The organism is Bacillus sp. 179-C3.3 HS, from assembly GCF_047229225.1.
Taxonomy (GTDB): Bacteria; Bacillota; Bacilli; order Bacillales; family Bacillaceae; genus Bacillus.
Window position 1 is genome coordinate 57,672 of the sequence record NZ_JBFEFT010000004.1, and the last position, 57,671, is coordinate 115,342.

The 57,671-nt window shown below is 41.6% G+C and carries 64 protein-coding genes, 1 other RNA gene and 3 other annotated features (2 of these 68 cut by a window edge); of the genes, 53 read left to right on the plus strand and 12 right to left on the minus strand.

Annotated elements, in window-relative coordinates; genetic code table 11:
* The 13 genes from mreC to pheA form a co-directional block, all read left to right on the plus strand.
* On the plus strand, positions 1 to 40 hold the final stretch of the coding sequence (gene mreC, locus AB1K80_RS04280; RefSeq protein ID WP_412855385.1) for a rod shape-determining protein MreC. It extends 860 nt beyond the left edge of the window; only the last 40 of its 900 coding nucleotides appear in the window; the start codon falls outside the window, past its left edge; it ends in the stop codon at positions 38 to 40.
* Positions 37 to 555 carry a rod shape-determining protein MreD gene (mreD, locus tag AB1K80_RS04285; RefSeq protein WP_412855386.1) on the plus strand — a complete coding sequence of 173 codons (519 nt, stop codon included), beginning with the start codon at positions 37 to 39 and terminating at the stop codon, positions 553 to 555. Before mreC ends, mreD begins: the two co-directional genes overlap by 4 nt.
* A 54-nt stretch (positions 556 to 609) precedes the next feature.
* On the plus strand, positions 610 to 1,293 hold the full coding sequence (gene minC / locus AB1K80_RS04290) for a septum site-determining protein MinC (protein WP_412855387.1): 684 nt from the start codon (positions 610 to 612) through the stop codon (positions 1,291 to 1,293).
* 2 nt (positions 1,294 to 1,295) lie between these two features.
* Positions 1,296 to 2,099 (plus strand): septum site-determining protein MinD, encoded by an 804-nt coding sequence (gene minD / locus AB1K80_RS04295; RefSeq protein WP_412855388.1) that lies wholly within the window; start codon positions 1,296 to 1,298, stop codon positions 2,097 to 2,099.
* A gap of 111 nt (positions 2,100 to 2,210) precedes the next feature.
* Positions 2,211 to 2,996: a peptidoglycan DD-metalloendopeptidase family protein gene (locus AB1K80_RS04300; RefSeq protein WP_412855389.1), complete on the plus strand. Its 786-nt coding sequence runs from the start codon at positions 2,211 to 2,213 to the stop codon at positions 2,994 to 2,996.
* Entirely contained in the window at positions 2,989 to 3,858 is an 870-nt protein-coding gene (locus tag AB1K80_RS04305; protein ID WP_412855390.1) for a M50 family metallopeptidase, read from the plus strand. Before AB1K80_RS04300 ends, AB1K80_RS04305 begins: the two co-directional genes overlap by 8 nt.
* 66 nt (positions 3,859 to 3,924) lie before the next feature.
* Positions 3,925 to 3,997 (plus strand) — a sequence feature (ribosomal protein L21 leader region).
* A gap of 12 nt (positions 3,998 to 4,009) precedes the next feature.
* The gene (rplU, locus tag AB1K80_RS04310; RefSeq protein WP_412855391.1) at positions 4,010 to 4,318 is read left to right on the plus strand and encodes a 50S ribosomal protein L21; all 309 of its coding nucleotides are present in this window, start codon (positions 4,010 to 4,012) and stop codon (positions 4,316 to 4,318) included.
* Between the two features lie 14 nt (positions 4,319 to 4,332).
* Positions 4,333 to 4,671, plus strand: coding sequence for a ribosomal-processing cysteine protease Prp (locus AB1K80_RS04315; protein WP_412855392.1), 339 nt, complete (start codon positions 4,333 to 4,335; stop codon positions 4,669 to 4,671).
* A 12-nt stretch (positions 4,672 to 4,683) separates the two neighbouring features.
* Positions 4,684 to 4,968 carry a 50S ribosomal protein L27 gene (gene rpmA / locus AB1K80_RS04320; protein WP_003216586.1) on the plus strand — a complete coding sequence of 95 codons (285 nt, stop codon included), beginning with the start codon at positions 4,684 to 4,686 and terminating at the stop codon, positions 4,966 to 4,968.
* Positions 4,969 to 5,224: 256 nt separating this feature from the next.
* The gene (locus tag AB1K80_RS04325) at positions 5,225 to 5,809 is read left to right on the plus strand and encodes a Spo0B C-terminal domain-containing protein (RefSeq protein ID WP_412855393.1); all 585 of its coding nucleotides are present in this window, start codon (positions 5,225 to 5,227) and stop codon (positions 5,807 to 5,809) included.
* A 29-nt stretch (positions 5,810 to 5,838) separates the two neighbouring features.
* Complete coding sequence (gene obgE / locus AB1K80_RS04330) at positions 5,839 to 7,125, plus strand: GTPase ObgE (RefSeq protein WP_412855394.1); 1,287 nt, start codon at positions 5,839 to 5,841, stop codon at positions 7,123 to 7,125.
* A 55-nt stretch (positions 7,126 to 7,180) separates the two neighbouring features.
* Entirely contained in the window at positions 7,181 to 7,624 is a 444-nt protein-coding gene (locus AB1K80_RS04335; protein ID WP_412855395.1) for an ACT domain-containing protein, read from the plus strand.
* An 18-nt stretch (positions 7,625 to 7,642) separates the two neighbouring features.
* The gene (gene pheA / locus AB1K80_RS04340) at positions 7,643 to 8,515 is read left to right on the plus strand and encodes a prephenate dehydratase (RefSeq protein WP_412855396.1); all 873 of its coding nucleotides are present in this window, start codon (positions 7,643 to 7,645) and stop codon (positions 8,513 to 8,515) included.
* A gap of 28 nt (positions 8,516 to 8,543) precedes the next feature.
* Here pheA and AB1K80_RS04345 read toward each other — a convergent pair whose 3' ends face one another.
* A complete protein-coding gene (locus tag AB1K80_RS04345; protein WP_412855397.1) occupies positions 8,544 to 9,086 on the minus strand; it encodes a transcription repressor NadR in 543 nt (180 codons plus the stop codon).
* A 3-nt stretch (positions 9,087 to 9,089) separates the two neighbouring features.
* Complete coding sequence (locus AB1K80_RS04350; protein ID WP_412855398.1) at positions 9,090 to 10,235, minus strand: IscS subfamily cysteine desulfurase; 1,146 nt, start codon at positions 10,233 to 10,235, stop codon at positions 9,090 to 9,092.
* A 79-nt stretch (positions 10,236 to 10,314) separates the two neighbouring features.
* Between AB1K80_RS04350 and nadB the strand changes: the two genes are divergently transcribed.
* The 5 genes from nadB (at position 10,315) to AB1K80_RS04375 (ending at position 15,971) form a co-directional block, all read left to right on the plus strand.
* A complete protein-coding gene (gene nadB / locus AB1K80_RS04355; RefSeq protein ID WP_412855399.1) occupies positions 10,315 to 11,904 on the plus strand; it encodes an L-aspartate oxidase in 1,590 nt (529 codons plus the stop codon).
* The gene (gene nadC / locus AB1K80_RS04360; protein WP_412855400.1) at positions 11,886 to 12,749 is read left to right on the plus strand and encodes a carboxylating nicotinate-nucleotide diphosphorylase; all 864 of its coding nucleotides are present in this window, start codon (positions 11,886 to 11,888) and stop codon (positions 12,747 to 12,749) included. The genes nadB and nadC overlap by 19 nt, the downstream gene beginning before the upstream one ends.
* Positions 12,736 to 13,845, plus strand: a complete 1,110-nt coding sequence (nadA, locus tag AB1K80_RS04365) for a quinolinate synthase NadA (protein ID WP_412855401.1) — start codon at positions 12,736 to 12,738, stop codon at positions 13,843 to 13,845. Before nadC ends, nadA begins: the two co-directional genes overlap by 14 nt.
* 131 nt (positions 13,846 to 13,976) lie before the next feature.
* Positions 13,977 to 15,176, plus strand: a complete 1,200-nt coding sequence (gene safA / locus AB1K80_RS04370; RefSeq protein WP_412855402.1) for a SafA/ExsA family spore coat assembly protein — start codon at positions 13,977 to 13,979, stop codon at positions 15,174 to 15,176.
* A gap of 132 nt (positions 15,177 to 15,308) precedes the next feature.
* A complete protein-coding gene (locus AB1K80_RS04375) occupies positions 15,309 to 15,971 on the plus strand; it encodes a YhcN/YlaJ family sporulation lipoprotein (protein WP_412855403.1) in 663 nt (220 codons plus the stop codon).
* Positions 15,972 to 16,122: 151 nt separating this feature from the next.
* Here the strand turns inward: AB1K80_RS04375 and AB1K80_RS04380 are convergent, their stop codons facing one another.
* Positions 16,123 to 16,275, minus strand: a complete 153-nt coding sequence (locus AB1K80_RS04380; protein WP_412855404.1) for a hypothetical protein — start codon at positions 16,273 to 16,275, stop codon at positions 16,123 to 16,125.
* A 188-nt stretch (positions 16,276 to 16,463) separates the two neighbouring features.
* Here AB1K80_RS04380 and AB1K80_RS04385 point away from each other — a divergent pair, with 188 nt between their 5' ends.
* Positions 16,464 to 16,649, plus strand: a complete 186-nt coding sequence (locus tag AB1K80_RS04385) for a hypothetical protein (protein ID WP_412855405.1) — start codon at positions 16,464 to 16,466, stop codon at positions 16,647 to 16,649.
* 36 nt (positions 16,650 to 16,685) lie between these two features.
* Here AB1K80_RS04385 and AB1K80_RS04390 read toward each other — a convergent pair whose 3' ends face one another.
* Positions 16,686 to 17,330, minus strand: a complete 645-nt coding sequence (locus tag AB1K80_RS04390) for a protein kinase family protein (RefSeq protein WP_412855406.1) — start codon at positions 17,328 to 17,330, stop codon at positions 16,686 to 16,688.
* Positions 17,331 to 17,590: 260 nt separating this feature from the next.
* Here AB1K80_RS04390 and AB1K80_RS04395 point away from each other — a divergent pair, with 260 nt between their 5' ends.
* From AB1K80_RS04395 to yajC, 7 genes are all read left to right on the plus strand, one after another.
* Entirely contained in the window at positions 17,591 to 18,064 is a 474-nt protein-coding gene (locus AB1K80_RS04395; RefSeq protein WP_412855501.1) for a BofC C-terminal domain-containing protein, read from the plus strand.
* Positions 18,065 to 18,213: 149 nt separating this feature from the next.
* Complete coding sequence (gene ruvA, locus AB1K80_RS04400) at positions 18,214 to 18,819, plus strand: Holliday junction branch migration protein RuvA (protein WP_412855407.1); 606 nt, start codon at positions 18,214 to 18,216, stop codon at positions 18,817 to 18,819.
* Positions 18,820 to 18,830: 11 nt separating this feature from the next.
* A complete protein-coding gene (gene ruvB / locus AB1K80_RS04405; RefSeq protein ID WP_412855408.1) occupies positions 18,831 to 19,835 on the plus strand; it encodes a Holliday junction branch migration DNA helicase RuvB in 1,005 nt (334 codons plus the stop codon).
* Complete coding sequence (locus tag AB1K80_RS04410; RefSeq protein WP_412855409.1) at positions 19,828 to 20,028, plus strand: DUF2905 domain-containing protein; 201 nt, start codon at positions 19,828 to 19,830, stop codon at positions 20,026 to 20,028. Before ruvB ends, AB1K80_RS04410 begins: the two co-directional genes overlap by 8 nt.
* 34 nt (positions 20,029 to 20,062) lie before the next feature.
* Entirely contained in the window at positions 20,063 to 21,091 is a 1,029-nt protein-coding gene (queA, locus tag AB1K80_RS04415; RefSeq protein WP_412855410.1) for a tRNA preQ1(34) S-adenosylmethionine ribosyltransferase-isomerase QueA, read from the plus strand.
* Positions 21,092 to 21,122: 31 nt separating this feature from the next.
* Positions 21,123 to 22,268, plus strand: a complete 1,146-nt coding sequence (tgt, locus tag AB1K80_RS04420; RefSeq protein ID WP_412855411.1) for a tRNA guanosine(34) transglycosylase Tgt — start codon at positions 21,123 to 21,125, stop codon at positions 22,266 to 22,268.
* Positions 22,269 to 22,315: 47 nt separating this feature from the next.
* Positions 22,316 to 22,582 carry a preprotein translocase subunit YajC gene (gene yajC, locus AB1K80_RS04425; protein WP_412855412.1) on the plus strand — a complete coding sequence of 89 codons (267 nt, stop codon included), beginning with the start codon at positions 22,316 to 22,318 and terminating at the stop codon, positions 22,580 to 22,582.
* Positions 22,583 to 22,631: 49 nt separating this feature from the next.
* On the opposite strand, the gene AB1K80_RS04430 is transcribed toward yajC, so the two are convergent.
* A complete protein-coding gene (locus AB1K80_RS04430) occupies positions 22,632 to 23,009 on the minus strand; it encodes a TIGR04086 family membrane protein (protein ID WP_412855413.1) in 378 nt (125 codons plus the stop codon).
* A gap of 167 nt (positions 23,010 to 23,176) precedes the next feature.
* Here AB1K80_RS04430 and AB1K80_RS04435 point away from each other — a divergent pair, with 167 nt between their 5' ends.
* Positions 23,177 to 23,839, plus strand: coding sequence for a DUF421 domain-containing protein (locus AB1K80_RS04435; protein WP_412855414.1), 663 nt, complete (start codon positions 23,177 to 23,179; stop codon positions 23,837 to 23,839).
* Position 23,840: 1 nt separating this feature from the next.
* Here the strand turns inward: AB1K80_RS04435 and spoVB are convergent, their stop codons facing one another.
* On the minus strand, positions 23,841 to 25,391 hold the full coding sequence (gene spoVB / locus AB1K80_RS04440; protein WP_412855415.1) for a stage V sporulation protein B: 1,551 nt from the start codon (positions 25,389 to 25,391) through the stop codon (positions 23,841 to 23,843).
* A gap of 116 nt (positions 25,392 to 25,507) precedes the next feature.
* Between spoVB and AB1K80_RS04445 the strand changes: the two genes are divergently transcribed.
* The 7 genes from AB1K80_RS04445 to dtd all read left to right on the plus strand — a co-directional run bounded on the left by AB1K80_RS04445 (position 25,508) and on the right by dtd (position 34,314).
* Positions 25,508 to 25,804, plus strand: coding sequence for a post-transcriptional regulator (locus AB1K80_RS04445; RefSeq protein ID WP_412855416.1), 297 nt, complete (start codon positions 25,508 to 25,510; stop codon positions 25,802 to 25,804).
* Between the two features lie 41 nt (positions 25,805 to 25,845).
* Positions 25,846 to 28,074, plus strand: a complete 2,229-nt coding sequence (gene secDF / locus AB1K80_RS04450; RefSeq protein ID WP_412855417.1) for a protein translocase subunit SecDF — start codon at positions 25,846 to 25,848, stop codon at positions 28,072 to 28,074.
* Positions 28,075 to 28,193: 119 nt separating this feature from the next.
* Positions 28,194 to 28,571 carry a LapA family protein gene (locus AB1K80_RS04455; RefSeq protein ID WP_412855418.1) on the plus strand — a complete coding sequence of 126 codons (378 nt, stop codon included), beginning with the start codon at positions 28,194 to 28,196 and terminating at the stop codon, positions 28,569 to 28,571.
* A 60-nt stretch (positions 28,572 to 28,631) separates the two neighbouring features.
* On the plus strand, positions 28,632 to 30,965 hold the full coding sequence (gene recJ / locus AB1K80_RS04460; protein ID WP_412855419.1) for a single-stranded-DNA-specific exonuclease RecJ: 2,334 nt from the start codon (positions 28,632 to 28,634) through the stop codon (positions 30,963 to 30,965).
* A gap of 23 nt (positions 30,966 to 30,988) precedes the next feature.
* Entirely contained in the window at positions 30,989 to 31,501 is a 513-nt protein-coding gene (locus AB1K80_RS04465; RefSeq protein ID WP_412855420.1) for an adenine phosphoribosyltransferase, read from the plus strand.
* 140 nt (positions 31,502 to 31,641) lie between these two features.
* Positions 31,642 to 33,852: a RelA/SpoT family protein gene (locus AB1K80_RS04470; RefSeq protein WP_412855421.1), complete on the plus strand. Its 2,211-nt coding sequence runs from the start codon at positions 31,642 to 31,644 to the stop codon at positions 33,850 to 33,852.
* A gap of 18 nt (positions 33,853 to 33,870) precedes the next feature.
* On the plus strand, positions 33,871 to 34,314 hold the full coding sequence (dtd, locus tag AB1K80_RS04475; protein ID WP_412855422.1) for a D-aminoacyl-tRNA deacylase: 444 nt from the start codon (positions 33,871 to 33,873) through the stop codon (positions 34,312 to 34,314).
* 93 nt (positions 34,315 to 34,407) lie between these two features.
* Here dtd and AB1K80_RS04480 read toward each other — a convergent pair whose 3' ends face one another.
* Positions 34,408 to 35,982 carry an SH3 domain-containing protein gene (locus tag AB1K80_RS04480; protein ID WP_412855423.1) on the minus strand — a complete coding sequence of 525 codons (1,575 nt, stop codon included), beginning with the start codon at positions 35,980 to 35,982 and terminating at the stop codon, positions 34,408 to 34,410.
* 136 nt (positions 35,983 to 36,118) lie between these two features.
* On the opposite strand from AB1K80_RS04480, the gene AB1K80_RS04485 reads away from it, so the two are divergent.
* The 9 genes from AB1K80_RS04485 to AB1K80_RS04525 all read left to right on the plus strand — a co-directional run bounded on the left by AB1K80_RS04485 (position 36,119) and on the right by AB1K80_RS04525 (position 44,103).
* On the plus strand, positions 36,119 to 36,289 hold the full coding sequence (locus tag AB1K80_RS04485; protein ID WP_412855424.1) for a YrzK family protein: 171 nt from the start codon (positions 36,119 to 36,121) through the stop codon (positions 36,287 to 36,289).
* 57 nt (positions 36,290 to 36,346) lie between these two features.
* Positions 36,347 to 36,584 (plus strand) — a binding site (T-box leader).
* A gap of 70 nt (positions 36,585 to 36,654) precedes the next feature.
* Positions 36,655 to 37,929, plus strand: a complete 1,275-nt coding sequence (gene hisS / locus AB1K80_RS04490; protein ID WP_412855425.1) for a histidine--tRNA ligase — start codon at positions 36,655 to 36,657, stop codon at positions 37,927 to 37,929.
* Between the two features lie 18 nt (positions 37,930 to 37,947).
* Positions 37,948 to 39,720 carry an aspartate--tRNA ligase gene (gene aspS / locus AB1K80_RS04495; RefSeq protein ID WP_412855426.1) on the plus strand — a complete coding sequence of 591 codons (1,773 nt, stop codon included), beginning with the start codon at positions 37,948 to 37,950 and terminating at the stop codon, positions 39,718 to 39,720.
* Positions 39,721 to 39,798: 78 nt separating this feature from the next.
* Positions 39,799 to 39,980: non-coding RNA, 6S RNA (gene ssrS / locus AB1K80_RS04500), on the plus strand.
* 92 nt (positions 39,981 to 40,072) lie between these two features.
* A complete protein-coding gene (locus AB1K80_RS04505) occupies positions 40,073 to 40,837 on the plus strand; it encodes a ThiF family adenylyltransferase (RefSeq protein ID WP_412855427.1) in 765 nt (254 codons plus the stop codon).
* Positions 40,838 to 41,234: 397 nt separating this feature from the next.
* Positions 41,235 to 42,881 (plus strand): T7SS effector LXG polymorphic toxin, encoded by a 1,647-nt coding sequence (locus tag AB1K80_RS04510; protein ID WP_412855428.1) that lies wholly within the window; start codon positions 41,235 to 41,237, stop codon positions 42,879 to 42,881.
* Between the two features lie 16 nt (positions 42,882 to 42,897).
* The gene (locus AB1K80_RS04515; RefSeq protein WP_412855429.1) at positions 42,898 to 43,206 is read left to right on the plus strand and encodes a hypothetical protein; all 309 of its coding nucleotides are present in this window, start codon (positions 42,898 to 42,900) and stop codon (positions 43,204 to 43,206) included.
* A 96-nt stretch (positions 43,207 to 43,302) separates the two neighbouring features.
* Entirely contained in the window at positions 43,303 to 43,641 is a 339-nt protein-coding gene (locus AB1K80_RS04520) for a hypothetical protein (RefSeq protein ID WP_412855430.1), read from the plus strand.
* Between the two features lie 123 nt (positions 43,642 to 43,764).
* A complete protein-coding gene (locus AB1K80_RS04525; RefSeq protein ID WP_412855431.1) occupies positions 43,765 to 44,103 on the plus strand; it encodes a hypothetical protein in 339 nt (112 codons plus the stop codon).
* A gap of 92 nt (positions 44,104 to 44,195) precedes the next feature.
* Here AB1K80_RS04525 and AB1K80_RS04530 read toward each other — a convergent pair whose 3' ends face one another.
* Positions 44,196 to 45,461: a replication-associated recombination protein A gene (locus AB1K80_RS04530; protein WP_412855432.1), complete on the minus strand. Its 1,266-nt coding sequence runs from the start codon at positions 45,459 to 45,461 to the stop codon at positions 44,196 to 44,198.
* A 208-nt stretch (positions 45,462 to 45,669) separates the two neighbouring features.
* Between AB1K80_RS04530 and cymR the strand changes: the two genes are divergently transcribed.
* The 8 genes from cymR to AB1K80_RS04570 all read left to right on the plus strand — a co-directional run bounded on the left by cymR (position 45,670) and on the right by AB1K80_RS04570 (position 52,661).
* Positions 45,670 to 46,089, plus strand: a complete 420-nt coding sequence (gene cymR, locus AB1K80_RS04535) for a cysteine metabolism transcriptional regulator CymR (protein WP_412855433.1) — start codon at positions 45,670 to 45,672, stop codon at positions 46,087 to 46,089.
* Positions 46,090 to 46,107: 18 nt separating this feature from the next.
* Positions 46,108 to 47,250, plus strand: coding sequence for a cysteine desulfurase family protein (locus AB1K80_RS04540; RefSeq protein ID WP_412855434.1), 1,143 nt, complete (start codon positions 46,108 to 46,110; stop codon positions 47,248 to 47,250).
* A 94-nt stretch (positions 47,251 to 47,344) separates the two neighbouring features.
* Positions 47,345 to 48,463 carry a tRNA 2-thiouridine(34) synthase MnmA gene (gene mnmA / locus AB1K80_RS04545; RefSeq protein WP_412855435.1) on the plus strand — a complete coding sequence of 373 codons (1,119 nt, stop codon included), beginning with the start codon at positions 47,345 to 47,347 and terminating at the stop codon, positions 48,461 to 48,463.
* Between the two features lie 60 nt (positions 48,464 to 48,523).
* Positions 48,524 to 49,177: a tetratricopeptide repeat protein gene (locus tag AB1K80_RS04550; protein WP_412855436.1), complete on the plus strand. Its 654-nt coding sequence runs from the start codon at positions 48,524 to 48,526 to the stop codon at positions 49,175 to 49,177.
* Positions 49,178 to 49,196: 19 nt separating this feature from the next.
* Positions 49,197 to 51,581, plus strand: a complete 2,385-nt coding sequence (locus tag AB1K80_RS04555) for an ATP-dependent RecD-like DNA helicase (protein ID WP_412855437.1) — start codon at positions 49,197 to 49,199, stop codon at positions 51,579 to 51,581.
* Positions 51,582 to 51,845: 264 nt separating this feature from the next.
* Positions 51,846 to 52,304 (plus strand): prc-barrel domain-containing protein, encoded by a 459-nt coding sequence (locus tag AB1K80_RS04560; protein ID WP_412855438.1) that lies wholly within the window; start codon positions 51,846 to 51,848, stop codon positions 52,302 to 52,304.
* Positions 52,305 to 52,317: 13 nt separating this feature from the next.
* Positions 52,318 to 52,509, plus strand: coding sequence for a hypothetical protein (locus tag AB1K80_RS04565; RefSeq protein ID WP_003216308.1), 192 nt, complete (start codon positions 52,318 to 52,320; stop codon positions 52,507 to 52,509).
* 20 nt (positions 52,510 to 52,529) lie between these two features.
* Positions 52,530 to 52,661 carry a YrzQ family protein gene (locus AB1K80_RS04570; RefSeq protein ID WP_003216198.1) on the plus strand — a complete coding sequence of 44 codons (132 nt, stop codon included), beginning with the start codon at positions 52,530 to 52,532 and terminating at the stop codon, positions 52,659 to 52,661.
* Between the two features lie 36 nt (positions 52,662 to 52,697).
* Here the strand turns inward: AB1K80_RS04570 and AB1K80_RS04575 are convergent, their stop codons facing one another.
* The 4 genes from AB1K80_RS04575 to AB1K80_RS04590 form a co-directional block, all read right to left on the minus strand.
* Complete coding sequence (locus AB1K80_RS04575; RefSeq protein ID WP_412855439.1) at positions 52,698 to 53,348, minus strand: amino acid ABC transporter permease; 651 nt, start codon at positions 53,346 to 53,348, stop codon at positions 52,698 to 52,700.
* Between the two features lie 15 nt (positions 53,349 to 53,363).
* Positions 53,364 to 54,017: an amino acid ABC transporter permease gene (locus tag AB1K80_RS04580; RefSeq protein WP_412855440.1), complete on the minus strand. Its 654-nt coding sequence runs from the start codon at positions 54,015 to 54,017 to the stop codon at positions 53,364 to 53,366.
* Positions 54,018 to 54,080: 63 nt separating this feature from the next.
* Positions 54,081 to 54,890: a transporter substrate-binding domain-containing protein gene (locus AB1K80_RS04585; protein ID WP_412855441.1), complete on the minus strand. Its 810-nt coding sequence runs from the start codon at positions 54,888 to 54,890 to the stop codon at positions 54,081 to 54,083.
* 13 nt (positions 54,891 to 54,903) lie between these two features.
* Positions 54,904 to 55,632: an amino acid ABC transporter ATP-binding protein gene (locus tag AB1K80_RS04590; RefSeq protein WP_412855442.1), complete on the minus strand. Its 729-nt coding sequence runs from the start codon at positions 55,630 to 55,632 to the stop codon at positions 54,904 to 54,906.
* A 169-nt stretch (positions 55,633 to 55,801) separates the two neighbouring features.
* Here AB1K80_RS04590 and AB1K80_RS04595 point away from each other — a divergent pair, with 169 nt between their 5' ends.
* Together AB1K80_RS04595 and alaS are read left to right on the plus strand one after the other, a co-directional pair.
* Positions 55,802 to 56,866, plus strand: coding sequence for an AI-2E family transporter (locus tag AB1K80_RS04595; protein WP_412855443.1), 1,065 nt, complete (start codon positions 55,802 to 55,804; stop codon positions 56,864 to 56,866).
* Between the two features lie 43 nt (positions 56,867 to 56,909).
* Positions 56,910 to 57,119, plus strand: a binding site (T-box leader).
* Between the two features lie 83 nt (positions 57,120 to 57,202).
* Positions 57,203 to 57,671: the start of an alanine--tRNA ligase gene (alaS, locus tag AB1K80_RS04600; RefSeq protein WP_412855444.1), read on the plus strand. Its footprint extends 2,168 nt past the window's final position; 469 of the gene's 2,637 nt are visible here — the first part of the coding sequence; its start codon is at positions 57,203 to 57,205; its stop codon lies beyond the right edge, outside the window.

A 57,671-nucleotide genomic window follows, 5' to 3' on the forward strand; every position in this document is an offset into this window, starting at 1 on the left:
TGCAGATGCGTCTGAATTGATAAAGGAGGAAGGCTCGTGAAACGTGTCCTTCTTGCTTTTGTCATGTTATTTATCTTCGTATTTGACAGTATTTTTGTCGATTTAATTCACCTACCATTTGTTTCAGAGGATCAAATTTTAGCACCACATTTCATTTTGCTCGCACTCGTATTTATGACGGCTTTTATGAATCAACAATATGGTGTGATTTTCGGGTTTGTCTTTGGACTTTTATATGATATTTCGTATACAGGTATACTAGGTGTCCATATGTTTGGATTCGGTACGCTCTGTTATTTGTTAGCGAAAGCTTTTAAAGTCCTTCAGGCGAATGTGTTAGTTGTTGTCTTTCTGTCTATCATTGCTGTTTCAGTTATGGAGTTTTATGTGTACGGCGTTCAAGCGACGATTCAACCAGCCATTATGCCTTTTAATGCCTATGTGATTGAACGCTTTATTCCAACGATTCTTCTAAATACTGCGGCGTCTCTCATTCTTGTTGTGCCAATGAGGCTGTTTTTCATCCAGATGAAACAAGGACTGATCGACGAATAAAAGCAGGAATTTTCCCAATGAAGGCGAAATGAGTATGTTGTTGAGGTGAGCATCTTGAAAACTCAAAAACAGCAATACGTGACAATAAAAGGAACAAAAAACGGATTGACACTACAGTTGAATGACAACTGTTCGTTTGAAGACCTTCTTTCTGGATTGCGTGAGGTCCTATTACTCGGGCAATATACAGATGGCAGAGAAGGTCAAAAGGTCAATGTGCATATTAAACTTGGTTTTCGTTATTTGACAGAAGAACAAGAATCACGCCTGACTGAAGTGGTATCTGAAAATGAACAACTTGTGATTCATTCAATTGTCAGTGAAGTCATGTCTACTGAAGAGGCAATGCGCTTAAAGGCAGAGGCTGAAATTACCTCTGTCGCGAAAATTGTCCGATCTGGGCAGGTGCTGGATGTTGAAGGGGATCTGCTTTTAATCGGGGACGTGAATCCTGGAGGCACCATCCGTGCAGGAGGAAATATTTTTGTGCTTGGCGCTTTGAAAGGTGTGGCGCATGCAGGTTGTCATGGCAACAAACAGGCCGTCATTGCCGCATCGCATATGATTCCGACACAGCTTCGCATTGCAAAAGTATTTAATCGTGCACCAGATCAAAAAGAAGATGGAAATGACATGGAATGTGCTTATTTAGATATAGATGGCAATATGATCATTGAACGCCTGCAGCAATTGGCTCATATAAGACCTAATCTGACAAGGCTTGAGGGAGGAATGTGAAATTGGGCGAGGCTATTGTGATTACCTCAGGAAAAGGCGGCGTTGGCAAAACGACAACTTCTGCAAATTTAGGCACAGCACTAGCAATTCAAGGGAAGAAAGTGTGTCTAGTTGATACCGACATTGGGCTTCGTAATTTGGATGTGGTCATGGGGCTTGAAAACCGCATTATTTATGATCTAGTCGATGTAGTAGAAGGAAGATGTAAAATCCATCAAGCGCTTGTAAAAGATAAACGTTTTGAGGACCTTTTATATCTATTACCGGCTGCACAAACGAGCGATAAAACCGCAGTGGAGCCTGAACAGATCAAAGAGTTGATTGACACCTTGAAACAAGACTTTGATTATATTGTAATTGATTGCCCTGCTGGAATTGAGCAAGGCTTTAAAAATGCTGTATCCGGAGCAGACAAAGCGATTGTCGTCACAACGCCAGAAATTTCAGCTGTTCGGGATGCAGATCGGATCATTGGCTTGCTAGAACAAGAAGACATTGAACCACCTCGATTAATTGTCAATCGCATCCGTACACAAATGGCGAAAAGTGGCGATTCGATGGATGTGGATGAAGTGGTGCATCATTTATCAATTGATCTTCTTGGGATTGTAGCAGATGATGATGATGTCATTAAGGCTTCTAACAACGGAGAGCCGATTGTGATGGATGCGAAGAACAGAGTATCTATCGCTTATCGTAATATCGCACGACGTGTGCTTGGTGAATCTGTTCCACTTCAATCGTTTGAAGAAGAAAACAAAGGCATGTTTGCAAAGCTCAAAGCGTTTTTTGGCGTTAGAGCCTAATAGTAAATCATGAAGACAGACCGATTCTAACAGAGTCGGTCTTTTTTGTGGCATAACCAATGCATCTCCCTCATAAAATGTACAAACTGTTTGTATGTAAAGGGTGATCTCATGAAAAGAGTGGACGAGTATAGAAAACAAATCGCACAACGCCGCAGAACGAGGCAAACTGCTGCGCCCAAACAGACGGCATCACAGAAGAAAGACGATATTCCGCCGTGGGTGAGATTGACAGAGGAAGAAAAGCAATCTGGAGCGTCCTCCTTTGAAACGGCTCCTTCCAAGCAAAAATACCGGCATCCATTGTTTAACCCAAATACGTTTGTATTGAAGTGTTTGCTCTCTGCTTCCCTCGTGTTAATTGCGGCGATTTCATTTAAAGGTCAGGTCGGTCCTTTTCAGCAGCTGAAGCCGATCATCAGTCAAACGTTTGAACAAGACTTCCAATTTGCTGCTGCGAACCGCTGGTTTGAGAAAACAGTCGGAAACCCACTTGCCTTTTTAACGGAGAAAAAAGAAGGCCAAACTGATGTGAAAGCCAATCAGGAATTAGCAGTGCCGGCATCTGGCAAGGTACAGGAGACATTTACACAAAACGGGGCAGGGGTAAAAGTAGAAACATCGGCTGAAGCTATTGATAGTATGAAAGAAGGCTATGTCGTAGAAGTGGAAAAGAAAAGCGATACTGGGCTGACAGTGGTCGTGCAGCATGCTGATAATAGCTACAGTTGGTATGGGCATTTAAAAGTAGCGGATGTGGCATTATATGATTTTGTCGATAAGGGTGAAAAAATTGGACAAATCTCACTTGATGATCAAGGGAAAGGCACCTATTATTTTGCCATTAAACAAAATGAACAGTTTATTGATCCAATTCAGGTGATGACCTTTGAATAAATGGCTGGTCATGCTGACGAAAATTCACATTCACCCCCTACTTTGGATTGTGATGGCGTTTGCCATCCTTTCAGGTCAAATCAAGCCGCTTCTTTGTCTGCTCGTGATCATCAGTGTGCATGAGCTTGGCCATGCAGCAGCGGCTTGTTTTTATCAGTGGCGGATTAAACGGATTTTTTTACTCCCTTTTGGCGGTGCAGTCGAGGTAGAGGAGCATGGGAATCGTCCAATCAAAGAAGAGCTGGCGGTCATTATCTGTGGACCGCTTCAGCACTTACCGCTTCAATTCTTTGCTTGGCTTTTCCTTGAAACTGCCTTGATCTCACCGGATGTTTTTACGATGTTCACTTTTTTTAATATGACCATCTTCTTTGTGAATCTTTTACCTATTTGGCCGCTTGATGGCGGGAAATTATTCTTCTTGCTCTTATCTGCTTTCTATCCTTTTCAACGTGCACATGCCCTTGCGATCAAAGGTTCACTTGTGTTGTTCGTTCTTTTAACGGTCGCCTTACTTCTTTTTGCACCACTTCAATTCAATGGCTGGGTGCTACTGACCTTTTTAGCCTATTCACTTTTGACCGAACATCGGCAGCGGCATTATGTCAGCGTCCGTTTTTTATTAGAACGGTATTATGGTAAAAAGGAGCAAAAGGTAGAGAAACTAGTGCCGCTAAAAGCGAGTGCGGAAGATAAAGTGTATGAAGTGATGGCGCGATTTCAGAGAGGGTGTAAGCATCTCATTATTATCGAAAAAAATGGCGTGAAAATGAGTCAGCTTGATGAAAATGAACTGTTGCATGCTTATTTTTCAGATAGAAGAACGACCTCCTCGATAGAAGAGCTCCTTTTGCCGTACTAATCATGAAAATACATTGACATTCTGCGCGTAGTTTGATATATTTTTTAATGTTATGGATATGTAGCACCCGTGCTACAACCGCGCGAAGCAGGTGTCAAGAGCCTATGGCCCCCTGTATTCGGCGAGTCTGAGTTTATTAGGAGGTGCAGAGATGTACGCAATTATTGAAACTGGTGGTAAACAAATCAAAGTTGAAGAAGGCCAAACTGTTTATGTTGAAAAACTAGCTGCTGATGCAGGTGAAACAGTTACTTTCGAAAACGTATTGTTTGTCGGCGGAGACACTGTCAAAGTGGGTAACCCTTCAGTTGCTGGAGCAACAGTAACGGCTAAAGTTGAAAAACAAGGTCGCGCAAAGAAAATTACTGTGTTCAAGTACAAAGCGAAGAAAAACAACCACAAGAAGCAAGGTCATCGTCAACCTTACACTAAAGTTGTTATCGAAAAAATTAACGCTTAAGGCGTGTGAGTGATATGATCAAAGCAACCATTACTCGGTCAACATCAGATGAAAGCATTACGTCTTTTCAGATGACTGGACATGCCGAGTTTGCTGAAAAAGGTCAGGATCTCGTTTGTGCAGGCGTATCTGCCGTTGTTTTTGGTTCAGTCAATTCAGTGATTGCACTGACAGGAATTGATCCACTGCTTGATATTGGTGATGAAGGCGGCTATTTCTCTTTTGAATTGCCGGCTGATATAGATCCAGCATCGTTCGAAAAAGCCCAGTTGCTTTTAGAAGGCATGGTCGTTTCTTTAGAGACAATTGAGCGAGATTATCACGATTATGTGAGAATATCAACAAACAAATAGGAGGTGAACTTCATGCTTAGATTAGATCTTCAATTTTTCGCATCTAAAAAAGGGGTTGGTTCTACAAAGAACGGACGTGACTCTGAATCTAAACGTTTAGGCGCTAAACGTGCTGATGGTCAATTCGTAACTGGTGGTTCTATCCTTTATCGTCAACGTGGAACGAAAATCTATCCAGGTGAAAACGTTGGACGCGGAGGCGACGACACTCTTTTCGCTAAAATCGACGGAACGGTTAAATTCGAACGTTTCGGTCGTGATCGTAAAAAAGTGAGCGTATATCCTGCGGCACAATAATTGTTAAAAACTCCGGTCATTGACTGGAGTTTTTTTCACTATTTAGGGGCTTTTATACGTGGGATAACGAAGATGCACTCCATCCATATGAAAGAATGTTTGCTGACTTTGCCTCATTTTCTCCTAGACGATCAGAAAAAACAACCTTTCCTCACGTAACTAGTGTTTTTCTAAATGGTCTTCTCTGTTATAATGCAGGGAGACATAGTGATGATAAGACTCCTAAAAGAGAGACCAAACGATTGGGAGTGCGATAATGGAAGAGATACCAAGTAAACAAAATGAGAAAATAACTCACGTTGCATTAACAAACGAATTGATCTCGCTGCTTAGTCGTTCAAGGCATGATTGGATGAATAAATTGCAGCTAATCAAAGGCAACTTAACTTTAGAAAAATATGACCGAGTGTTTGAAATTATAGAAGAAATGGTCATTGAAGCCCAACATGAATCAAAACTCTCAAATTTAAAAATTCCCCAATTGGCCTTTTACTATTTAACATTTAATTGGGAGTCGCATTTTATCACCCTAGAATATGAAGTGCTTGGTGAAACCAGAGATTTATCAGCATATGAATCGCAGCTGCTCATGGTATCGCGGGAGTTGTTTTCGATATTCGATCAGTCAGTTTGCCAAAAAACTGAAAATCATTTAACGGTCACGTTCCAAACGGATCATCTAGAGAAAGATGTCGTGTTATATTTCGATTTCAAGGGGAAATTAACGAGTTTGGATGCGTTAAATGCGTTTCATGACGCAAACTATCCATGTGTGAGTATAACGCAATTTCATGTGACATCTCATGAGTCCATGATTGAGCTTTCTTTGAGGCAAGAATGAGATATGTGTAATGAGAAACGGAGGAAGTTATGTTTGTAGATCAGGTTAAAGTGTATGTTAAAGGCGGTGACGGCGGAAACGGTATGGTGGCGTTCCGTCGAGAAAAATATGTGCCAAAAGGTGGCCCAGCAGGCGGCGACGGCGGACATGGTGCAGATGTGGTATTCGAAGTCGATGAAGGTCTTAGAACGTTAATGGACTTTCGATATAAGCGCCACTTTAAGGCAGATCGCGGCGAGCATGGGATGAGTAAAAACCAGCACGGCCGAAATGCAGAAGAAATGGTGGTCAAAGTCCCGCCAGGTACAGTTGTGACGGATGAAGAGACGAAACAAGTACTGGCTGACTTAACAGAACATGGACAGCGGGCAGTTATTGCAAAAGGTGGACGAGGCGGACGAGGGAATACACGATTCGCTACACCGGCAAATCCTGCACCACAGCTTTCTGAAAATGGTGAACCAGGAAAAGAACGTGAAGTCATTTTAGAATTAAAAGTGCTTGCAGATGTAGGACTCGTTGGTTTTCCAAGTGTCGGAAAGTCAACGCTCTTATCCATTGTCTCGTCAGCTAAACCGAAAATTGCGGATTATCATTTCACAACACTTGTGCCGAATCTAGGGGTTGTCGAGACTGATGATAGCCGAAGCTTTGTGATGGCGGATCTGCCAGGACTGATTGAAGGAGCTCACCAAGGTGTTGGCTTAGGACACCAATTTTTACGTCACATCGAGCGTACACGTGTCATTGTTCACGTCATTGATATGTCTGGACTTGAAGGGCGTGACCCATACGAGGACTACGTGACGATTAATGAAGAGCTTGAGCAATACAATATGAGATTAACAGAGCGTCCGCAAATCATTGTGGCCAACAAAATGGACATGCCAGATGCGGCTGAAAATCTCGCCAAATTTAAAGAAAAATTAACAGATGACCATCAAGTGTTTCCGATTAGTGCGATCACAAGAGAAGGCCTACGTGAACTTCTATTTGAAATCGCTAATCAGCTTGAGCATACACCGGAATTCCCACTTTATAATGAAGAGGAATTATCTGAAAACCGCGTGATGTACACGTTTGATGAGGGAGAAGCACCATTTGAGATCTCAAGAGATTCTGATGGTACGTTTGTACTGACTGGAAAAGCACTTGAGCGTCTCTTTAAGATGACAGATTTCTCAAGAGACGAATCAGTGAAACGATTCTCAAGACAACTACGCGGAATGGGTGTCGATGATGCTCTTCGCGAGCGCGGTGCAAAAGATGGCGATATCATTCGTCTGCTTGAGTTTGAATTCGAATTTATCGATTGATTACAAGGGGGGTCCAGTATATGGGCGCTCCCGTTTTTAAAAGGGGAGAAGACAGGTGAAAGAAGAAACGTTCTATTTGGTAAGAGAGGATGTCCTTCCGGATGCGATGCGAAAAACGCTTGAAGTCAAAAAGCTGCTCGATCGCAAAAAAGCCGATTCTGTCGCCGATGCTGTTCAAAAAGCCGATTTAAGCCGGAGTGCTTTTTACAAATACCGGGATGCTGTTTTTCCGTTTTATACAATGGTTAAGGAGCAGATCATCACATTGTTTTTCCATCTTGAGGATCGGTCTGGTGCCCTGTCAAGGCTACTGCAAATTGTAGCTGACTCTGGATGTAACGTGTTATCCATTCACCAAACCATTCCGCTGCAAGGAAGAGCGAATGTGACCCTATCGATTAGTACGGCTGGCATGGAAGATGATATCAATTCAGTGATGAATCAATTAAGAAAACTTGAATTTGTCGAAAAAGTTGAAATACTAGGTTCTGGGGCATAAAAGGAGAGATCATAGCAGATGAAGCAATTAACTGTAGGTTATTTTGGACCAGAGGCCACATTTACTCATTTGGCCGTATGCTCGTGTTTCCCGTCAGATACGGTTCAGCAGGCATATGCAACGATTCCACAATGTATGGATGCTGTATCAAAGGGAGAAGTTGATTTAGCGGTTGTCCCGCTAGAAAACGCACTGGAAGGCTCTGTGAACTTAACGATTGATTATTTAATTCATGAAGAAGCGCTATCTATCGTTGGGGAAATGACGGCACCGATTCGGCAACATTTGCTCGTTCATCCGTCAAGAGCGGAAAGTTGGGAAGAACTTGATGCCATTCACTCACATCCGCATGCCATTGCACAGTGTCATCAATTTTTGAAAAAACAATTCCCTCGTGCTCCGCATCGACCAGTTGAATCAACTGGATATGCAGCGAAATATATTAGTGAACATCCAGATGAAGCAGTTGGTGCGATTGCGAATGAGATTGCCGCAAAAACATATGGCTTGACGATTGCGAAAAAAGACATTCATGATTATCCGCATAATCATACACGCTTTGTGATTTTACATAAAGAGCCAAAAGCGTCATTCCCGATGAATTCCGGTTTTTCGTCAAAACCAAAAACGACAATCGTTGTGAGTCTACCAAAGGATGACCAATCAGGTGCATTGCATCGTGTATTATCTGCTTTCTCATGGCGAAATCTCAACTTGTCAAAAATTGAATCTCGTCCAACCAAAACAGGGCTCGGGCATTATTTATTTATCATTGATATTGAAAAAGAAATGGATGACGTGCTAGTTCCAGGAGCCATTCAAGAATTAGAGGCGATTGGCTGTAAAGTGAAGTTACTCGGCAGTTATCAAACATATGAATTAACCGACTAAAAAAGTGTCCGCACGGGACACTTTTTTTTTAATCTGTAATCAGAAATCCTGCTTCATCTAACGCTTGTATCGCCTGATCCAGCTGGTGCTGATGATAGGAGGTAAGTGTATGTAAATGAACGCCATCTGTTAATTCTGATAAGTAGGAGGCGCCTGTGTTCGATATTTTATGAACAAAGTCAGCTACTTGTTTGCGTGTACTGACGCGAATGGCCGCAGTGAGCTCACCATAAACAGGGTGTTCAATCATAACATCCTTCACCGTTACACCAAAGTCGACAATGATCCGAAGCTCTTCCTCGGTCCGATGTGGATCATGCTTACAGGCAATGATCTGTTCAATTTCAGTTTCTGGTGCATGCTGTGGTGCCATATAGACATAGCCTTGGCTTGTCGCAATGATGGGTTCGTTTTTTGCTTTTAGCAATGAAACATCCTGTACAATGACTTGTCTGGATACAGCTGCTTTTTTGGCTAAAAAACTTCCGGTCAGTGGTGTATCTGTCTCTTTGAGCCATTGTAAGATGGCATTTCTTCTTTCTTCACCGATAAGTTTCCTTTCTTGCTCCACGTTTTAATCTTCTCCTTTCTTCTCCTTTTGCAAGTCGACAAATGTATGCAAAAGCTGATCGATGTCCTCTTTAGAGGTCATTCGCCCGAATGATATCCGAATGAATTGAAGCGCATCTCGATCTGATAAGTGTAGTGCTTTCACCGCAGGCGAAGGGTGATGATAGCCAGACGCACATGCGCTTCCGGTCGATAAATAAATACCTTGCCTGTTACATGCTAACATTACATATTGTCCTTCAAACCCTTCAAAAAAACAACCAATAATATGAGGCAGTATTTGTCGCACTGCATCGTCATCCAGCGTACGGATAGATAGCTGACGTTCTTTTATTTGCTGAAGAAAATACCGGCGAAGATCACCATCTTGTTGATGTTGCATGTCTACCTGTGAGATTGCCTGTTCACTCGCGGCAATAAAAGCGCCAATACACGGCACGTTCACAGTCCCCGGACGAAAGCCACTTTCCTGTACAGCACCTGTATACACAGGTTTCCAAGGAACTGAGCGGCCCATATATACAGCGCCGGCGCCTTTAGGTGCATATACTTTATGGCTAGAGATGGACAGGGCATCGACGCCGAGATCCTTGATTGACACATGTATCTTCCCAAATGTCTGGACGGCATCTGTATGAAAGAGTATTTGTCGTTTTTTCAAAAGAGGTGCAAGAGTTGCGAGTGGCTGGATGATGCCAGTTTCTGAATTTGCATGCTGGATCGATACAAGCCCCGTTTCAGGTAGCAAGGCTTTTTCAAGAATGTCCGGTGTGATGATGCCCGCTTGATTCGGTTCAATGATGGTGATCTTTACACCATGATGGGCCAGGGAATGAAACGCATAGTGAACAGAAGGATGCTCCATTTTTGTTGTAATCACATGTCGTTTATGTGCTGGTAGTCCATTCATGATGGATTGAATGGCAAGAATATTGGATTCAGTCCCGCCACTAGTAAAATAAATGCCGTCTGGCTCGCCATCTAGAAGGGTAGCGAGTGATTGTCTGCAATAGGTTAATACTTCATTTGCCCTTCCGCCTGCATCGTGAAGGCTATTGGCATTCCCATAGCAATCGTTGCACAGCTGCTCAAACACATGCAAGGCTTCGGAAGAAACGGGTGTAGACGCTGCATAATCTAGATAGACCAACCCATCCATCTCCTGTCTGAAAAATTTTTCTTGTCATGATTGTAATATTGTGTAATGATATGTGTCAAGACAGGTGTAAATGACAGGAGGGACGAATGTGTCATCAATCAAAAAAGTCATTGTGGTCGGATCTGGTATTGCTGCACTATCTTTTGCGAAAACCATCTCTGACAACTGTCAAGTCATCATGATGACAAAAAATAAATTGACTTCGAGTAATTCAGTACTGGCGCAAGGAGGAATCGCTGCTGCTTTTTCAGCCCGAGATTCCATTGAACAGCATGTGTACGACACACTCATTGCTGGTTGTGATCACAATGACAACAGAACTGTACGAGAGATGTTGCAATTGGGAAAAGAGCTTGTCTACCAGCTAATAGAAGAAGGGTGTCCATTTGATTGTGATGATTGGGGAAGACCACATTTAGGGAAAGAAGGAGCCCATGTAACTGAACGAATTCTACATGCAGGTGGAGATCAAACGGGCCAAATTCTTGTCCAATTTCTAAAAAGCCAACTTGGCTCGCATATTCAACTATATGAACATCATCATGTCATCGATCTCATGGTTCAGGATCAAACATGTAGAGGGGTCGTGTATAAAGATCAGAATGGGCAGGTACATACAATGACCGCGGATGCAGTCGTCTTATCAACCGGTGGCTGTGGAGATTTATATGAAACCAATACGAACGATTCATCCGTTACTGGGGACGGTTTGATGATGGCTTACAGAGCTGGCGCACAATTAGTAGATCTCGAATTTGTTCAATTTCATCCCACGCTATTAACCATTGGTGGAAAAGCAATGGGCCTCATTTCAGAAGCAGTGAGAGGAGAAGGGGCGTACTTAGAAGATGAGACAGGCAGACGCATCATGACAGGCGTTCATCCGTTAGAGGATTTAGCCCCGCGAGATATTGTCAGTCGCGTCATGTTTCATGAACAGCAGCTCGGTCATTCCATTTTTCTAAATATTAAAAACGTGCCTCATTTCTCAACTCGTTTTCCTTCTATTAGCGCGAGGTGTCACCAAGCAGGGATCGATGTGGAAAACAACCGGCTACCCGTATCACCTGGTATGCATTTTTTAATGGGGGGAATAAAGGTCAATGTACATGGAGAGACAAACGTTGAATCATTGTTTGCCATTGGTGAAGCCGCTTGTACAGGGCTACATGGTGCCAATCGGCTAGCGAGTAACTCTTTATTGGAAGGTCTTGTTTTAGGCTACAATGCGGCGCAGAGGGTGAATCTTATGGAAAAACAGCATGAAGTATCACCATCACTGCCTTTACAAGAAGTGTGGGCTGTTCCTCGCCTATCAGAGTCGAAACTAAGACGATGGATGACAACTGATGCTGCTATCGTCAGAGATGACAAAGGCTTACAGACATTACTCAAACAATTAGAAAGCGTCTCTATTCAGTTTATAAATGTGAAAGATATCACAAAAAGGCAGATTGAATTAAGTAATCGCTGGTCATTAGCGATCTGTATGACGAAGTCAGCACTGAAGCGTACAGAAAGCAGAGGGGGGCATTATCGAAAGGATTATCCAAATAGAGATGATGCCTTTTGGCGAGGAAAACAGATTGTGCATGAGAAAGGCTGCATGCAAGTGATCAAAAATGAAAGGATCGGTGCCAATTGGAACGTTTACAGCTGAAACAAATGCTCACCTATTTTTTGAAAGAAGATATCGGCTATGGAGATGTGTCAGCAGATGCCATTTTTGTGCATGAGAAAGGATCTGCTACCATCATTGCGAAACAATCAGGCGTATTGGCTGGATCACAGGTGATTGAAATGGGTTACCACCTATTGAATGAACAAATAGAGATAGAGCTATTTTTCCGTGATGGGGACTGGATCCAATCAGGAGAAAAGTTGGCTCGATTGTCAGGACCAGTGAATGATTTGTTAAAAGGAGAACGGGTCATCCTTAATATTTTACAACGGATGTCAGGCATCGCGACCTTAACGAATGAAGCCGTGAAAAGACTAGCTGATCCGTCCATCACCATTTGTGATACGAGAAAAACCACGCCTGGCTTGAGAATGTTAGAGAAATATGCCGTTCGGGTAGGTGGCGGAAAGAATCACCGGTTTGGTTTATCAGATGGTGTCATGATGAAAGATAACCATATTGCTGCATGTGGTTCCATTCGGGAAGCGGTAAAAAAGGCTCGTGCCTATGTGGGGCATATGGTCAAAATCGAAGTGGAAATTGAAACAGAAGAACAGCTCAAGGAAGCCATTGAAGCAAAAGCGGATGTCATTATGTTTGATAACTGTACCCCTGATGAGGTCAAGCGTTTTAGACAAATGACCCCTGACACGATCTTGACTGAGGCATCAGGTGGAATCACGTTAGACACATTGCCGAATTATCGACATACAGGTGTAGATCTGATTTCTCTTGGCTTTCTTACACACTCTGCACCGTCATTTGATTTTAGTATGAATATGGAATGGAGCCGAAAAGGGGGAAATGGATATGTCCATGCTTGACTTATTAGCAAAGCAACATGCATCCATGATGCCAGAAGAATATAAACATCGCTCTTATGATGAAATGAAGCAGCGTGTGTTAGAGATAAAGCGAGCATTTGGGTCAAGGTTATTTATACCGGGACATCATTATCAAAAGGATGAAGTGATTCAGTTTGCGGATGCAACAGGAGATTCCTTGCAGCTTGCACAAATAGCGGCAGATAATCAGGAGGCAGAATACATTGTGTTTTGTGGTGTTCACTTTATGGCGGAAACGGCAGATATGCTCTCTGGAAAGAATCAACATGTACTCCTCCCAGATATGAGAGCGGGTTGTTCCATGGCAGACATGGCCAATATGAAACAGACAGATATAGCATGGGAACAATTGACGCATTTATTTGGTGAGACAATCGTACCACTCACGTATGTCAATTCAACAGCTGATATTAAAGCGTTTGTTGGCAAACATGGGGGAGCAACCGTCACCTCTTCAAATGCAAAAAAAGTATTGGAATGGGCTTTCACACAAAAAGACAGGATCTTGTTTCTTCCTGATCAGCATTTAGGACGTAATACCGCTTTTGAATTAGGAATCCCGTTAGAACAAATGGCTGTGTGGGATCAAATAGAAGAGAAGCTTATCACCGATCAGCCGATTGATGACATCAAGGTAATCTTATGGAAAGGTCACTGTTCGGTTCATGAGAAATTCACCGTCAAAAATATAGAAGAAATCAGAAAGAGAGACCGTGACATTCAAATTCTTGTTCATCCTGAATGCACTCATGAGGTAGTCAGGGCATCAGATTTAGCAGGGTCCACTAAATTTATTATCGATACCATCAACCAAGCACCTGCTAAAAGCAAGTGGGCAATCGGAACAGAAATGAATTTAGTCAAACGACTGATAGATGGGCATCCAGACAAACACATTGAATCCCTGAATCCAGATATGTGCCCATGCTTGACCATGAACCGCATTGATTTACCTCACTTACTTTGGTCATTAGAAAGCATTGAGAAGGGTGAGCCAGTCGGTTTCATTAAAGTCGATGAAGACACGAGGAAAGACGCACTACTTGCATTAAATAAAATGCTGACCATCAAATGATGACCCATTCCCTCCTAGCAGAAACCAAGTTTTTATCATATCACCTTGTCAATATGCATAAATTTAAGTTGAAACATATTGTACTTCTGACATAACCGCTACGTTCACGTTTTGCATAGGAGGGGAAAACGTTGAAAATTCATATTGTGCAAAAAGGAGACTCCCTTTGGAAAATATCGAAGAAATACGGGGTCGACTTTCAAGAATTGAAAAAACTAAATTCGCAACTGAGTAATCCAGATTTAATCATGCCCGGCATGAAAATCAAAATTCCATCAAGCGGTGTACCTGTGAAAACAGAGCATCAGAAAGAAAAACAAATGGCAAAGCCGAAAGAACATCCGTATGCAAAAGAAAAGCCAAAGGATGTCGTGCAAGTACAAGATACGAAACCTAAGGAAAAGCCGAATGAGCCTGTACCCTATGTCCCACCAGTCCCTAAGATCGAACAGCCAGTTTTCCCGCAAGTCGATGTGAACTATTATCAGACCAATCTCTACCAACCATTCACACCACCTCCCAAAAAAGAACATCAAGAGAAAAAAGAACATGTTCTTGAAAAGAAAGACCATGTCCATCATGAGAAAAAAGATCACAAAGACCATGTCCATCATGAACACAAGGATCATCTGAAAGATGAGATGGCGAAGGGGTATGACCCGTTTATTCATATCCCGCATCAAAAAGAGGAGGGAAAAGATATGGAACACGAAAACTACCCAAATCTCCCTAACTTTCCACAAATGCCGAATGTAGGTGGTGCGGCAGTCGGGGGGATGGCTGAAAATAAAGAACATCATCCGCATCACCATGCAGAGGCGTATGATCCGTACTATGGGTATGGTCCTTACATGCCGATGATGTATCCACAGCAACTGGTGCCTATATCTCCTATTTTACCTGGCTCAGGCCTTTGTTATCCGATGCAACCGTATTATCACCATCATATGATGCCATATCCTTATCCTGCACAGCCGGTTTATCCAACAGCACCAGCTTATTACGGTGAAAATCCTATGCACCATGCCAATGACGCGCATCACTGGCACCATATGCATCCAAATGCGAACGCAAATGCCAATGTAAATGCCAATGTGAACGCATATGCCAATGCAAACCAAGGCTTTTATCCAAACGTTTCAAATGAAGCATATGGAAAGGAAGATTGCGGGTGTGATGATGGCATGAAGCATCATCAGCAGGCATGGCCTGGACAATTTCCGAGCCCTGTCCCTTATGGACAAATGGGAGCCTTTCCGGCACAGCCTTACATGCAGCCATATCCACAACAATCGGTGTTCGCAAGACCAGAAGAAAATGAAGAAGAATAATGACAAAAGGGACGATCTCATCGTTCCTTTTTTTGTTTATAAATAACAGCTTGTTTTTCCCCTATATTGTACATGCTATAAGAGAGCCTGTTTCGCGCTCATGAGATTGAATTCGTACAGGGGGTTTTTCGTTTGAGACAAAAATGGCAAAAAGTGTTCGTATTATTGCTTCTACCCGTTGGATTAACGGCTTGTGGTGCAAATGACAATGCGGGTGTAAATACACGTTATAATCAATCAGGTCAGCCGGTTGGTTATCATTCAAATCAACAGGCGACAGACAACAATAATCAAGACCATCAAGGCCCTGTTTCGGAGCTAATGGATGGAATGGATGGGAACAACAGAAACAACAGAAACAACGGAAACAACGGAAACAACGGAAACAACGACATAACAAATGTGTCTGATCGTAATGGAGATCAAGGCAGAATGCCACTTGCTGGTGGAGATGGACGTTATAGTCATGGAGATATGAATTATCATGATCAAATGGCGTTCACTGGTTATGACAAACAAGAGAACGTGCAGCGATCACGCAAAATTGCAAACCGTGTGAATAAAATGAACCATGTGACAGACTCACAGGTCATGGTGACTGATGAGAATGTGTATATCGCCATTAAATCAGATGGGCGTTTTACATCCGAGGGAAGATCACAATTAGAAGAAGCTGTGAAGCGTTATGCAGATGGACGAGCAGTCCAAGTGTTTGAAGACGAGGGAGCATTTACACGTTTTCGAGATATGAGAAAAACACAATTTGAAACAGGTCAAACTGGCATGACCCGATAGTTGATGAAAGGGCTAAAGTGAAGGAAAACTTTAGCCCTTTCTTTGATTAAAATATGACGGATATCCTCCATATAATTAAACCGATTCCTATTAGTAAAGCAATGCACCTTTCATTTCGAATCGACCAACCTTTCTCATTTATGGCTGCCAATTACAAAACTCCTGAAATCACCTTTCTTAAAAGATAGAAAACAGTTCTTAGTGCTACAAAAAAGAGGTCTACAATGGGGATAAAAGCATCTGTGATAAAATACAACATGGATTGATTTTTTTTAGGTGATCTACGTTCTTTCTTTTGATTCATGAAGAAACACTCCTTTCCATCAATATAACGAATGACGATAAGAGAAAGATTCCTTTTGAGTGAATTTAAACAAAATTTAAACTTCTCGGTTTAAAAGAAAAGAAGGAGGGGAAACGATTTAAATAGAGAATGAATGAGATGAGCTAATTGAATTCATTAGCGAACAAGTGAGAGTGGAAGGTGATCTTATGATGAAAGTATTTAAACTAACTTTTCATATGAACAATGGGGAAGTGCTGACGTTCGAGTTGAGACGTCCAGCGACCTACGATGTGTATAAAAAAATTGAAGATGCCAATCATTGGTTCAAGCTCAACAACGACATCATCAATTTATTGAACGTCAATAGCATTCATATCGAAACAGAAGATTAACATGAGAAAAGCCGCTTCCCACGAAGCGGCTTTTGGTTATGCAGAGAAATCATTTCGATTTTTTAACTGATCACGAGAAAGCCAGTTTTTTTTATACAAATATGCAATCACTTCAAGCCACAAACGGGGCGCTTTTTTTGGGAAATAAGGTTTTTGATAATAAGTGTAAGCGGCTTTTAAATCATCCCATTGATGACACATTTTTGATTGGGTAAAGCGAGCGACATCAATGACCCGGACACGGCCGTCTTTCGTTAAGATCAAATTGCGTAAATGAATATCTGATGGGTTTAACCCTTTATCACGTGCTTCTTCTAATGCTTCATCTACCTGTTCAATCATTTGCTTTTTAATTGGTATGCCTTTCGTCAGACACTCGTAAAATGTGTAGCCTTGAATATATTCCATTAAAATATACTGATCTCCAGACTCATAAATCTCTGGGTAGTATGTGGAGCCAGAAAGTTTTTCATATATGGCCGCCTCTTTGCGGGCAATTTTCTCAAAAGAAGGAAAAAAAACTTTTAACGCCATTTTTTGTCCATCTTTTTGATAAGTGAATACATAGGCACTTCTTCCTTTGCCGCATAGCTCAAGCTGGGCCGGTTTATAGGCAAGCTTATGATAACGTTTGTTTTCATGATACTGAATCGATTCGGCTAATTTCTTAACATCTGACATGGACTTCACCTTCTTTGGTATCAGTTTATGCGGCTAAAAAACGAATGATGAAAAAACAATCACATTCGGAAAAGTGATTCTTTGGTAACAAACATAACATTTACAAAAGAAGTATACAACGAATGACACTTGAAAATGCCACAACAGTGGATTTGGTTAATGTTTAGAAAAATGGGTCAAACTACATATGACATCCATCGATCTCATTTTCTGAAGAGGTGTAAACATTGAAGATAAAATGGTTCATTGTAGGACTCATCATGACGAGTGTGCTTTGTTTCGCACCAAATATGGAAGGGAAGGAACACTTGCAAAAGCAGTCAAGGACGATCACCGTTCAGCTAGAAAAAGTCTACCTAGATGGAGATGTGTCAATTGAAAGACACCAGTCATCAATCGAAAATAAACAAACATTTTGGGCGCAATATAAAGGCTGGACGTTGGTAGAGCAACGAGAGGATTTTGCCCTTTTTCGAAAGCAAATCGATGATATCTCTCCATTAAGTAAAGCGAATGGATTCATTGGATTATCAGAGGATGGGGTCATTTCTACGTTTCACGGGAGACCTGACGGCTGGGCGGAGCCTATTCATCTCTTTTTTCAAATTGATACGTCTCGTTTAGAAAGTCATGTCGAGGAGCAGCTTCAAAATGGCATTCCATTTCGAACAAAAGATGAACTAGAGCATGTGCTTGAGGTGATGAAGCCATATCGGAATCAAATCTCATTTTAGAACGTGTAAACAGCTTGTTGGTGTAAAAACCGCAGGCTGTTTTTCATGGACAAGTGGTAAAAATAGACTGAGCGAACGTATGTTAACTTTTATTGCAGTTTTCTCTTCGATTTATGTTACAATGGAGAACAGTCAAAGAGGTGAAAACGGTGATAGAGTTTGTGAAAGGGACCATTGATTATGTGTGTCCACAATATATTGTCATTGAAAACGGTGGAGTAGGATATCAAGTATTTACCCCAAACCCGTTTGTCTATCAAGTGAAAAAACAAGAAACCATTTATACGTACCATTACATAAAGGAAGATGCGTTTTCATTATATGGATTTTCAACGAGAGAAGAAAAAGCGCTCTTCACAAAACTGTTAAATGTCACAGGGATTGGGCCAAAGGGTGCATTAGCCATTCTTGCTTCTGGTGACCCTGGAGCGGTGATTTCTGCGATAGAACGTGAGGATGAAGCTTTCCTCATTAAGTTCCCAGGAGTTGGGAAGAAAACAGCGCGTCAAATCATACTTGATCTTAAAGGGAAACTTGCGGATGTCGTGCCAGAAATGGTCGGCAACTTATTTAACCATGAGGATCATATTCAAACCGAAACGGAACAAACCGCACTCGATGAAGCACTTGAAGCTTTAAGAGTTCTCGGATATGCCGATCGTGAGATTAAAAAGGTCCTTCCATTATTAAAAGATGAGAAGAATTTGACGACGGATCAATACGTCAAAATAGCTTTACAAAAAATGTTGAAATAGGGTGATGTCTCGTGGATGAACGGCTCGTCTCAACTGAAGCAGACAACCATGAATCAGCCATTGAGCAAAGTCTGCGGCCACAGATGCTTAGCCAATATATTGGTCAGCAAAAAGTAAAGGATAACCTCAGTGTGTTTATTGAGGCCGCCCGAATGAGGCAAGAAACATTAGATCACGTCCTATTATATGGACCACCTGGACTAGGGAAAACAACGCTTGCATCAATTATTGCAAACGAAATGAATGTGCAGCTGCGTACAACGTCAGGGCCTGCTATCGAGCGACCTGGAGATTTGGCGGCCATTTTAACATCTCTAGAGCCTGGTGATGTTCTTTTCATTGATGAAATCCACCGGTTGCAGCGTTCTATCGAAGAAGTGTTGTATCCAGCGATGGAGGACTTCTGTCTAGATATTGTCATTGGTAAAGGGGACACAGCACGATCTGTTCGTCTTGATTTACCGCCGTTTACACTAGTTGGTGCCACGACACGTGTTGGACTTTTAACCGCACCGCTTCGTGATAGGTTTGGGGTTCATGCCAGATTGGAATACTATGAACAAAGCGATTTGGCTCATATTGTGGCAAGAACAGCAGAACTGTTTGATATTGGAATTGATCTTCGTTCAGCGGAAGAGATTGCAAGACGTGCGCGCGGAACACCGAGGATAGCCAATCGATTGCTCAGAAGAGTGAGAGATTTTGCCCAAGTGCTTGGCAATCATGTGATCACACAAGACATTGCACAAGACGCACTTGAGCGCCTACAAGTCGACAGGCTCGGTTTAGACCATATCGATCACAAACTGCTATTAAGTATGATTGAAAAATTCAGAGGCGGTCCAGTTGGGCTTGATACGATATCTGCCACAATAGGAGAAGAATCACATACGATTGAAGATGTGTACGAACCGTATTTACTTCAAATTGGGTTCTTGCAAAGAACGCCAAGAGGACGGATTGTCACAAGAGAAGCGTATGAACATTTTCATTTGGAGGGTCCGATTCGTGACTGAATTTCCTAAAATATTGATGATTTTAGGTGGCGTGCTCTTTGCCGCAGGTCTTATCTTTCAATTGGTTGGTAAGCTTCCAGGAGATATATTTGTGAAAAAGGGAAATGTTACGTTCTTTTTTCCCGTCATTACTTGTATTGTGATAAGCATTGTTTTAACCATTCTATTGAATATCTTCGGACGGTTGAAATAACGTGAACTAGTTAACTACAGAATAGGTGAAGGAAATGAAGTTAGAACTATTTGATTTTGATTTACCAGAAAAATTGATAGCACAAGTCCCGCTTGAAAAACGAGATGCATCAAGACTGATGATATTAGATAAAGAGACTGGTGCGATCACACACGATACGTTTTCTCAGATTACAGATTATTTTCAGAAGGGTGATTGTCTCGTTTTAAACAATACACGTGTCCTCCCTGCACGTTTGTTTGGAGTAAAAGAAGAGACAGGAGCAAAGGTTGAACTTCTACTTCTGAAACAAGAAGAAGGAGACACATGGGAGACGCTCGTTAAACCAGCGAAACGGATGAAAAAAGGAACGGTCATTACGTTTGGTGATGGACGATTAAAAGCAGTGTGTACAGAGGAACTGGAACATGGCGGAAGGAAGGTCGAGTTTCAGTATACTGGTATTTTTTATGAAGTGCTTGAATCACTTGGAGAGATGCCGCTGCCTCCTTATATCAAAGAACAGCTTGATGATCGGGAGCGCTATCAAACTGTCTATTCGAAAGAAGTGGGCTCTGCTGCTGCACCTACTGCTGGTCTTCACTTCACAACCGCATTGCTTGAGGCGTTAAAAGCGAAGGGTGTTCATATTGCCTTTATTACGTTGCACGTGGGCCTTGGTACATTTCGACCTGTCAGTGCTGAACAAATTGAAGAGCATGAAATGCACGCAGAGTTTTACGAAATGAGCGAGGAAACCGCTGAAGAACTCAACCGCATTCGCGCAGCTGGTGGCCGAATTGTTTCGGTAGGGACGACTTCGACAAGGACTCTTGAAACGATCGCAAGTGAACACGACGGTAAGTTCAAAGCATCAAGCGGCTGGACGTCTATCTTTATTTATCCTGGTTACACGTTTAAAGCCATTGATGGAATGATCACGAATTTCCATTTGCCGAAATCCTCCCTTATCATGCTCGTTAGCGCACTAGCCGGACGAGAGCACGTGCTTCATGCATACAATGAGGCCGTAAAAGAGGAATACAGATTCTTCAGCTTTGGCGATGCCATGCTGATTCAATAACATCAACCAACATAGACAGGAGGGCTCATTTTTGTCGCAATTACCGATACGTTATGAGTTCATTAAATCATGCAAACAAACAGGTGCACGCCTTGGCCGTGTTCATACACCGCACGGCTCTTTTGAAACACCTGTATTTATGCCTGTAGGGACACTGGCTACAGTGAAAACAATGGCGCCTGAAGAGCTAAAAGCGATGGAAGCAGGCATTATCTTAAGTAATACGTACCACCTGTGGCTCCGTCCGGGACATGACATTATCAAAGAAGCAGGCGGTCTTCACAAATTCATGAACTGGGATCGAGCGATTCTGACTGATTCAGGCGGATTCCAAGTGTTTTCTCTTAGTGAATTTAGAAAGATTGAAGAAGAGGGCGTTCACTTCCATAATCATTTGAACGGGGATAAGCTGTTTCTTTCACCTGAAAAGGCAATGGAGATACAAAATGCGCTCGGATCTGATATCATGATGGCGTTTGACGAATGTCCTCCATATCCTGCAGAGTACGATTACATGAAGCGGTCTGTTGAGCGGACAAGCAGATGGGCAGAACGCTGTTTAACAGCACATCAGCGCCCAGAAGACCAAGGACTGTTTGGGATTGTTCAAGGAGGAGAGTATGAGGAACTTCGTAAACAAAGTGCAAAGGACCTCATCTCACTAGATTTCCCTGGATATGCAATCGGTGGATTATCCGTTGGGGAACCAAAGGATGTCATGAACCGTGTGCTAGAATTCACCACCCCATTATTGCCGGCAGATAAGCCAAGATACTTAATGGGAGTTGGATCACCAGATTCATTAATTGACGGGGCGATCCGTGGTGTAGATATGTTTGATTGTGTCCTTCCAACAAGAATTGCAAGGAACGGAACGTTAATGACAAGTGAAGGACGTCTTGTCGTCAAGAATGCAAAATATGAGCGTGATTTCAGACCAATTGATGAAAATTGTGACTGTTACACATGTAAAAATTACACACGCGCATATATTAGACATTTAATCCGCACAAACGAAACGTTCGGAATACGATTAACAACTTATCATAACCTTCATTTTCTGTTAAAATTAATGGAGCAAGTGAGAGAAGCTATCCGTGAGGATCGTTTAGGTGATTTCAAAGAAGAGTTTTTTGAGCGCTATGGTTTTAACAAACCGAATGCGAAAAACTTTTAACGCATAAACGAAAGGCTTTACAATCCATTAGAAAGGGGTGAGATAGAATGGATGGTAGTTTAGGTTCAATCCTGATGATTGTTGTCATGTTTGCTGTGCTTTACTTCTTGTTAATACGTCCACAGCAAAAGCAACAAAAAGCTGTGCGTGAAATGCAACAATCATTATCAAAAGGCGATAAAATCGTGACAATCGGTGGTTTACATGGTGAAATCGACTCAATTGATGAATCAAAAGTGGTCATCAAAACAAGCGAAAACAACCGTTTAACTTTTGACCGTCGTGCTATTAGAGAATTAGCTGATAAAGGCTAATCCTTCAATACATAGCCATAAAAAAAGAGCGATGTAAACCGCTCTTTTTTTATTTGCCTCGAAGATTGACACCGATCATTCCGCCCAGCATACAAATGCCTAAAAAGGCGGCATGATAGATGAATTGTTCCGGTGAGAAGGTTTCCCCAAACCCTAAATATTGGAACAAAAAGACAGTGAGTGAAAAAATAAATGACGTCATGGCACCAATGAGCCAGCCCCGTTCTCGTGCTTTTCCTCCCGAAATGATTCCCCCTAAAAACAGGGCAACAAAGGACAATATCATGATGAACCATTGAAACGATGATTCCTGCATGTTTGTAAAGGTAAGCATGAGGGATACAAGTAAGCTTGTGATAATCATGACGACAAAAATGGCAATCAAGCCGGATAATATGCCTTTTCCAATTTGTTTTGTTTCCTGCATGTGATTCGTCTCCTCTCCAATTAGACCGAAGCTTGTCTTTTACTAAAATGTATTCACTTGAAAGGGAAAATAGACATGTTTCTCTTCATAAAAACAGCGGCTTTCTTTTCTACATAAATAAAGGGTTTTGACACAAGCTATGGTGGAAGAAGGAGGAGGCAAATCACATGCAGGACATCTTAATCATCTCAATGAGAACGATCATTTTATATTTTCTCATTTGGTTTATCTTTCGCTTAATGGGCAAAAGGGAGATTGGTGAACTAAGTATTTTAGATCTTGTTATTTTTATGATGATCGCTGAAATTGCGGTGCTCGCCATTGAGGAAGTAGAGGATCATATGCTACATACAGTATGGCCGATCCTGCTATTAACCATCATCCAAATCACACTTGCTTACCTCTCTTTAAAATTTCAAGGTATTCGTCGTTTTCTGGACGGCAAACCGACGCTCATCATCATTAACGGAAAAATTGATGAGGGGGCAATGCGAAAGCAGCGGTATAACTTTGACGATTTGCTCATTCAATTACGAGAAAATAATATAGATAGCATTCAGGATGTCTCCTATGCGATATTAGAACCATCAGGCAAGCTCGCCGTAGTAGAAAAAGAAAACAAACGCACACATGCGGCACTTGAATTGCCATTGATTGCGGATGGTGTCGTGCAACATGACCATCTTCAACAAATTAATCGACATGAACAATGGCTAAAAGATGAGCTTGCCAAAAGAGGATATCACGAGCTTGATCAAATCTCCTATTGTAGCTTTGATCAAAAGACCTTTTACATTGATATGAAAGATGAGGTTATAAAAAAAAGATGAGCTACAGCCACTTTCCAACAAGCGGGATACGGCGTAGCTCTTCTTGTTTAATCAGACCAAGACAGATTAATAGAACAACATATAACAGGCATGTCACCACAATGTGTAATACAAGCTCTGCAGGTGCAGCAAAGAAGCCGCTCACTTCGTGCTTCATCCATAAACTAACAGCACCAGTGCTTAATATAACAAGAATGCAGATGCCATATTCTTTTATCGGTAAGTGGATCGGAAGGACTTTTCCAACAGTTGCCGCATGAAGCAATGTGACAAGGACGATACCAATTAATATCGCTAGTGCCGCACCCATAATGCCAAAGCTTGGCTGAGACGCAAGGGCGAAAATCATTCCTGTTTTCACAACGGCGCCTATTAAACTATTGGTCATCGCTGCACCTGCTAAATTCAATGCTTGAAGGACTGCTTGAAGTGGTCCCTGAAAATAGTAAAGAAGAAAAAACGGTGCCATAAACTTTACATAAATGGCTGCGTGTGATGAACCATACATCAATAACGTTAAGTTCTCCGCATAAACAAACAGAATGACGCATGAAATACCTCCGCTTAGTAAACAAAGGCGCATCGCCTGCTTTAGCCGGTATTCCACTGTTTTCCGTTTGTTTTGTTCCATCCCTTCACTGATCGCTGGGACGAGAGCTGTTGAAAGAGAATAAGTAATAAAGCTAGGAAGGGTCAAAAGGGTAAGAGCAAGGCCTGTCAATTCCCCGTATTGTCTCGTTGCTTCAACAGCCGCATAACCTGCAATGGCAAGGCTCTGCGCCACGACAATGGGTTCTAAAAACCATGAAATATTCCCGATGAACCGGCTACCTGTTGTCGGCAAGGCAATTTTCATCAACTGATGAAATGTATCCTTCCCATGATGAATCGCTTGGAAAAATCGTTTACGAATCCGAATGGTCTTTTTATGACGAAAGGCGATCAATAGGTAAGCAAGTGAGATCATTTCGCCAATGACGGATGAAATCATTGCACCAGCTGCCGCATACTCGATCCCATATGGAAGAAATGCCGTTGTGCAGATCGCCACAAGTGAGATTCTAGCGACCTGTTCCAGTACTTGTGACATCGCAAGAGGACTCATCTGTTGTCGTCCTTGGAAATAACCTCTCAACACACTAGAAATGGCGATGATCGGTACAACTGGCGTAATGGCAAGCAGTGGATACACCGTTCTAGCGTCTGTCAGCATATGTTGCGCCATATATGGCGCAAATAATAAAAAGAGTGGTGTGAAAATAAGGCTGAGCGTTCCTGTTATCGCTAGTGACATGACGAGGATTCGTTTCGTTTTCTGCTTATCACCACGCGCTTCTGCTTCTGCCACTAGTTTGCTGATGGCGACAGGTAATCCGAATTGAGTGAGTGTCACAGCAAGGAAAAAGGTAGGTGCAGCCATCATGTAAAGTCCGACCCCTTCTTCGCCAATGAACCTCGCAATGACAATTCGGTTCACAAAACCTAAAATTCGTGTGATAAAACCGGCTAAAATTAAAATAATCGTTCCTTTTAAAAACGTTTGCTTCGTCAAATCACAGATCACCTACCTTCTCAAACGACATAGAATCATATACAATAAGATATGCGTGTATATCGTCCAAGCATGACAAGTCTCTCGATAAAAAACTGAAAAGGGGGCGCGACACTTTGGAACAACATCCGGCGACAATTTACAAAGACCATTTAAAGCCTTTTCTGTTCAGTAAACTTGAAGAATTCATCATTTTGGGATATAAAGATGTAGATTTAGAGGAATTATGGTCATACTTAGAGAATAAGAAATGGAAGAAAAAACAAGAGTATCCAATTCATGAAATGGTGACAGATATTTTATCGGTAAAAATTGGCGAATTTATGAACTATGCAACTGTTCAATCGTTTAAAACGTCTGCTTATTTGGACAGTGAAGATGGCCAGAATATGCTAGATGAACTGCTCAAATAAGCCATCTTAATGGATTCAGGTGTTTAAGGAGGAAATACATAATGAAAAAAGGACGCATACTTGCGTTTTTCTTAGTGGTTCTGTTAATCGGAACTGGTGTGGGCTATTTAACAAAGCCTGTTGCGAATAATATTACGCTAGGACTTGATCTACAAGGTGGATTTGAAGTTCTATATGATGTACACTCGGTAGAAAAAGATGACAAGATTACAAATGGTGTTCTTGTCAGTACAGTAGAGGCATTAAACCGAAGAGCGAACGTGCTCGGTGTAAGTGAGCCCAATATTTCGATTGAGGGGAACAACCGAATCCGTGTTCAGCTTGCGGGAGTAAAAGACCAAAACAGGGCGAGGGAAATCCTTTCAACGGAAGCGCAGCTCTCTTTTAGAGACACAAATGACAAAGAGCTTTTGAACGGTACAGACCTTGTTGAAAATGGTGCAAAGCAAACATTCAACCAAACAAACGAACCGATTGTCACAGTAAAGCTCAAAGATGCGAAAAAATTTGGTAATGTGACAAGACAAGTAGCGGGCATGGCTCCGAATAACCAACTTGTCATTTGGCTCGATTTTAACAAAGGAGATTCCTTTAAAAAAGAAGTCGCAAAGCCGAATCCTAAGTACGTGTCAGCACCAAATGTCAATCAAGAGATTAACAGCAGTGACGTGCAAATTGAAGGAAGCTTTACGATTCAAGAGGCCAAAGACCTTGCAAGCATTTTAAATGCGGGGGCATTACCAGTTAAATTAACTGAAAAATATTCAACGTCTGTCAGTGCACAATTTGGTGAACAGGCACTGAATGAAACCGTGTTTGCAGGGATTGTAGGTATTGCCATTATCTTCTTATTCATGCTGTTTTATTACAGATTACCTGGTGTCATTGCGGTTATCACGCTCTCAGCATACATCTATATTACGTTGCAGGTGTTTGAGTGGATGGGTGCGGTGATGACACTGCCTGGTATTGCGGCACTTATTCTCGGTGTTGGGATGGCTGTCGACGCCAATATTATCACGTATGAGCGGATCAAAGAAGAACTCAAGCTCGGTAAATCTGTCCGTTCTGCATTTAGATCAGGGAACCGCAGATCATTTGCGACCATCTTTGATGCGAACTTAACAAGTATTATTGCAGGGGGCGTTCTCTTCTTCTTCGGGACAAGCTCTGTCAAAGGATTTGCAACGATGCTGATCCTCTCAATTTTAACAAGCTTTATCACAGCTGTATTCTTATCAAGATTCCTACTTGGACTTCTTGTTGAAAGTCGTTCTCTTGACCGCAAAAAAGGCTGGTTTGGTGTTCGTAAAAAAGACATCATGAATATTCATGAAACGACAGAAGTCACCGAACCTAAAACACCATTTGATAAATGGGATTTTGTGAGCAAACGGAAAGGGTTTATGATTTTCTCAGTGGCAGTGACCATTGCTGGAATCATCGTGCTTTCTATTTTCAAGCTCAATGCAGGCATTGACTTTGCAAGTGGAACAAGGATTGATATCCAAAGCGATCAAAAGCTGACAACAGAGCAAGTAGAGCAAGACTTTAAGAAGCTAGGACTTGAGGCAGACAGTGTTGTCTTATCTGGTCAAAAGGAAAATCAAGCAGCCGCTCGATTTGTCGGTGTCCCGAATAAAGAAAAAATCGCTGAAGTGAAGGATTACTTCAAAGATAAATATGGCACTGAGCCTAACGTAAGTACAGTTTCTCCGACTGTTGGAAAGGAACTGGCTCGTAATGCAATATATGCTCTCATCATTGCTTCAATCGGAATTGTATTGTATGTATCTGTCCGATTTGAATATAAAATGGCGATTGCGACCATTATCTCTCTCTTATACGACGCATTCTTTATTGTGGCTATCTTTAGTGTGACGCGTCTAGAGATTGATGTGACTTTCATTGCAGCGGTACTTACGATCGTCGGATACTCGATCAATGACACGATTGTGACATTCGATAGGGTCCGTGAACAAATGAAAAAACGTAAACCGAAAACGTTTGAAGACCTCTCGTATATTGTGAACTTAAGCTTACAGCAAACCTTTACGAGATCTGTCAACACAGTGCTTACCGTACTAGTTGTCGTGGTAGCATTGCTCATTTTCGGTTCTGCATCCATTACAAACTTCTCCATCGCCTTACTTGTCGGATTATTAACAGGGGTATACTCTTCCCTTTATATTGCGGCGCAAATTTGGCTGATGTGGAAAGGCCGTGAACTGAAAAAGCCGGCTAAAGTAGACGTAGAACAAGATATTTAATCAGAAAGACTGCCATACGTGGCAGTCTTTTTTTATTTACACAAGCGAATAGGGGATGATTTGTTTAGAAAGGATACGAATGAGGGAACAATAATAGAAAAAGATTGGGGGACATGTAGATGAATAAACAACAATGGACCATTATATTCGCATTTATTTTTGTCTTAATTGTTTCAGTGTTTGCCGTCATCAATGTAAGGCCTGTACAAGTAGATTATTTATTTGGAACGGCGGAGTGGCCGCTGATTCTGGTCATTATTGGCTCTGTACTAATGGGTGGACTGATTGTCGCTTTTGCAGGGATCTTCCAAATCGTGAAGCTCAAGCGAGAACTAAAAGTATTAAAGGCGGAGCGTGCAGCCGCTACACCTGCACCTGCTTCTTATGCTAAAAAGCCCTACAAAGCGATAGAAAAGAAATCAAACGTCACACCGCTAAATGACCCATCAGTGCTTTCGAAACAGAAGGGAAAATCAACTTCCAGCAAAAAATCATAAAATAAAATTTGAAACCCCTCGATCCACTCTAGTATAATAGTGTGGTTGAGGGGTGAATGTATGTTATTATCCAAAATGCGCTGGGAATATGAACATCCAAGCGATGAAAAAGTAAAATCACTCTCTGAAAATCTGAATATTTCAATGCTGACTGCATCGCTTCTTGTCAAAAGAGGGCTCGAGGAAGTAGAGGAAGCGAGGTCTTTTTTATTTGATCAAAAAACGGAGGTCTATGACCCGTTCTTATTAAAAGGCATGAAAGAAGCAGTAGAGCGCATCAACAAAGCGATCGAACAGCAGGAATCGATTGTGATCTTCGGAGACTATGATGCGGATGGTGTGACAAGTACGTCTGTACTTTTACATACATTAAAAGAACGATCTGCAAAAGTAGATTTTTATATTCCCGATCGATTTAAGGAAGGCTATGGGCCTAACGAACAGGCTTTTCGATATATAAAGGAGCAAGGGGCATCGCTTGTCATCACTGTTGATACGGGGATTGCTGCTGTTAATGAAGCTCGTATTGCAAAAGAAATTGGGCTAGACCTGATTATCACAGATCACCACGAACCAAGTGAGGAGCTACCTGAAGCTCTTGCCATCGTGCATCCTAAACAACCGGGCTGCCACTATCCGTTTAAAGAACTAGCCGGTGTTGGTGTGGCTTTTAAGCTAGCGCATGCTTTGCTTGATGAGCTACCTGTTCAGCTTTTAGATTTAGTAGCGATTGGTACAATTGCGGATCTTGTTCCGCTTCATGATGAAAATAGATGGCTCGCCAAAAAAGGACTCAAACAGCTTCGACAGTCGAACAGACTGGGATTAAAAGCCTTAATGAAAGAAGTTGGTGCTTCTCTGGAAGAAGCAGATGAGGATACAATTGGTTTTCAAATTGCGCCTAGACTGAATGCAGTAGGACGAATTGAACAAGCAGACCCAGCGGTACATCTTTTAATGACAGAAGATCAAGACGAAGCAGAGGAACTCGCTCAATTTGTACAAGAAATAAACAAAGAACGGCAAAAAATTGTCAGTACCATCACTGAAGAAGCCATCAAAATGGTTGAAGCAGATGACGATGACCAGTCTGCAATTGTTGTCGCCAAGGCTGGATGGAATCCTGGTGTTGTAGGGATTGTTGCCTCTAAATTGACGGATACATTTTCTCGTCCGGCGATTGTGCTTGGGATAGATGAAGAAACGCAAATGGCGAAAGGTTCGGCACGTAGTATACCTGGATTTGATCTCTTTTTCCATTTGAGTAAATGCCGTGATATTCTTCCGCATTTCGGCGGACATCCGATGGCTGCAGGCATGACACTTCAGGCGCAAGATGTTCCTTTACTTCGGGAGCGATTGAATCAATTTGCGAATGAAACGCTGACAGAAGAAGACTTTATTCCGATTCAACGAATTGATGCGGTGTGTAAAGTCGAGGAAATTACGGTTGAAGCGATTGAAGAAGTGGGCTTATTGTCTCCATTTGGTATGAACAACCCCAAGCCGTTTATTATGATTGAAGACGCCAAGCTGGAAGATATCCGAACCATTGGTGCGAACAATCATCATATTAAGATGTCGCTAAAAGACGAAGAAGCGCTACTTGACTGTGTTGGTTTCCATCAAGGTTTTTTAAAGGAGGAAATTGTTCCGGGGAGCCATCTGTCTGTTATTGGTGAAATTTCCATCAATGAATGGAACAACCGGAAGAAACCTCAGCTCATGTTAAAAGATGCACGAGTGGACGAATGGCAATTATTTGATTTGCGAGGGAAAAAAGAGTGGACAAAGAGCATATCCGCGCTCAATCCGGAACAATGTCTTGTCATCTACTTTGATGAAGAAACAAGAGAGGATGTTCAGCAACTCAATCTGCCAATGCACCATGTGAATAGCAACAATGTGTCAACGGTGGATATAAACGATAAGTATGTGATCTTTGCTGATGTACCTACGGATACACACATCTTCAAATTGCTTTTAGAAAATCAAAAACCAGCGAGAATCTACACGGTGTTCCAAAGGAAAGAAGATCACTTTATGTCTTCATTCCCTTCCAGAGACCAATTCAAATGGTTTTATGGTTTCTTATTAAAGCGAGGAGATTTCCCGTTAAAAGAACAAGGAATGGCACTTGCAAAACATAGAGGTTGGACAAAAGATACAATCATTTTTATGACAAAGGTGTTTTTTGAACTCGGTTTTGTTAAAATAGAGGATGGTGTGTTGTCTATAGTACGTGATGCCCCTAAAAATGATTTAACGGCATCACCGTCTTATACAGCAAAACAACGATTGATGGAACTCGATCAAACATTAACTTATTCCTCAGCCAAAGAGCTGAAGGAATGGCTGAATAGCATGATGAGCGAAGTCTCACCTGTGCTTTGACGTACGAGGAGGAAAAGGAAAAGATGGATTTAAAACAATATGTGACAGTTGTACCTGACTACCCAAAAGAAGGTGTACAATTTAAAGATATTACAACTTTAATGGATAAAGGCGAAGTGTACCGTTATGCAACGGATCAGATCGTTGAATACGCGAAAGAAAGAGATATTGATCTGATCGTCGGACCTGAAGCACGTGGTTTCATCATTGGCTGCCCGGTGGCATATGCACTTGGTGTCGGTTTTGCACCAGTTCGTAAAGAAGGAAAGCTTCCTCGTGATGTCATTAAAGTTGATTACGGCTTAGAATACGGGAAAGATGTATTAACGATTCACAAAGATGCGATTCTTCCTGGTCAGCGTGTACTGATTACAGATGATCTGCTTGCAACTGGTGGAACCATTGAAGCGTCTATCAAGCTTGTAGAGGAATTGGGCGGCGTTGTAGCAGGGATTGCATTCTTAATTGAGTTGACATATCTGGATGGCAGAAAGAAGCTTGACGGTTATGACATCTTGACGTTAATGCAATACTAATGGCGTTTTTCGAAAAAAGCACTCGGTAAGAAGGGTGCTTTTTTCCTATCAAAAATCTTTTAGCGGACTTCTTCTCTTTACAACGATCGATTTTTTCTTGATAATAAACTACAATACAGTTTTCATTAAAAGGTGATTCCATGGCGAACGAACAAGTTTTAACGGCGCAGCAGGTCATTGATAAAGCAAGAGAATACCTGTCCGCTGAACATATTCAATTTATAGAGCGAGCATATGATTATGCTGAAAATGCACACAAGGAGCAATACCGTAAATCAGGTGAGCCCTACATTATCCATCCCATTCAAGTGGCGGGAATTCTTGTTGATCTTGAAATGGACCCATCAACGATAGCAGGTGGATTCCTGCATGATGTGGTCGAGGACACAGATGTGACCTTAGAAGATTTAAAAGAGCACTTTAGCGAAGAAGTGGCGATGCTTGTTGATGGTGTGACGAAGCTTGGGAAAATTAAATATAAGTCACATGAAGAACAACAGGCTGAAAACCATAGAAAAATGTTCGTGGCAATGGCACAGGACATTCGCGTCATTTTAATCAAGCTGGCAGACCGACTTCACAACATGAGAACACTCAAACATCTTCCGCAGGAAAAACAGCGTAGAATCTCCAATGAAACGCTTGAAATTTTTGCGCCACTCGCGCACAGATTAGGGATTTCAAAAATTAAGTGGGAGCTTGAAGATACAGCGCTCCGCTATTTAAATCCACAGCAATATTACCGAATTGTCAATCTCATGAAACGTAAGAGAGCCGAACGTGAAGAATATTTGGACGAGGTCGTCAGTGAAGTCAAGGACCGCGTGTCTGAAGTGAATATCAAAGCCGAGTTTTCCGGTAGACCGAAGCATATTTATAGCATTTATCGGAAGATGGCGCTGCAAAATAAGCAATTTAATGAAATCTATGATTTGCTGGCTGTTCGTATTTTAGTCGATAGCATCAAAGACTGTTATGCCGTTCTTGGTATTATCCATACGTGCTGGAAGCCGATGCCAGGTAGATTCAAGGATTATATTGCGATGCCGAAGCCGAACATGTATCAGTCACTACATACGACTGTCATTGGACCAAAGGGCGATCCGCTCGAAGTCCAAATCCGTACGTTTGAAATGCATGACATTGCAGAATACGGGATTGCGGCACACTGGGCATACAAAGAAGGCAAGGAATCAGCGGAACCAACAGAAGAAGCTGTTTTCCAGAAGAAGCTTTCTTGGTTTAGAGAAATCCTTGAGTTCCAAAATGAATCGACAGATGCGGAAGAGTTTATGGAATCATTAAAGATCGACCTCTTCTCAGACATGGTCTTCGTCTTTACGCCAAAAGGCGACGTCATTGAATTGCCATCTGGTTCTGTCCCAATTGACTTCTCTTATCGTATCCATTCCGAAATAGGGAATAAAACGATAGGCGCTAAGGTCAATGGCAAGATGGTGACGCTCGATCATAAGCTGAAAACGGGTGACATTATAGAAATTCTGACATCTAAGCATAGTTATGGACCTAGTCAGGATTGGGTAAAGCTTGCCCAAACGTCTCAAGCGAAGAACAAGATTAGACAGTTCTTCAAAAAACAGCGACGGGAAGAAAATGTCGAAAAAGGCCGAGAACTCATTGAGAAAGAGATTAAAAACCTTGAGTTTGATGTAAAAGACATTTTGACAACTGAAAACCTACAAAAAGTAGCTGATAAATTTAACTTCTCAAACGAAGAAGACATGTATGCGGCTGTTGGATATAACGGAATTACTGCCCTCCAAGTGGCCAATCGATTAACTGAAAAAGAACGAAAACAAAGAGATCAGGAAGAACAAGAGAAAACCGTTCAAGAAGTGACGGTAGAGCCAAAGCCATATCGCGGTAAAAAACGCGAAGCGGGTGTTAGGGTAAAAGGGATTGATAACCTGCTTGTTCGTTTATCTAAATGCTGTAATCCAGTTCCTGGAGATAGCATTGTTGGTTTTATTACAAAAGGTAGAGGTGTATCAGTTCACCGTGAAGACTGTCCGAATGTGAAAACAGGAGAAGCGCAAGAGCGTTTAATACCGGTAGAGTGGGAGCACGACCAACCTGCCCAAAACCGTAAAGAATACAACGTGGAAATTGAGATATTAGGATATGATAGACGCGGCTTACTGAATGAGGTATTACAAGCGGTCAATGAAACGAAAACAAACATTTCGTCTGTTTCTGGGAAATCTGATCGCAACAAAGTAGCAACGATCCATATGGCCATCTTTATCCAGAATATCAACCATTTGCACAAAGTAGTAGAACGGATCAAACAAATCAAAGACATCTATTCTGTTCGTCGATTCATGAATTAGAAAGGGAGTATATCGTCTATGAGGCTTGTTGTACAGCGTGTGACAAATGCATCTGTGAGAGTAGGAGATGAGATCACAGGTGCGATCAAAGAAGGGTATATGGTGCTCGTTGGCGTCACGCATGAGGATACGGAAGCGGATGTGATGTACTTAGCTGAAAAGCTCGCACACCTTCGCATTTTTGAAGATGAAAATGGGAAAATGAATCATTCCTTGCTTGATGTAAAAGGGAGCGTTTTGTCTGTGTCTCAATTTACCCTTTACGGTGATACGCGAAAAGGCAGACGACCGAATTTTATGAATGCCGCCAAACCTGATGTGGCGAATGCACTTTATGAACAATTCAATGAGACCCTTAGAGAAAAAGGAATCCATGTCGAAACTGGCCGTTTTGGTGCAATGATGGACGTGTCATTGACCAATTCAGGTCCTGTGACCATTTGGATGGATAGCAAAGAATAGATTTGTCTAGACTGTAGATAAACTCTTGTATGAGTTTGTTTAGAGTCTTTTTCTTTGACATAAAAAAAGAGGCGCTTAGGCCTCTTTTTTCAGTTACCGGAAATATTGTTTTAATCCTTCTGTCATCCCTTCAGTCACTCGCTCTTGATAGGCAGCGCTATAAATGATCGCTTCCTCTTGAGGATGGCTCAAATAGCCGAGTTCATATAAAAGGGCAGGGCGTTTATTTTCTCTTAAAACGAAATAATCCCCGAATGCTACACCCCTGTCAGGGATTTGTGAGCGTTTGGCGACTTCTTGATGAACCTTAGTCGCAAGGTTTTGGTCTTTTGATGCTTGATAATAATAGGCTGTGCTTCCTCTGACACTTGGATCTATAAAACTATCATAATGTAGACTAATGAATGCATCTGCATTTCGGTAATGAGATGTGGCAACCCTTGATTGTAGGCTGACAAATGTATCATCCGTTCTTGTTAAATAAACATTTGCACCAGAAGCCCTTAGTTTTCCTGCGAGTAAATTGGCGGTTTTGATCGTCATGCTTTTTTCAAATGCGCCATCTGCACCAATTGTGCCGCTATCTTTTCCGCCATGACCAGGATCAAGTACAATGTTTTTTCCTTTTAAAGTGCCTGTACCTGATGACGAATCTTGCTGTGGTCTAGGTGCCTCGCTACTATTTTTCCTTGTTTGAACGACCCAGTTTGCCACATAACCTGTTCCGCCGTTTGTGAGTGTTACTTCATACCAGTCACCTTGCGTGCGAACAATTTGATAAGCAGCACCCTTTGTGGCTCTTTCTGCAATTGGAGCAGAGGTAGAAGCGCTTTTTCTAATATTGGTGCCATCATAAACAATATACGCTTTTTGCTGTGAAGCTGAAGTGGCCGGACTTTCTCCACGCGTGGAACTTGATCCTTTACTAGTCACAATATAATAGCTTGCGACCCAGCCTTTGACACCTCTGGCCTCAATTTCATACCAACCATTTTGCTCTCGTAAAATGCTCACTTGGCTGTTGCGTGTTAGCGATGCCACTACTTGTGCATCTGGTGCCGCCGATTGTCGAACATTTAAGCTCGATACGCCTACAGTGCCTGTCTGCTTCATGCGAGAGGGCTCGGCTGCCTGTGATCCTTTTTGTCCACCTGAAATAAAATCAGAATGAACCCAGCCTTCTGCTTGCTGATACGAAATTTTTGTCCAAGTCCCGCTTGTCTCTAATTTTTTAGCTGACGCGCCTTGAGGGAAAGTCCCGATCACTCGATATGAAGTTCCAGGGCCAGTCCGAATACGAAGATCAGACGCTGTCGATGTGACCGATCCACTGACTGAACTGTTTTGAGTTTGTGTTTTTGGTTTTGCTGCCTTTTGTGCTTGAGATGATGTGGTGATCAACCAAGAGACAACCCAGCCCTTTTGTCCATTTGATAGTTGGATCTGAACCCAGTCCCCTTGTTCAGTGAGAATGGGATAGCTTTCCCCTCGTTTGACAACAGCTGCAATTCCGTAGCTTAAGCCAGGACCAGTTCTCACATTGATTTTATCTGTTGCGACGACAGCTTGATCTGTTTGAGCTGTAGCGCGATGAATCGGCCAAGTGCTGGCAATGAGAACAAAGCAGATGAGTAAAAGCATGATTCGATTGTATGTTTTTAGATTCAAAATGTTGTTTTCTCCTCCCTTGTCAACCAATGACTGTTAATTCGTTATGTAATCGTTGAAATCCTTGTCTTTTCCCTCATAAAAAAGAATCAATCTGTTTATACTAAAGAAAAATGTGATAAAAGGATGTACAAACATGAGATTAAGCAGGAAATTAGGACGAGTGCAATATAATGGACATCGCGATATAGATCGTTGGCAGCACGACGAAATCGATCAACCAGGCTTCCTTGAAGAGACCGCAGCTGAATACGGATGCACCTCAAAAGAAGAGCTGGAAAAGAAAAAGAGGCACTACAAGGGTTGACAGATAGCAGTACCGACCTTATTATAATATAAATCAACACACTTGAAAATTTAAAATGTGGAACTGATGATAGAGCATAGTAGGATAAATAGCGTGAGCAGAGAGGAATCGCCTAGGCTGAAAGCGAATCCGCATGGCATTTATCACGAAAGAACACTCTGTAGGTTTCCTGCTGAACACTCTGAAAATGAGTCATTAGGTGGAGAACGTGAATCTGCGTTAAGGATTTGAGCGGGAACATGTAAGATGATGTTCCAACTAGGGTGGCACCACGGGTATAACTCTCGTCCCTACTATACACATAGTAGAGGCGGGGGTTTTTTATATGTCCACATAAAAAAATGATGGTCGTAGGAGGACGAAAAATGAGTTTTAATATTCCAAGAGGCACACAGGATATTTTACCGGGAGAGTCAGAACGCTGGCAATATGTTGAACAAATTGCGAGAGAGACATGTGCAGCTTTTCAATACAAAGAGATTCGCACGCCGATTTTTGAGCATACGGAACTGTTTGCACGAGGAGTAGGCGAATCGACAGATATCGTTCAAAAAGAGATGTATACATTTGAAGATAAAAAAGGGCGCAGCATCACACTTCGCCCAGAGGGAACAGCCTCAACGGTTCGTTCTTATGTTGAAAATAAATTATTTGCACAGCCGGCGCAACCAACAAAGCTGTATTACATTGGCCCGATGTTCCGCTATGAGCGTCCGCAAACGGGAAGATACCGTCAGTTTTATCAATTTGGGATTGAAGCGATTGGTTCAAAAGATCCTGCCATTGATGCTGAAGTCATTTCACTGGCGATGAGTGTATATGAGAAAGCGGGTTTGTCCAACTTAAAGCTTGTCATCAACAGCCTTGGTGACAAAGAAAGCCGTGCAGACTACCGTAAAGCCTTAGTCGAGCACTTTGAACCAAGAATTGATGAATTCTGTCATGACTGTCAAACTCGTTTACATCAAAATCCGCTTCGTATTCTTGATTGTAAAAAGGATCGTGACCACGAACTGATGGCAACGGCTCCATCCATTCAGGATTACTTAAATGAGGAATCACGGACTTATTTTGAAAAGGTCAAAGAATATTTAACAGGTATCGGCATTGACTATGTCGTTGATCCAAATTTAGTGCGCGGCCTTGATTACTACAACCACACAGCATTTGAGATTATGAGCAATGCAGAAGGCTTTGGGGCGATTACAACTTTAGCCGGTGGAGGTCGTTATGATGGACTCGTTGAAGGAATCGGTGGCCCTGAATCTCCAGGTATCGGTTTTGCGATGAGTATTGAGCGTTTCCTATCGGCGATTGATGCTGAAAAGATTGAACTTCCAGTACAAGATGGCATTGACTTATACATTGCCGCACTAGGTGATGAAGCAAAAGATTACGCCGTTTCATTATTAAACCGCCTGAGAAAAGAAGGCATTTCAAGCGAAATGGACTATACAGGAAAGAAACTAAAAGGACAATTTAAAGCGGCTGATCGTTTAAAAGCAAGGTTTATTGCGGTTCTTGGTGAAGATGAACTAGCGCAACAAATTGTGAACGTAAAAGATTCGACAACAGGTGAACAGATTGAAGTGAAGCTTGATGAGCTGATTCAATTGATGAAAGCCCACAAGAAAGCGTAAAGAAGGAGTGGAATGTTTGTGTTTGGTAGAACTTTTTATTGTGGAGAAGTAACAGAAGACCAAATCGGTCAAACTGTAGAATTAAAGGGTTGGGTTCAAAAAAGACGTGATCTAGGTGGTTTGATTTTTATTGATCTGCGTGACCGTTCAGGGATTGTACAAGTTGTCTTTAACCCAGACCATTCAAAAGAGGCGCTTGAGACAGCAGAAGCGATTCGAAATGAATTTGTCCTAGATATTAAAGGAAAGGTTGTGGCAAGAGATGCATCAACCATAAACCCAAATTTAAAAACAGGTAAAATTGAAATTCAAGCAGAATCAGTTCAAGTCATTAATGAAGCGAAGACGCCTCCATTTATGATTTCAGATCAAGCAGATGAAGTATCAGAAGATGTCCGGTTAAAATACCGATACTTAGATCTCCGCCGCCCAGCGATGTTTGACACGATCAAGATGCGACATGAAGTGACGAAAGCATTCCGCCATTTCTTAGATGACAACGGCTTTCTTGATATTGAAACGCCAATTTTAACAAAAAGTACGCCAGAGGGTGCACGTGACTATCTTGTTCCAAGCCGAGTACACGAAGGTGAATTCTATGCCCTTCCTCAGTCTCCGCAATTGTTTAAACAATTGCTGATGGTGTCGGGAATGGATCGTTATTATCAAATTGCCCGCTGCTTTAGAGATGAAGATTTACGTGCTGACCGTCAGCCAGAGTTCACTCAAGTCGATATTGAAATGTCCTTTATGAGTCAAGAAGAGATCATGGGCCTTGCGGAAAAGATGATGGCAAAAGTGATGAAAGATGTGAAAGGCGTTGACCTTACATTGCCACTGCCACGTATGACGTACGATGAAGCAATGAACTCTTACGGATCAGATAAACCGGATACGCGCTTTGAGATGAAGCTTGTCAATATCTCAGATACTGTGAAGGATTCAGATTTCAAAGTCTTCAGTGGTGCTGTGAAAAATGGTGGAACGGTCAAAGCCATCAATGTGAAGGGCGCAGCCGCTAACTATTCAAGAAAAGACATTGATGCCCTTGGCGTATTTGCCGCTAACTATGGAGCAAAAGGTCTTGCATGGCTGAAAGCTGAAGGAACTGAATTAAAAGGTCCAATTTCGAAATTTTTCGATGAGACGAAACAAGCAGAATTAAAACAGCAATTACAAGTAGAAGAGGGAGATCTTTTACTCTTTGTCGCTGATAAAACGTCTGTTGTGCATGATGCTCTTGGCGCACTTCGTTTAAAACTCGGAAAAGAACTGGATCTCATTGATGAGACTGTCTATCACTTCCTTTGGGTGGTCGATTGGCCGTTACTTGAAAAAGATGAAGAAGAAGGACGCTTTTATGCTGCCCATCATCCATTCACGATGCCAGTTCGTGACGATCTAGAGTTCATTGAAACGAGACCAGAAGATATGAAAGCCCAGGCATATGACCTTGTGCTAAATGGTTATGAGCTTGGCGGAGGATCGATTCGTATTTTTGAGAAGGACATCCAAGAAAAAATGTTTGGATTACTTGGTTTCTCGAAGGAAGAAGCATACGAACAATTCGGTTTCCTTTTAGATGCATTTGAGTATGGTGTTCCTCCGCATGGCGGAATTGCCCTTGGTCTTGACCGCTTAGTGATGCTGCTTGCGGGGCGTTCTAACTTAAGAGATACGATTGCTTTCCCTAAAACAGCAAGTGCTAGCTGTGTGCTAACAGATGCCCCTGGTGAGGTAAGCCAAGCACAGCTTGAAGAGCTAAATTTAGCAATTCAAACAAAAAAGTAAAATAGTAAAAAAGGCGCATCATGATGGGCATGTAAACGCTTGAAAAAATACATTTGCCTATGATATGCTTTCATCAATCAAGTCCTGATACGTACGGTGGTTACCTAGTTTTGACCGAACATTCTCTTATATGGGAGCTCGACTTTCCTTTCTGCATACATGCCTCAACAGAGGACTTATAAGGTGAGGAAGAAAGCACCCACCTGCATTGTGCGGGGTTCAAAACGAAGGAAACAGCTGGCGGCGTGATCGGGACTTTTTTGTGTTTTTTTCTGTTGGACGATGATGACGTGGAAGTCTGAATATGATATGATTCTTTCGATTCATTTTAAATAAAGGTGGAGTGAGGCACTTGTTACATCAGTTTTCAAGAAATGAGCTTGCGATTGGCAAGGAAGGCTTAAATATATTAAAAAACAGTACTGTTGCAGTGCTTGGTGTGGGTGGCGTCGGTTCATTTGCAGCTGAAGCGCTAGCTCGCTCAGGCGTTGGACGTATTGTTCTTGTTGATAAAGATGATATTGATATTACAAATGTGAACCGTCAGCTACCAGCACTTTTGTCAACGGTTGGTCAGCCCAAGGTTGATTTGATGAAAGCGAGAATCGCTGATATTAACCCGGAATGTGATGTTGTCGCATTAAAGATGTTTTATACAGAAGAAACATACGAACAATTTTTTGACTATCCGCTTGATTATGTCATTGATGCGTCAGATACGATTTATTACAAAATTCACTTGATGAAAGAGTGCTTAAAGCGCAATGTGAAGATGATCTCCAGTATGGGTGCTGCAAACAAAACAGACCCGACACGCTTCAAAATTGATGATATATCGAAAACCCATACAGACCCAATTGCAAAAGTTGTTAGGACCCGTTTACGCAAAGAGGGGATCCGTAAGGGGATTCAAGTCATTTTCTCTGACGAAAGCCCAATTGTGATTCGTGAGGATGTTAGAAAAGAAGTTGGGAATGATGAAGCGACCATTCGTAAGGCAAAAATGCCGCCATCATCCAATGCATTTGTCCCATCTGTTGCAGGGCTCATTATGGGTGGTCATGTCATTATGGACCTTTTAAAAGACATCAAGATTACACGTGTGAAGGATAAATAAAAAACCCGCCTGCCTAGAGACAGTGTTAAAAAGATACTAACAGCCTGAGTCCTGCATGATATGGGCTCAGGTTGTTAAACTAATTTGAAACCGTTGATGGTTGGAAAAATGAATATATTAACATACTGCTACGAGAACTGCTGCAGCTGTCTCGAATGAATATCAATACATACACTCAGTTTTAAAATGGCTTCTAAAGCCCTTTTGTCCCTCTCCCTCAAAGTAATTACCCCATCTCCTTACTTGGTTTTTGTTTGATAAACCATATTTCTCATCTAGTCTATATCGCCTATGCAAATCGATTCATTTTTGTGGAAATTCAGGAATTACTCCTCAGTTAATCTCCATCTAGTGTTAAACTCTCTATTGATTGCAACCAGCATTAAAGGAGATTGTCATGAAAACGTTAGATGTTCATGCTTTGAATCAAGCAATTGATCAAACACTGACACAGTTAAAGCAACAATCACAGGATTTCAAATCCCTAGAAAAACAAATCAATCAAATCATCTCATTAGATGGCGCACTAAAGGGAAAAGCTGGAGAAGCGATAAAAGCCTTTTATACGGAGTGTCATATCCCCTTTTTGAAATTCTTTCAAGACACTATTGAGGAATACAGCGCCGCGCTCAAAAAGACAAAGGAAGAGCTTCACGCATTTGAATCAAACGAAAAGGGCTTTATTTCACAAGCGTTTATGGCGGAAGAGCTTTATCCAGATTTAACAAGTGCCAAACAAGGCGTCTCTGATATCGTATCAGATGTCGACGAAGCGATTGACAGAGTCAGGCATATTATCAATTTACCAAAGATAGACGAGTCTGCTTTTCGGGAGAGCTATCAAAAAGCTTGGACGAACATGTCGAAAACCATTGAATCACTTTATACCTTTGACAGAGAACAAGCCAGTGCTTTGAATGAAACCAAGAGCTCCATTGAAACAATGAAGGAATACATGGATGTCCTTGGAAGCATGTTTACCGGTCCTAAAATCGAGATCACTAGCTATCAAAAAGGCTCTATCCTCGAGGATGATACAGAAGACAAAAAAATCAGTAGTAACCTAAACGAATTGGACAAAAAAGTAAACAATCCCGATGAAAACCCGATGATGGTTATGCTGAAGAAGCTGAATGAAAAAGAGCAATCGAAGGTGGATACGGTGGTTCGAAATGAGAACCATCGAAATATCCAAAAACAAGTCAAAGCAAACGACCCATCGCTTACGCCATTACAAAGAGAAGCCGCGTTCGCAAAAAAACGGAAATCTGGAGACATCAGAGTCGTTAATGGTAAACTACACAATGTAAAAGGCATCAAAAAACTACAAGAATTCGATATCGCAGATGAAGTCGTCACAGACCCATCAGACATTGATTTTATAGGCGGTCGATATGCCGTTTACGCCAATAAGCAAATCATCCGAACTTATATTGCAAACGGTGAAAAAATAATAGAAGAAGTCGACAAGATCCCAGATAGCCGAAGCAATGGAAACGCTAAACCCTTACTAGATAATGAATTTCTCTCAGAAAACGAAGACATCATCTTGGAATACAGTGGCATCAATGACGGCTTCCGAGCTGTGACAGGCAAAGACCCTGAAACATTTGAGAAAGTGTCTGTTAAGGATCGTGTTTGGTCGGGGATGAGTATAGTACCTGTCGCGAAGATTAAATATGTATTTACATTACTTAAAGGTGAGAAAAAAGTTAAGAAGGTTGAGAAGACGGCTAAGAGTACTGTTAAATCTGTTTCTAATATGAATGAGTTTTTCGATATGGAATTTGGAAAATCAATAAGTAATTTCTTATCAAAAACAAAAGTAAAGTATGACGGAGAATCCATTTATAAGGTAAATAAGAAAACTGATAACAAATATCTGAAAAAAGGTTATGGAATTTACCTTGACGCATTACATAAAGATCATATAGAAGTAATTGATAAAACAGGAAATGTGAAGTACGTTTTGAACTTAGATGGAACATTAAACACTAAGAAGACTAAGAATGCACTTGGACGATTTATTAAGGGATATAAATAACGGGGGGTATTTAATAATGGATAAGAAGTTAGAAGGTATATTGGACATACTAGATAAACTTAATTCAAGCACTAATATTGTAAATAAAGATGATTTAGATGAACAGTATGAGAATCTTGAGGATTTTAGGATATTAACCAAAGATTTAGATATTATATTAAATAATTTCGATTCATTGGATAAGAACAATGGAGATGAAATAGAGAATATGTTATTTGAGATTCATAGAATTATGACAACGTTTGAATGGCATTTCTCAGAAATCAGTGATTTAAACACAACAATTTTAAAAGTTTATCAAGACAAAATCGATGATAATCATTAAAAAGAATCCTAAGTGTTTTGTATTTCTCTTAATGGAAAAACGGCGCTCATATAGTACCACCAGTGCCTTTAAAACCATAAACTAAGGTGGATTCAAATGGGATATGATCCATTAATTTCAGCATTACGAAAATATAAAAATAACTATTTGATAATAGAATGGAAAAATGGTTTAAAAGTTATTGGAGAACCTGACACACTTTTTGAAACAGATAACGGATTGGAAGATGATGATGACAATTATACAGAATACTATGCTGTTGCATTTAGGGTAATAGAAGTTTTGATCCGGCCTGCTCATAATGAAAGCACTGTATATAATTGGATTAATACAGGAAAAAGCTCATTAGTAGAAATTTCTCTTTATAAAGAGCCACCAAATACAGTATATTTAGCAGACGGCCAGAAAATATGGGAATTGGACAGTAATAAATAACAAAGAAAAGCCCCTCCATATCGGAAGGGCTTTTCATGTAGTGTTTTACGTTTCTTTTAATGGAAAAGACTTGCGCTCATATAGTTCCAACAAAACCAATACCATAAAAAAGGATTGATACTTATGGAATATAACTCTTTAATCAAAGTATTAGATAAATATGGTATCAATGAATTGCGATTAGATTGGAAGAACGGATTACAGATTATCGGAAAGCCAGATGTACTCTATGAAACAGATAATGGGTTAGAAGATGATGATGTAAATTACACAGAATATTACGCGGTTGCCCTTATTGTCAAGGATATTATAACCCGCCCGACTCAAAATGAAGGAAGAGTATCTGATTGGGTGATACAAGAAGGAAATTCTTATGTGGAAATTTCACTTTATGATGATCCACCTAATGCAGTTTATTTAGCAGACGGTCAAAAATTATGGGAATTAGACAGTGATGAATAATAAAGAGAAGCCCCTCCATAGTATGTCATCAGATTAGTATGCTTTCTTTTTTCATCTACTATGGGGGGCATATCAAAACAGGGAGGCTTATTTTATTTTTGGCGTTTTAAATTTTCATAAACTTGCTTCAACGCACCTTCAAATTTTCCTGTCTGCTTCGGTTGATAGTACTGTTTGTTTTTCAGCGGATCAGGCAAGTACTGCTGTTTCACCCAGCCATTCTCATAATCATGTGGATACAAATAATCCACGCCTCGTCCAAGTGCCGTTGCGCCTTTGTAGTGGGCATCCTTTAAATGAAGTGGCACTTCACCAATTTTGCCGGATCGGACGTCGTGTAATGCTGCATCAATCGCGATATATGCCGAGTTCGATTTTGGAGAAAGGCAAAGCTCGATGACGGCATTCGCTAGTGGGATACGTGCTTCTGGGAACCCAATTCTCTCAGCTGTTTGCACGGCATTTAACACGCGAGGCCCTGCTTGAGGGCTTGCAAGACCGATATCCTCGTACGCCATCACAAGTAATCGTCTTGAAATGCTTTCAAGGTCTCCAGCTTCAATCAGTCTGGCAAGGTAATGAAGGGCTGCATCTACGTCAGAGCCACGAATGGATTTTTGAAAAGCTGACAGAACATCATAATGCGCGTCTCCATTTTTATCGTGTGAAAAGCTCTTTTTCTGTAAACATTCTTCAGCTGCAGCAAGTGGAATGAAGATGTGTCCAGATTCGTCTTCCTTTGTTGATAAAACGGCTAATTCAAGTGCGTTTAAAGCAGAGCGAACATCTCCCCCGCATCCATTCGCTAAATGATTCATCGCCTCATCATCGACAGTCACAGAATACCCGCCAAGTCCACGATGTTCATCGGTTAAAGCCCTTGTTAAGGCGACTTTGATTTGTTCTGTTTCAAGCGGTTTTAACTCAAATATTTGCGTTCGGCTGCGTATAGCAGGGTTGATGGCATGATAAGGATTGGCTGTTGTAGCGCCAATCAAGATGATCATGCCATTTTCTAAATACGGAAGGAGAAAATCTTGTTTCCCTTTATCCAGTCTGTGCACTTCGTCTAAAATTAGGATCACACGCCCACTCATTTTCGCTTCAGCAGCAACGGCTTCCATATCTTTTTTGTTATGAATCACCGCATTTAATGTGCGAAAAGCAATGCTTGTACTGCCAGCTATTGCAGTGGCAATGGAAGTTTTGCCAATGCCGGGCGGTCCGTATAAAATCATCGAGGACAAATGTTTTGCCTCTACCATTCGATGTATAATTTGACCTTCTCCAACGAGATGCTCCTGCCCAATGATGTCTTCAATATGACTAGGGCGCATCCGATAAGCTAAAGGTTTCATGATTATCTCTCCTAAAGCAATGTCTTGTTTGTATAGCGTACCTAAATTTCTTCAAATAGAAAAGGGATGTGCCCGAAATGAAGCAAAGAACGCGCAAATGAAAGTTGAATCATATTGTGATATAATTGCTCTTGGTCTATTTATCAGCGTATATGAAATCAGAAAATATAATTGATGACATAGAATAGAAAACGCAGAGGTGTTTAACGTGAAAATTTCAACTAAAGGCAGATATGGTCTGACGATCATGATAGAATTAGCCAAAAAATATGGCGAAGGCCCTACATCACTCAAATCAATCGCTCAAAACAATGATTTGTCTGAGCATTACTTAGAACAGCTTGTCTCTCCTCTTCGCAATGCACGTTTAGTAAAAAGTATTCGCGGCGCATACGGTGGGTATGTACTTGCACATGAACCGAATGAGATTACAGCCGGTGATATCATTCGTGTGTTAGAAGGACCGATTAGTCCTGTTGAAGTCATTGAAAACGAAGAACCAGCAAAGCGTGCGCTGTGGATTCGCATACGAGATGCAGTAAAAGATGTTCTGGACAATACAACTCTTGAAGACTTGGCAAGCTACACAGATGACGGGGATCAAGACGCGTATATGTTCTATATTTAAATCAGAGGTGTACCGGAAATGGAACGGATATATTTAGATCATGCGGCCACAACGCCAATGGATCAGCGGATTGTGGACAAGATGTTGCCATTTTTTACAGATGTATTTGGAAATCCCTCAAGCATTCATTCATATGGGCGTGAGGCAAAAAAGTGGCTCGATGAAGCGAGAGAAGTGATTGCAGGAGAATTGCACTGTAAACCACAAGAGATCATTCTTACAAGTGGGGGAACAGAGGCAGATAATTTGGCGATCACAGGAGTTGCCATGGCGAGGCAACATGAAGGAAAACATATTATCACGGTCAAAACAGAGCATCATGCCGTGTTGCATACGTGCGAGCGCTTAGAGAAGCTCGGATTTGACGTGACATATATAGATGTTGACCAAACGGGATTGATTGATATGGATCAATTCAAACAAGCGTTAAGAGAAGATACCATTCTCGTGACCATCATGTATGGCAATAATGAAACAGGTGTGATTCAGCCAATCAAAGAAATTGGTGAACTGTTAAAAGATCATGCTGCTTATTTTCATACAGATGCTGTGCAGGCTTTTGGGACCATCCCAATCCATGCAAAAGACCTTCATATCGATCTTTTATCAGCGTCTGGTCATAAGCTAAATGGTCCAATGGGGACAGGCTTTTTATACATGAAGGAATCTGTGAAACTGTCGCCGCAAATATTCGGCGGTGAACAAGAAAGAAAACGTCGTGCCGGAACTGAAAATGTGGCTGGTGTCGTTGGACTGGCAGAGGCTGTTCGACTCACAAAGCAAAATAGAGGAGAAAACGCAGTGCATTATGGTAAGCTCAAACACATCATGCTTCAAGTGTTTGAGGAGGAGTCTATTCCTTTCTCTATCAATGGACACCCAACGCAAACATTGCCACATATTTTAAATGTTCATTTTCCGGGGGTTTCGATTGAATCATTACTTGTGAATTTAGATATGGAAGGAATCGCTGTTTCAAGTGGATCTGCCTGTACGGCTGGGTCTGTCCTTCCTTCGCACGTGTTAAGTGCCATGTATGGCGAGGAAGCAAAAGAGCTGACGTCCTCAGTGAGAATTAGCTTCGGTCTTGGAAACGAAGAAGACCATGTAAGGCAAGCGGCATTGAAAATGGCAGCAGTTGTGAAACGTCTTACCACCTAAATGGTTTCCTTCAATTCTTGTGTGAAAAATGAAACAGCCCAAATTATAAGAACGAAACACGCACGCTGTTTCATTGAAATGGGAGTTGATGAAAATGACAAAAAGACCAGAAGAAACAAGAGTTGTGGTCGGGATGTCTGGAGGAGTCGATTCATCAGTAGCGGCTCTATTATTAAAAGAGCAAGGCTATGATGTCATCGGCATATTTATGAAAAACTGGGATGACACAGATGAAAATGGTGTATGTACAGCAACGGAAGATTATGAAGATGTCATTCGTGTGTGTAACCAGATCGGAATCCCTTACTATGCAGTGAATTTTGAGAAGCAATATTGGGACAAAGTGTTTCAATACTTCCTTGATGAATATAAAGCCGGTAGAACACCAAATCCAGACGTCATGTGTAACAAAGAAATAAAATTCAAGGCCTTCTTAGAGCATGCGCTATCGCTCGGTGCTGACTATTTGGCTACAGGCCACTATGCTCGAATTGATCGAACTGGTGATGAAGTCAAAATGCTAAGAGGTCTTGATGCGAACAAAGACCAGACCTATTTTTTAAATCAGCTGACACAAGAACAGCTTGATAAAGTGATGTTCCCAATCGGTGATTTAGAAAAAAGCAAAGTTCGTGAATTGGCGAAAGAAGCGAATCTCGCAACAGCCACGAAAAAGGATTCCACGGGCATTTGCTTTATTGGTGAAAGAAACTTTAAGACGTTCCTTAGTCAGTACTTGCCTGCACAGCCTGGCGAGATGCGGACAATGGACGGAGAAGTGAAAGGGAAACATGATGGCCTGATGTATTACACGATTGGTCAACGTCAAGGACTTGGTATTGGCGGAAGCGGTGATCCTTGGTTTGTTGTTGGAAAGGATTTGGAGCAAAATGTCTTGTTTGTTGAACAAGGCTTCCATAATCCACTTTTATATTCTGAAAGTATTTCAGCTGTCAATATTAGCTGGACGCGTCCGGGTCTAGTAGACGAAAATGGTGAATTAACATGCACAGCCAAATTCAGGTACCGTCAAGAAGATCACCATGTTCAAGTGAAAATGACAGGTGAACAAGAAGCGATGGTCATCTTTGAAGAACCCGTTCGTGCTGTTACCCCAGGACAAGCGGTTGTCTTTTATGATGGCGATGAATGTCTTGGTGGCGGTACAATTGACGATGTGTTCAAAGACGGTGAAAAGCTGTCGTATGTGTAACATGTTTAAAAAACCTCAACGTCGCTGTTGAGGTTTTTTAATGAAAGGATGATGAGAGTGATGAACCATAATGAGATCGGCATTGAAGCGTTGAATCAAGGGAACATCGAAAAGGCAGCAGAAGCTTTTACAAAAGCGATTGAAGAAAGCCCGAATGACCCTGTTCCCTATATCAACTTTGCGAACTTATTGTCAAGTATCAATGAATTTGAACGCGCTTTAAACTTCTTTCAAAAAGCAATTGAACTTGATAAGACGGCAGCCGCTGCCTATTACGGAGCAGGAAATGTGTATACATTAAAAGAAGACTTTATCAAAGCCAAAGACTTCTTTGAACAAGCATTAAAAGCAGGAATGGAAAATAGTGATTTGTTTTATATGTTAGGGCAAACGCTTATCAAATTAGAGCAGCCGAAGCTTGCGATGCCTTATCTTCAGCGTGCGATTGAATTAAACGAGGAAGATAATGAAGCAAGATTCCAATTCGGCATGTGTTTAGCCAATGAACACATGCTAGAAGAAGCAGTGACGACATTTACAGAAGTTGTTGCGCGTGATCCGCAGCATGCAGATGCCTTTTATAATTTAGGGGTGGCGTATGCGTATTTAGAGAAAAAGAACGAAGCGCTTGACATGCTAGGAAAAGCCATTGATGTGCAACCAGATCATATGCTTGCACTCCATGCGAAAAAGCTGATTCAAGAAGCAGAATAGTCGGAAGGAGGGAAGGCCTGTGCAGGAGAATCCAGATCAAATAAAACTCGAGGATGAACCATTTTTAAAAGGAATCGTCCAAGCTGTTATTTTCCATAACGAGAGCAACTTATACTCGGTGTTAAAAGTGAAAGTTCTTGAAACATCGGAAAACTTAGAAGAAAAAACGGCATCTGTCACAGGCTACTTCCCAGCACTTCATGAGGACGAAACCTACACCTTTTACGGAAAAGTCACGAGTCATCCGAAATTCGGTGAACAGTTTCAGGCAACTCATTTTCAAAAGGAAGTGCCCACCACAAAGCAAGGAATCATTCAATATCTCTCAAGTGATTTATTTGAAGGGATAGGAAAAAAGACGGCTGAAGAAATAGTCGGTCACCTTGGGAATCAGACGCTACAGAAAATTATGAGTGACCCAGCTGTCTTGTACGATGTGCCGCGCCTTTCTAAAAAGAAAGCCGACAAGCTCGCAGCTGCGCTCCAAGAGCATCAAGGATTAGAACAAATCATGATTAACCTCAATCAATATGGTTTTGGTCCACAACTGAGCATGAAGATTTATCAAGTATATAAAAGTGAAACCTTACAGAAGATAGAGGAAAATCCATATCAGCTCGTCAAAGATGTAGAGGGGATTGGATTTATTAAAGCCGATGAATTAGGGGCTAGAACAGGAATTTCTGGAAATGACCCAGATCGAATTCGTGCAGCCCTGCTTTATACAGTGGAAGCAGCGAGTCTACAAGACGGACATACTTACATAAAAACGAAAGATCTCATCATCGAAACCCGTAAGCTGCTTAATCAAACAGGTAATGACTACAAAGTGACAGAAATGGATGTTGCGAATCAAATCATTGCCCTTGGCGAAGGAAAAGAGATGATCATTGAAGACGACCGCTGCTATCATCCGTCCTTATTTTATGCGGAGCAGAGTGTCGCCAAACGGATTCAAAAAATTGTGTCCCAAACAGAATATGCAGATCAATTTCCTGAATCCGAATTCCTGCTTGCACTTGGTGAGTTGGAGGAACGATTAGGCGTACAATATGCGCCGACACAAAAAGAAGCCATTCAAAAAGCGCTCATGTCTCCTATGTTGTTGTTAACTGGCGGACCAGGGACTGGTAAAACAACGGTCATTCGAGGCATCGTGGAGCTTTATAGTGACCTGCATGGTGTATCACTTGATCCAGGTGAATATAAAAAAGATGAATCGTTCCCCATTGTACTAGCAGCACCAACAGGCCGAGCTGCGAAACGGATGACTGAGTCCACGGGGCTTCCTGCCGTTACCATTCACCGGCTACTTGGGTGGAATGGATCAGAAGGTTTCTCACATGATGAGGATGAGCCGATTGAAGGGAAGCTTGTGATCATTGATGAATCAAGTATGCTGGATATTTGGCTTGCCAATCACTTATTTAAAGCCATTCCAGACCATATTCAAGTCATTATGGTAGGAGACGAGCACCAGCTCCCTTCTGTCGGTCCCGGTCAAGTATTAAAAGATTTACTTGCATCAAGCGCTGTGCCGGCTGTTACCCTGACAGATATTTACCGTCAGGCAGACGGTTCAACCATCGTGGAGCTTGCCCATGAGATGAAAAATGGTATTGTACCTCAAAATATCACCACACGTTCAAAAGATCGATCATTTATAAAATGTACAGCTGATCAAATGAAAGAAGTCATTGAGAAGGTGGTTCGCAATGCCGCTCAAAAAGGCTATACAGCAAAAGATATTCAAGTGCTCGCGCCCATGTATAAAGGAAAAGCAGGCATCAATGAATTGAATAAAATGCTACAGCAAATACTGAATCCAAAAAAGCCAAAAGGGCGAGAAATTGCGTTTGGTGATGTCGTATACCGGACAGGAGATAAGGTACTACAGCTTGTGAACCAGCCGGAAAATAACATTTTCAACGGAGATATTGGTGAAATCGTTTCTGTTTTTTATGCAAAAGAAAATACAGAAAAAGAAGACATGGTCGTCATTTCTTTTGATGGCAATGAAATCACCTTCACGAAAAAGGATTTCCACCAATTTACACATGCTTATTGCTGCTCTATTCACAAATCTCAGGGCAGTGAATTTCCGATCGTTGTGCTGCCAGTCGTCAGAAGTTACTATCGTATGCTAAGGCGAAATCTGTTATATACAGCCATCACACGAAGCAAAAAGTTTTTAATTTTGTGCGGTGAAGAGTCAGCATTAGAGTGGGGCGTAAAAAATAATGAAGATTCCCTTCGACAAACGTCCTTAACACAGAGACTAGTTCAGTCCGAGGAAATAATGGATGCGGAACTTCTTGCGCTTCAAAAAGAACTACCTTTTAGCGTACATGACGCCAATATTGGCATGGAGGGGATCACTCCTTTTGATTTCATGCATGAGTAAATGGCTTCCTTCATGGAAGCCATTTCAGCGTGTAGACAAACCCTCGCATTCGTTGTCAGGCCTGCGCGCCGGTGCTCGTCCTTCCTAGACTTCAAGGGTTTTCAATCACGCTGAATAGAAATAGAAGACAAAGGACTAAATAAAATCATTTTAGTCCTTTGTCAACAATCTGAATGGCTTCCATCATGGAAGCCATTTCTTCGTATGAGTGTTGCATGAAACGCACACGATAAGACTGTTCCGCAAAAGGTGGTTGATCACATTTTGAGAACATGTCGAGAGCTTGAAGGAACATCGATTTTTACAGATGTGGCATCTCATTCACTTGGTTCGATCAAAGATATTTGTTTTTTAGCCGGCGGTAGCTGCGGAGGATATGTGTTAGAGGGGAAAAAGAAAGACTGTGCACTGATTCCATTCTCAGCTGGCGACAAACTGACAGACAAAGGTTTATATGTATGCTGTCATGAGGGAGTGGAAATCAAATCGTCTACTCCGTCTCTTTTCTTTTCAACAATGAAAAAGAAAATGATGCAATCAGCAGATGGTGAAAACTTAGGCATTTTGGAAGATGTATACTTTTGCACACATTCGGGCACAATCGTAGCATATGAACTCTCGGACGGCTTCTTTACAGAGCTATCAGGGATTCGGAAACAGCTACGCGCTGCCGGAACCTTGATCCACGTTCAAAAGGAAGCACTTGTTCTAAACCGAACGTAAAGAGGTGCGGATTATGCTCATTTGCCCAAATTGCAAATGTAAAGACATCGGAAAAATTGGCGTCAATCAATATTACTGCTGGGGCTGTTTTATTGAATTGACACTGTCAAAAGGTAAAATATCTACACACCAAGTGGAAGAAGACGGAACACTAAGCAGTTTAGATGATTTGTTTAGTGATGATGAACGTTCAATTCAACTATAAGTGTTAAGGGGGAATTTCGAATGGGAAAAATGACTTCTTCACTATTAACGCTTGGTGCAGGGGCACTTGCATATCACTTTGCGAGTCGATATGATATGCCATCTAAGCGAGATATGAAAAAGCTAAGAAAACGTGTTATGCGTATGATGTAAAGAAAAAGGGCATCCACTTAAGCGGATGTCCTCTTTTTATGCTTGCTTATATTCTAATCGACGGGCAACTAAGGATAAGCTGAAGTTGACGATAAAGTACATCATGGCGGCTAAGAGGAAAATAGGGAGCAAATAGGATTGGCTTTGCCCATTTAAAATTTGAGCGTGGTGCAATAGTTCAGGAAGAGCAATGACGACAGCGAGCGATGTATCTTTTAATAGGGAAATGAATTGGCTTACGATAGGCGGAACCATACGGCGTAAAGCTTGTGGCATAATAATCATTTTTAATGTTTGAAGATAAGTTAAACCAGAAGACCTGGCTGCTTCAATCTGTCCTTTATCAATAGATTTTAGACCGCTTCGAATAATTTCAGAAAGCATTGCAGATTCAAACACAGTTAAGGCAGCGATTGCAGAGGCAGTAATGCTCAGCTGGATGCCAATCTCAGGAAGGGCAAAATACGTAAAAAAGATAATCAGCAATAGTGGCAAATTCCGTATCGTTTCTACCATTACGGCAAGGATCTTTGATAGAATCGGAATTTGTGCAAACCGCAACGTCCCAACAATTAATCCAATGATAAAGCTTAAAATGATCGAGATAAAAGCCACTTTTAAGGTGACGGCAAATCCTTCGAGTAAAAAGACGAGATGATCAGGCTGATAGGCACCTACAAAATCCATCCTGTTTCCTCCTTTCTAGTGGCTTCGTGCTAACCTTCTTTCCACATAGCCCACGCCTAAACTTAATGGAATGGTCAGTAATAAATAAAACATGGCGACAAAGATATAGACATCAAAAGTGACGAACGTTCTAGAGGCGATCAGATCTCCTTGATACATCAGGTCGAATCCTGCGATAACACCTAGTATGGATGAATTTTTGACAAGATTAATAAATTGATTCCCAAGAGGGGGAATGACAATTTTGATGGCTTGGGGCAAAATAATATATCGCATCGTCTCGTTATAAGAGAGACCAGAAGCGCGAGCTGCTTCCATTTGTCCTGTTGGAACAGCTTGTATACCAGCGCGAATCGCTTCGGCAATAAAGGCAGAGGTATAAATGGCGAGTGCAATGGTGCCAGCAGTAAATCCATCTGCTACAATACCAAGCACAGGTAAACCAAAGAAAAAAACAAAAGTGATCAATAATAACGGAATATTCCGAATAAATTCGACGTAAGCCGTTCCTAACCAGTTAAGCGGCCTGAGTGGCGCAATTCTCAAAATGGCAATGAGTGTTCCGATCAAAAAGCTTCCAATCAAAGCAATGACACTGGCGCCAATGGTATATTGAAACCCTTCTAAATAAAGATGAAAGTTCTCCGTTAAAATAGAAAAGCGCAGCAATCAATTCACTTCCTTCCTGATCAACAGGGAGCCCCAAGAGGCTCCATCTGAAGGCATTTGTCTTTATTCTTTGATCCACTTCTTGTAAATGGTGTCATACTCCCCGTTATCCTTTAATTCTTTTAAGGCTTTGTTGATGGCTTCTGTTAATGCTTGATCTCCTTTTTTCACGGCAATTCCATATGGTTCATCAGTAAAGGTCTCGCCAACTACTTCGTAATTTGCATCTTCATCCGCCATGCCAAATAAAATGGCATTATCAGTTGTGAGCACCTGTCCTTGGTTCGATTTTAACGCTGTAAAAGCTTCTTGATAATTTTCAAATTCTAAAACAGATGCCTCAGGCGCCTTTTCACGAATGTTTTGAGAAGAGGTAGAGCCTTTTACCGCAAGCACCTTTGTGCCTTTTTTGAGATCATCAATGGATTGAATGTCGCTTCCTTTTTTCACAAGTAGTGATTGTCCTGCTTCAAAATAAACATCAGAAAAATTGACTTCCTTTTTCCGCTCTTCTGTAATCGTCATTGTCGCGACAATGGCGTGAATATCTCCTTTTTGCAGGAGTGGAATTCTTGTTTTAGACGTGACTTCTTTAAATTCTGCTTTTCCATCATCCCCGAGCATTTGCTTTGTGATCGCTTTGGCGATATCAATATCAAAGCCTTCGATTTCGCTACTCTTCGGATTTTTCAACCCGAATAAACGTGTATCATTTTTGACACCGAAAATGATTTTTTTCTCTTTCTTGACTGCTTCTAATGAGCTTGCTTGTTTGGCATCAGTGGACCCTTTTTCACCTGAACCACATGCAGCCAGTGCAATGATTGTGCAAATCATCAAGATCATGAATCCGATACGCTTTGTTTTTTTCATTCTTTTATTCCCCCTAATGATTTAAAATTCTGCTTAAAAATAATTGCGCGCGTTTCTCGCGAGGTTTTTCATAAAAAGCAGCAGGTGTGGATTCTTCAAGGATTCTGCCTTCATCAATAAACACAATGCGATCAGCCACCTCCCTTGCAAACCCCATTTCATGCGTGACGACCACCATGGTCATGCCTTCACGGGCCAGCTGTTTCATAACATCTAATACTTCTCCGATCATTTCAGGATCAAGTGCTGATGTAGGCTCATCAAAAAGCATCACCTCAGGTTTCATCGCGAGACCCCTTGCGATGGCGACTCGTTGCTGTTGGCCGCCAGAAAGCCTTGATGGATAAGCGTCTGCTTTGTCAGGTATACCGACTTTATTTAAATAAAATTCAGCCGTTTCCTTGGCTTCTTCTTTGCTCACGTTTTTGACTTTCATCGGGGCAAGCATAATGTTTTCTAGTACGGTCTTATGTGGATAGAGATGGAAGTGCTGAAACACCATTCCGATATTTTGTCTGATTTGATTGATGTTGGTTTTCGGGTGATGAACGGACACTTGGTTCACGAGCACTTTTCCTTCATCAATGCTTTCAAGACGATTGATGCACCTAAGCATGGTGCTTTTACCAGATCCTGAAGGACCGATGATCACAACCACCTCACCTTTTTGAATCTGTAGATGAATGTCCTTTAGAACATGAAACTGGCCATAATGCTTATTGACTTCTTCAAATGTGATCATGATGAACCTCCTTTTTGTATTTGTTTTTTGATGAAATTTGAAAGTGGGCAGTGACTTTGGATGGAGCTGTATGTTTCATATGTATTCATTTTTAACAAAGTTAGGACAAATTTTATTTACATGGATAATTGCAGAAGATGGTTGAACAATAAGAGAAGAGGTGAAACAGGTGAAGAAACGTCCGATCGAGTTTCTGATATATGCTGCAGGTGTACTGCTTGTCCTTGCGTCCTTATTCATTTTGATCCAGCTAGATGAATTATGGATGCCGATTTTTTTATTGCTTAAAGCTGTTCTTATTCCACTTCTCATCGCTATTTTTATTTCTTATTTGCTTTATCCGATTGTTGAAAGGCTGCACGGGCGGGGATTACCGAGAACATTCAGTCTTCTACTGATCTATGTGCTGTTTTTCGGAGGGATCGGTTTTGCGGTGTATAAAGGCGCACCTGTGTTGATTTCACAGCTAAATGAGCTGTCAGAACAACTTCCTGTCATTGCAGACACTTATAATGGCGCTTTATCACATATTCATCGTCATACGAGCCATTGGCCTGACGGACTCCATGATCGACTGGATCGATTCATCGTCCAATCAGAAATGTATGCAGCAAATGGTGCAGAGCGAATGATCCTCAGTTGTAAAGTGTTACTTGATTACGCCTTAGTGGCTGCACTCATTCCGTTTCTAGTGTTTTATATGGTAAAAGATATGAACACAATGAAACGGGCAGCGTGGTATTTAACACCTCCGAGATTCAGAAAGAGAGGGCAGTCATTTGTGAAAGCTGTTGATGACTCGCTTGGTGATTATATTAGAGGACAACTTCTTGTCTGCTCATTGATTGGAGCGGCAGCAGCGATCGTTCTTTGGTTGTTTCATATTCCGTATCCGCTTGTGTTAGGTGTGCTCATAGGGGCAACAAATGTGATCCCTTATTTTGGTCCTATTATTGGGTCTATACCGGCTATATTTATTGCGATTACGATCTCAGTGAAGTCGGTGATTATTGTGCTTGTCACCGTTGCTGTGCTGCAGTTTTTAGAAAGCAATATCCTCAGCCCAATGATTGTGGGAAGAAGCCTTCATATGCATCCTGTCGTCATTATGCTTGTGTTACTTGCAGGGGGAGAGTTGTTCGGCTTAATTGGGATGATTTTAGCTGTGCCAACTGCAGCGATTATTCGGGTCATCATTGTCCAATTTATTCACATGAAACGAAGCGTTCATTGACAAGACGGGCCGAGTTGTCTATAATAATTTCGATTCATACATAGTGAATTCAATGATGGACCCGAGTACGTTAAAAAGCTGATGCAGAGAAGGGCTTTATTTGCTGAGAAAAGCCCTATCAGACCTTTAACCGAAGCTAGTCCTGAGTGCAGATAAACACTGCCGCTCTTTTCCGGCGTTATCGGATGTGAAGGTGATAGACGATCATATGTCTATAATCAGGGTGGTACCGCGAGAACATCTCGTCCCTGTGTAAGTAGTTTTCTGCTTGCATAGGGCGGGGTGTTTTTTCGTTTGTGTGGAGTGATAAAAGAATAAAAAAGGAGGATTTACTCAATGAAAACTTTAACTTCTGCTCAAGTGCGTCAAATGTTTTTAGATTTCTTTAAAGAAAAAGGACATGCAGTCGAACCGAGTGCGTCACTCGTACCGCATGACGATCCAACACTTTTATGGATTAACAGCGGGGTCGCGACATTAAAGAAATATTTTGATGGTCGCGTCGTTCCTGAAAACCCGAGAATTTGTAACGCACAAAAATCCATTCGAACCAATGATATCGAAAATGTAGGGAAAACAGCTCGCCACCATACGTTCTTTGAAATGCTTGGGAACTTTTCTATTGGTGACTATTTCAAAGAAGAAGCGATTGACTGGGCATGGGAATTTTTAACGAGTAAAGAGTGGATTGGCTTTGATCCGAACTTGTTATCAGTCACTGTACATCCAGAGGATGAGGAAGCGTATACCCTTTGGAAAGATAAGATTGGTGTCCCTGAAGAGCGGATTATTCGCCTTGAAGGCA

Excerpts from the sequence above, each read along its gene's own strand:
- AB1K80_RS04300 (WP_412855389.1), top strand. The coding sequence starts at position 2,211 with ATGAAAAGAGTGGACGAGTATAGAAAACAAATCGCACAACGCCGCAGA.
- rplU (WP_412855391.1), top strand. The coding sequence starts at position 4,010 with ATGTACGCAATTATTGAAACTGGTGGTAAACAAATCAAAGTTGAAGAA.
- AB1K80_RS04315 (WP_412855392.1), top strand. The coding sequence starts at position 4,333 with ATGATCAAAGCAACCATTACTCGGTCAACATCAGATGAAAGCATTACG.
- rpmA (WP_003216586.1), top strand. The coding sequence starts at position 4,684 with ATGCTTAGATTAGATCTTCAATTTTTCGCATCTAAAAAAGGGGTTGGT.
- AB1K80_RS04325 (WP_412855393.1), top strand. The coding sequence starts at position 5,225 with ATGGAAGAGATACCAAGTAAACAAAATGAGAAAATAACTCACGTTGCA.
- obgE (WP_412855394.1), top strand. The coding sequence starts at position 5,839 with ATGTTTGTAGATCAGGTTAAAGTGTATGTTAAAGGCGGTGACGGCGGA.
- pheA (WP_412855396.1), top strand. The coding sequence starts at position 7,643 with ATGAAGCAATTAACTGTAGGTTATTTTGGACCAGAGGCCACATTTACT.
- nadB (WP_412855399.1), top strand. The coding sequence starts at position 10,315 with ATGACAGGAGGGACGAATGTGTCATCAATCAAAAAAGTCATTGTGGTC.
- nadA (WP_412855401.1), top strand. The coding sequence starts at position 12,736 with ATGTCCATGCTTGACTTATTAGCAAAGCAACATGCATCCATGATGCCA.
- AB1K80_RS04380 (WP_412855404.1), bottom strand. The coding sequence starts at position 16,275 with ATGAATCAAAAGAAAGAACGTAGATCACCTAAAAAAAATCAATCCATG.
- AB1K80_RS04385 (WP_412855405.1), top strand. The coding sequence starts at position 16,464 with ATGATGAAAGTATTTAAACTAACTTTTCATATGAACAATGGGGAAGTG.
- AB1K80_RS04390 (WP_412855406.1), bottom strand. The coding sequence starts at position 17,330 with ATGTCAGATGTTAAGAAATTAGCCGAATCGATTCAGTATCATGAAAAC.
- AB1K80_RS04395 (WP_412855501.1), top strand. The coding sequence starts at position 17,591 with ATGACGAGTGTGCTTTGTTTCGCACCAAATATGGAAGGGAAGGAACAC.
- queA (WP_412855410.1), top strand. The coding sequence starts at position 20,063 with ATGAAGTTAGAACTATTTGATTTTGATTTACCAGAAAAATTGATAGCA.
- yajC (WP_412855412.1), top strand. The coding sequence starts at position 22,316 with ATGGATGGTAGTTTAGGTTCAATCCTGATGATTGTTGTCATGTTTGCT.
- AB1K80_RS04430 (WP_412855413.1), bottom strand. The coding sequence starts at position 23,009 with ATGCAGGAAACAAAACAAATTGGAAAAGGCATATTATCCGGCTTGATT.
- AB1K80_RS04435 (WP_412855414.1), top strand. The coding sequence starts at position 23,177 with ATGCAGGACATCTTAATCATCTCAATGAGAACGATCATTTTATATTTT.
- secDF (WP_412855417.1), top strand. The coding sequence starts at position 25,846 with ATGAAAAAAGGACGCATACTTGCGTTTTTCTTAGTGGTTCTGTTAATC.
- AB1K80_RS04455 (WP_412855418.1), top strand. The coding sequence starts at position 28,194 with ATGAATAAACAACAATGGACCATTATATTCGCATTTATTTTTGTCTTA.
- recJ (WP_412855419.1), top strand. The coding sequence starts at position 28,632 with ATGTTATTATCCAAAATGCGCTGGGAATATGAACATCCAAGCGATGAA.
- AB1K80_RS04465 (WP_412855420.1), top strand. The coding sequence starts at position 30,989 with ATGGATTTAAAACAATATGTGACAGTTGTACCTGACTACCCAAAAGAA.
- AB1K80_RS04470 (WP_412855421.1), top strand. The coding sequence starts at position 31,642 with ATGGCGAACGAACAAGTTTTAACGGCGCAGCAGGTCATTGATAAAGCA.
- dtd (WP_412855422.1), top strand. The coding sequence starts at position 33,871 with ATGAGGCTTGTTGTACAGCGTGTGACAAATGCATCTGTGAGAGTAGGA.
- AB1K80_RS04485 (WP_412855424.1), top strand. The coding sequence starts at position 36,119 with ATGAGATTAAGCAGGAAATTAGGACGAGTGCAATATAATGGACATCGC.
- hisS (WP_412855425.1), top strand. The coding sequence starts at position 36,655 with ATGAGTTTTAATATTCCAAGAGGCACACAGGATATTTTACCGGGAGAG.
- AB1K80_RS04510 (WP_412855428.1), top strand. The coding sequence starts at position 41,235 with ATGAAAACGTTAGATGTTCATGCTTTGAATCAAGCAATTGATCAAACA.
- AB1K80_RS04515 (WP_412855429.1), top strand. The coding sequence starts at position 42,898 with ATGGATAAGAAGTTAGAAGGTATATTGGACATACTAGATAAACTTAAT.
- AB1K80_RS04520 (WP_412855430.1), top strand. The coding sequence starts at position 43,303 with ATGGGATATGATCCATTAATTTCAGCATTACGAAAATATAAAAATAAC.
- AB1K80_RS04525 (WP_412855431.1), top strand. The coding sequence starts at position 43,765 with ATGGAATATAACTCTTTAATCAAAGTATTAGATAAATATGGTATCAAT.
- AB1K80_RS04530 (WP_412855432.1), bottom strand. The coding sequence starts at position 45,461 with ATGAAACCTTTAGCTTATCGGATGCGCCCTAGTCATATTGAAGACATC.
- AB1K80_RS04540 (WP_412855434.1), top strand. The coding sequence starts at position 46,108 with ATGGAACGGATATATTTAGATCATGCGGCCACAACGCCAATGGATCAG.
- mnmA (WP_412855435.1), top strand. The coding sequence starts at position 47,345 with ATGACAAAAAGACCAGAAGAAACAAGAGTTGTGGTCGGGATGTCTGGA.
- AB1K80_RS04550 (WP_412855436.1), top strand. The coding sequence starts at position 48,524 with ATGAACCATAATGAGATCGGCATTGAAGCGTTGAATCAAGGGAACATC.
- AB1K80_RS04565 (WP_003216308.1), top strand. The coding sequence starts at position 52,318 with ATGCTCATTTGCCCAAATTGCAAATGTAAAGACATCGGAAAAATTGGC.
- AB1K80_RS04570 (WP_003216198.1), top strand. The coding sequence starts at position 52,530 with ATGGGAAAAATGACTTCTTCACTATTAACGCTTGGTGCAGGGGCACTT.
- AB1K80_RS04575 (WP_412855439.1), bottom strand. The coding sequence starts at position 53,348 with ATGGATTTTGTAGGTGCCTATCAGCCTGATCATCTCGTCTTTTTACTC.
- AB1K80_RS04585 (WP_412855441.1), bottom strand. The coding sequence starts at position 54,890 with ATGAAAAAAACAAAGCGTATCGGATTCATGATCTTGATGATTTGCACA.
- AB1K80_RS04590 (WP_412855442.1), bottom strand. The coding sequence starts at position 55,632 with ATGATCACATTTGAAGAAGTCAATAAGCATTATGGCCAGTTTCATGTT.